Origin of the sequence: Hymenobacter sublimis, from assembly GCF_023101345.1 — a bacterium.
GTDB lineage: Bacteria > Bacteroidota > Bacteroidia > Cytophagales > Hymenobacteraceae > Hymenobacter > Hymenobacter sublimis.
Genome location: NZ_CP095848.1, coordinates 4,030,245 through 4,087,226, shown reverse-complemented (window position 1 = coordinate 4,087,226; position 56,982 = coordinate 4,030,245). Strand labels below are relative to the sequence as shown.

Genomic DNA, 56,982 nt, shown 5'->3' with positions numbered 1-56,982 from the left:
GCGCGTTCCTCCAGCTTTAGGCCGGTAAAAGCTTCCGGGGGCTGGGCCAGGATGGGGTGGTGATACTTGGCGTTGGCTACGTCGGGGGCGGGAATCACGCTTTCGTCACGTTCGTGTTGAGGATCGGGGCGGTAGTGGTCGGGAGCCGGAGCCGCGCCCTGGTCGGGCCGCTCACCGCTTTTGGGTACGTTAGCTTCAGCACCTTGCTGCTGAGTTTTACCAGCTTGGCTGGGGTCTTCGGCGGGGGATTTTTCCATGATAAGCAAAACAAGTAGAGACCGGAAAAGATAGCGAAACCCAACCAAAAAGTGCGGCCGGCTTGGCTATCATTTCTATAAGCGCTGGACTGAACAATAGTTTGAGATTCAGACGCAAAACTGGTCGCTTGGGTTGTCGAGCTAACCCCACGGAACGCAACGGGCCAGGCCTAAAAAAGTCAGCCCAACCGTGGAGACGGTCGGGCTGGCTGGCGTAGGCTGGGGAAGGGTTAAGCGGGTACCGTCACGCGCTGGGAGGTAGGAATCTGGGTGCCAATGGGCAGCTCCACGGGCGCTACCGTCACAATGACGAACTTGGAAGTAGGCGTGTTGCTTTTGTACGCCACCGAACCAATGGGAACCAGCACGTTGCCCTCCGGGAAGTAGGTAGCGCAGTCACCCCGCGGAATGTCGTAGGGAATGGCAATGAACTTCTCGGCGTGGCGCTGCTGGCCCTGGAAGTGGCTGGTAATGTTTACCAAGCCTTTTTCCTTGATGCCGCGCTCGGCCATGTCCTGGGGGTTGAGGAAAATAACCCGCCGCTCGTTGTGCACGCCCCGGTACCGGTCGTTGTAATCATACACGGTAGTATTGAACTGGTCGTGGCTGCGAATGGTCATCATCACCAGCTGGCCCGGCTCGAAGGTGTGCTTTTCCAGGGGCGTACTGGTAAAGTTGGCCTTGGCGTTTTCGGTGGTGAAGTTCCGCTCCCGGGGGCCGTTGGGCAGGTAAAACCCGCCGGGGTGGCGCACTTTCTGGTTGAAGTCCTCGAAGCCCGGAATGGTGCGCGCCACGTACTCCCGGATGAGGTCGTAGTTCTCGGTGCAGCCTACCCAATCCACGGTGCTTCGCTCGCCTAGGGTGGCCAGGGCAATGCCGCAGACAATGGCTACTTCGCTCAGCATGTGGTCGGAAATGGGCTCGAGCACCCCTTTGCTCATGCTCACTACCCCCATGGAGTTCTCGCAGGTCATGAACTGCTGCCCCGATTTCTGCATGTCGATGTCGATGCGGGTTTTGCAGGGTAGCAACAGGGCCATTTCGCCATTCACGAGGTGGCCGCGGTTGAGCTTGGGCGTAACGTGAACGGAGAGGCGCAGCTTGCGCATACCTTCGGCCACAAACTCAGTGTCGGAGCAGGCCGAAAGCAGGTTGCCGCCCATGGCCATGAACACCTTCACGCGGCCATCGTGCAGGGCCTTCACGGCTTCCACGACGTCGAAGCCATACTCGCGCGGGGGCTCAAAGTTGAACTCCTTGGCCAGCGAGTCGAGGAAGGTATCCGTGGGCCGCTCCCAAATGCCCATGGTCCGGTCGCCCTGCACGTTGGAGTGGCCGCGCACCGGGCATAGGCCTGCCCCAGGAATACCCACGGCGCCTTTCATAAAGTGCAGGTTCACAATCTCCTGAATCGTGTACACGCCGTTTTTTTGCTGGGTTAGGCCCATGGCCCAGCAGGTAATAATCTTCTTGTGGCGCGCTACCAAGCTGGCGGCTTCCTGAATTTGGGCTTTGGTCACGCCGCTGGCCTCCTCAATATCGGCCCAACTGGTTTTGTTTAGGGTTTCTACCAGTTCAGGGTAGCCCGTGGTATAGTCCCGGATAAATCCTTGGTCGAGGACCTGGCCGGGGTTCAGGGCTTCGGCTTCCAGCAGGCACTTCATTAGCCCGCGCATCACTAGCTGGTCGCTGTTTATGCGGACTTGCAAGTACACGTCGGTAATGGGCGTCCCGTCGCCGAGTAGCACGCCCAGGGCCTTCAGGGGGTTCATGAAGTCCTGGGGGTTCTTGAAGTGCAGCAAGCCAGCCTCGTGCAAGGGGTTGATGCTGATGATTTTGGCTCCGTTTTTCTTGGCTTTCTGCAGGGCCGTAAGCATGCGCGGGTGGTTGGTGCCCGGGTTCTGGCCAATGATAAGAATCACCTCCGCCTCATAGAAGTCGTTGAGCGTCACGGAGCCTTTGCCCAGGCCGGTGGTGTTACTCAGGGCCGCCCCGCTGCTCTCGTGGCACATGTTGGAGCAGTCAGGCAAGTTGTTGGTGCCGAACTGCCTAACGAACAGCTGGTAGAGGTAAGCCGGCTCGTTGGGCACCTTGCCGGAGGTGTAGAAAATAGCCTCGTCGGGCGACTTCAGCGCGTTCAGCTCCTGGCCCACCAACTCAAATGCCTCGGGCCAGGAAATAGGTGTGTAGTGCGTAGCGCCCGGCCGCAGCACCATGGGGTGCGTGATACGGCCGGCGTTGTTCAGGTCGCGGTCCGTCATGCGGGAAAGCTCGGCCAGGCTGTGCTGGGCAAAAAACTCCGGCCCCACCGGATCCGACTGCGCATCGGAAGCAGTAGCCTTGGCTCCGTTCTCGCAGAACTCGGCCACGGAGCGGTGGTCGTCGGGGTCGGGCCAAGCGCAGGAGGAGCAGTCAAAACCGTCCTTCTGGTTCATCTTCAGCAGGGCGTGGGTACCGCGCACCGGCCCCTCGTAATCAAGGGCAAAAGCTCCCGATTTCAGCACCGCCGTAATGCCGGCCGCTACCGTGGCGGGCTTGGTGAGCTTGAGGCCGGTAAACTCTTCCGGGGGCTGGGCCAGAATGGGGTGTTTGTGCTTAGCACCCAGGGTATCAGGCGCTTCCATGAGCCGGTCATCGAGGGTTTCCCGCTCGGGCGAGGTGCTCCAGTTGTCACTGGTGGGCGCCGTGCCCTGGTCGGGTCGCTCGCCGCTTTTTGGCACGTTGTTGCCAGCCGTCTGCTGCTCGGTTTTGCCAGCTTGGCTAGGGTCGTAGGCGGGAGATTTATCCATGACGCGGAAGGGAAGAAGCGGTAAGGGGAAGGCGGAAGTGGGCGCTAATGGCGGCAGTCCAGGTCCTTTTCAACTAGAATTTTCAGGGGTTGATCCTCGGCTACCATCAGAGTAGCGGAGAAGCCGTTTTGGTCGGTTGTGGTCCAGTGGGCGGCTAGGGCAGCCGGTACTTTCACGGTGAGGGCGCCGGCCCCGTAGCTTACTCGCAGCTCTTCGGATTCGGCACGTTCCAGGGCGTAGGTGAGGCTTTCTTCGGGGGCAGGGCCTAGTGAAACTACCGCCGCTACCCGGCCAGAGCTGGCAAACTGCTGTACTTCTTCCTCGGAAAGGCGCAGGCGGAGCGAGTTATCTTCAATGCGAAGCTTCATGAGAAACGGGGTGTAAGAGTCAGACGCAGCCAGGCAGCAAGATGTTGCGGTGGCGCTTGCGTATTAGGGTAGTAGGTAGTTGAAAGACTGGGTGTTATTCTGAACTGATTGCGCCGCCTTGCTTGGTGAGAGTTATCCGCTGGACAACCCGCCGAACTATTCTGTGTGTTCAAGCAAGTGTAGAGACGCGACCCTTCGCGTCTCTAGGATTCGCGCGACACAAGTACAATTGGCTTACTCCGCTGGCTGTTGCAGGCGCCACTCGTGGCAGTACACGTTGTAGCGGCCCTGGCGCACGAAACCGCAGACGGTCATGCCGAAGTCGCGGGCGGCGGAAACGGCCAGGGAGCTGGGGGCACCCACGGCGGCTAGCACCGGAATGCCCGCCACAGCCGCCTTCTGCACCAACTCAAACGAGGCCCGGCCACTCACCAGCAACACCGCGTTGTGCAGGGGCAACAACTCCTGAAATAGCGCCGCCCCAATTACTTTATCCAGGGCGTTGTGCCGGCCCACATCCTCACGCAGCAGCAGCAGCTCACCCTCCGGCGAAAACAGAGCTGCGGCGTGCAGACCGCCGGTTTGCTCAAACAGGGCCTGGGCCGCCCGCTGCCGCTCCGGCAACTGGTGAATAACGGCGGGGTCAAGGTAGGGGCCGGCCTTGGGCAGCACCGGGCAAGCGGCCGCGTGCACGGCCTCGATGCTGGTTTTGCCGCAAACGCCGCAACTGCTACTAGTGTAAAAGTGACGTTCTAGCCGGGGTAAATCGGGGGTAGCGGTGGGGGCCAACTCGGCGCGCACCACGTTTTCGCGCTCCTCCTCTTTCTCCACATCGGGACAGTAGATGACGCCGTGCAGGTCCTGGCGGCTCCGGATGATGCCCTCCGTCAGCAAAAAACCGGCGGCCAGCTCAAAGTCGTGGCCGGGCGTGCGCATGGTGATGGACAAGGTGCGGTGCTCCCGCTGGCCCGTCGGGCCGTAGCCCACCCGAATTTCCAGGGGTTCTTCGGCCGCCAGCACATCGGAGGCGGTAGTCACGTCGGTGCCCTGCACTTTGTGCACGGTAACGTAGTCGTAGCTGGTAGGCGGCAGAAAAACGGGGGCTAACATAAGGCAAATTGCTGGTAGGTACGCGGGTGGTTAACCTTATGGCCCAGAAGTAAGTTTGAGCTAGACAACGGGTGCGGGTCAGGTGCCGGGTGGGTACGAGGAAAGCCCCTCGCTACGTTGCCGTTTTGTCGCCGTTTGCCCACTCGCCTCTGGTACCCGTTACCCTGCTCCAACTATGCTTACCACCGAAGAACGCCAGATTTACCGCCGCCACCTGCAGCTCCCTGAAATTGGGGAAGCCGGGCAGCTGCGCCTGAAAAATGCCCGGGTGCTGGTAGTGGGCGCCGGCGGCCTGGGCTGCCCCATTCTGCAGTACTTGGCCGCCGCCGGGGTAGGCACCCTGGGCATTGTGGATGCCGACCAGGTAGACCGCAGCAACCTGCAGCGCCAGATTCTGTATGGCCCCGCCGACCTGGGCCAGCCCAAGGCCGAAGCCGCCGCCCGCGCCGTAAAGCGCATCAACCCGCTGGTACACACCGAGGTGCATAGCTGCCGCGCTACCCTGGGCAATGTGCGCGAGCTGGTTAGCCGCTACGATGTGGTGGTAGACGGCTCCGACAACTTCCCAACCCGCTACCTGCTCAACGACGCTTGCGTGAGCTTCAACCGGCCGCTGGTGTCGGGAGCTATTTACAAGTTCGAAGGGCAAGTATCGGTGTTCAACTACCAGGGCGGGCCCACGTACCGCTGCCTGTTTCCGCAGCCGCCTTCCGCCCAGGAAGCGCCCAACTGTGATGCTACCGGGGTGCTGGGCGTACTGCCCGGCCTGGTGGGTACGGCCCAGGCCACGGAGGCCCTAAAGGTGATTTTGGGTATCGGCGAGGTGCTGTCGGGTAGGCTATGGATGTTCGACGCCCTCACCTTCCAGACCCGCACCCTCAAGTTTGCCCGCCGCCCGGAGCAAGCCACCATTAACCTGGACACCGCCAACACCCGCGACTACGCCGACTTGTGCGGGGTAGGGGTGCGCAGCATTTCCGTGGCCGAGCTGCACGAGCAATTGGAGTCGGGGCACCCGCCGTTCCTGCTGGACGTGCGCGAGCCCCACGAGTACGCCGCCGGCCACCTGCCTGGCGCTACCCTGCTTCCCCTGAGCAGCCTGGAGAAAGGCGTGGCAACCCTACCCAAGCAGCACCCGGTAGTGGTATACTGCCGCTCCGGCCGCCGCAGCGCCCAGGCCGTGGAGCGTCTCCAAACCGAGTTCGGCCTAACCAACCTGCTCAACCTCGATGGCGGCATTCTGGCCTGGGAAGACACGATGACGGACGCTGAAAACAACGTGAGCAGGTAACGTCGGCAAAGGGTGTTTATCTTGCTGAGCAAGAAGTGATACGGTATACTTTATTCACCCCGGGATGCTATGATCTGGAAACTCCTACGCATGTTGCTGCTGCTCATATTTCTGGGGGTAGTACCCATGGCCTGTTGCAAAGAAGAGCTGCGCGAATACGCCAACGTGCAGGCCATTCGGCTGTTTTTGTCGGAGTCGGTTAATGGTCCGGCCATTACCAGTGGCACGCGCACTACGGCGGCCCAGCTACGTGCCACCGTGCAGCTGGAGTATCATTACGTGGCGGTAGCGCCCTCAGGAAGCTGGTTTAGCGGCAACGCCATGGCGTTGCAGTGCCCGGAACCGGGAGGAAAGGGACTGAAAGACAAGGTAGAGTCCGTGTCCTTTACCAGCACCGGCTTGTTCAATGGGGTAGCGGCCGGCCAGTCCCTGGAGCAGTTTGTCCGGTGCAGTGCCGGCAACAGCCGTTACCAAGGCGTAACGTTCCCACTTGCCCAGCTAGCCGACTCGCTCAATACCTGGAAATCGGGGAAGTACGGTGAGCTGAATTATCCACTAGAGCTGGTTATAAGCCCCAAGCCCACCGACAACGTCCAACAGCAGTTTCTTTTGCGTATCCGGCTGCAAAGCGGCAAGCAACTAGAGCAAACTACTCCAACCTTTGTCTGGGAATAAACAAGAGCCCCCACCAGCTGCTCTTCTCACTACTTTACCGCATGCCGCTTACCGCTACCCCTCCACCTCGTCCGCGTATTCGTTTCGATAGAAATGAGCTAGCGGGAGCCTTCGGGGATTTGGGCACCGATTTACCTTTGCTGATCGGCATTATTGCCGCCTCGGGCGTGGATAGCGCCGGGGTGCTCATCATGTTCGGGCTGATGCAGGTGTTTTCGGGGCTGTGGTACGGCATGCCCATGCCGGTGCAGCCCCTGAAAGCCTTTGCGGCCCTGGTTATTGCCCAGAAAATTCCCGGCCGGGTCATCTTCGGGGGTGGGCTGGCTATTGGCGTGAGCATGCTGGTGTTGTCGGTGTCGGGGCTGATTGACGGGCTGGCCCGGCTGGTGCCCAAGCCGGTTATTCGGGGCATTCAGTTCGGGCTGGCCCTGCAGCTGGCTACCCTAGCCCTGAAGGAATACGTGCCCGCCGATGGGCTGCCCGGCTACGCCCTGGCGGCAGCGGCTTTTCTGGTAACGGCCGTGCTGCTGGGCAACCGCCGCTGGCCCGCCGCCCTGTTCGTGCTGGCCCTGGGCGTGGCCTACGGGCTCGTGTTCAAGCTGGACCTGGCCACCGCCCACCGGGCCGTGGGCCTGCACCTACCCGGCTGGCAGGTGCCTACCTGGGAGAACATAAAGTACGGCGCCATTCTGCTGGCCCTACCCCAAATTCCGCTGTCGTTGGGCAATTCAGTGCTGGCTACCAAGCAGGTAGTAGAAGATTATTTTCCGGAGCGCCCGCTCACGGTGCGGCAAATCAGCTTTACCTACGGCCTGATGAACCTGGTTAATCCCTTCCTGGGTGGCTTTCCGGTGTGCCACGGCTCGGGCGGCATGGTAGGGCATTATACCTTCGGCGGGCGAACGGGCGGCTCGGTGGTGCTTTACGGGCTGCTGTTCCTGACGCTGGGCCTAGTCTTCAGCCAAGGCTTTCAGCAGGTGGTGCAGATTTTTCCGCTGCCGGTTTTAGGGGTACTGTTGCTGTTTGAGGCCCTGAGTCTGGCTACCTTGCTGCGCGATGTAAGCGGGGCCCGCTCCGAGCTGCTCTTGGCGTTGCTGGTAGGGCTACTCTGCAGCGGCCTACCCTACGGCTACTTGCTGGGGCTGGTCGTGGGCACTAGCTTGTACTACGCCATGCAGCGCGGCTGGGTCGGTTTAGGAAAATAACTGCGTATGGAAGAACCTATACTTTATCAGGTCTGGAAAACGGTGCGGGTCGAGGCCGGGCCGCAGCCATTTCAGGGCTACTACAGCATCGGCGACAGTATGCTGTTCGACTTCCGCTTTCTGGACAACCCGGAGCAAAGCCGGACGGAATACCCCCTGGGCAGCTGGACCCGCCACGCCGAAAAAATCAAGCATCCCGGCAACGAAGCCACGCTGTATCTGCTGGTTCAGGTAGTGACGGAAGACTACCTAGTGCTGGAGCTGCACATGGTGTACGCGGGCCAGCCCCGGCACACGCTTACCCTTTCCCTGGTGCCTAACCGGGCTGAGGTAACGGCGGCTTAATCCGGCTGGGAAGGCACGTACTCCGGAGCCGGGCCCTCCGTGTTGCGGCGACTGATGCGGTAGATAACCGACAAAACCAGGTTGTTCTTGCTGGCCGTGGTTTGGGGCGTGAAAACGTTCTGCTGGTAGCTAGCCGGCGTAAAGTTCGACTGGCGCACGCCGCCTGCCTGCACCGTCCAGTGCGGATCAAACTGGTAGCCCAGCCCGCCGTACACCCGGTTTCGCTCGAAAAATGGGCCTTTGGGGTTGAAAAACACCTCGTCGTAAAGTGAGAGGAAGACCGTTTTGTTGGTAACCGTTTTTTGGTTGAGTGGAATGAAGCCATTGAGGCGGTAGCGGATCCGGTTGCGGTAGCGCACGGCGCCGGCCGGCACTACCCCGTCGCGGAAGGAAAACCAGCGCTGCTCCACCCGGTAGCGGTGCTCCACTTTCAGGCGGGCGTTGTAGTGCGTAAACGTCACCTGCTCCCAGAGGCGCTTTTCCACGTTGAGCGGGCCTTCGCCTAAGTTGCGGTAATCGGCGGTGGCGTAGCGGCCCCCAGCCACCATGAAAGTGAAGTTCTTGGCTACCTCGTGGCTGATGCCGGCCTTGAGCTCATGATAGAAATACTGCCGAAACAAGCCGTTGCTACGCGCCTGCACCTCGGCATAGCCGCCCCAATGCTTGGGTCCCGCCGGCAGCACCACCGTCCCAATCAGCCAGCTGCCCCACCGCGGGTCAGGCACCGAGTTGGTCTGACCGTGAGCAAGGAAGCTGCCAGCACCACACAAGGTGGCCGCGAGCAGCAAGCGAAAGAAACGGGGGGAAGCGGACATAGGGAAGCAGCAAAACAAGGCGCAAAAGTAGGTAAGGCTGGCTAGAACCGGCCTACTGCATCTGGGCCACCCACTCCAACTTACTTTACTTGGTTGTAGCGCAGCAAGGCTTCCAGGTAGTAATAATCGGCGTAAGTGAGCGGGGCGTCCACCTCCGTTTTGGCGGGCTTGTGGGCCACGCAGTGCTTGATGAGGAAGTTATTGTTCTCGCCTACAGCAGCCCGGTACGCGGGGCTGCTCAAACTGACTAACATCTGCTCGGCGGCCTGGCGGTAGCGCCGGGCATCCGGAGCCGGGCAGTACTGCTGCAACTCCAGCAGCGCCGAGGCCACAATGGCCGCGGCAGAAGCGTCGCGTTCCTCCCGCGGAATACTGGGCGCGTTGAAGTCCCAGTACGGAATCTTGTCGGCGGGCAGGTTGGGGTGGTTGAGGAAGAAGTCGGCGGTTCTGCGGGCCTGCTCCCGGTAGCGGGCCAGCTTGGTGTCGCGGTACATGGTAGTATAGCCGTAAATGGCCCAGGCCTGCCCCCGCGCCCACGCCGAGTTGTCGGCCGCGCCCTGGGCGGTTTTCTTGGCCAGGGGCTGCCCTTTTTCATCGTAGCAAACCACGTGGTAGGTGCTACCATCGGAGCGGAAATGGTGGCGTAAGGTGTTGTCGGCGTGGGTGATGCTGAGGCGGCGTAGGGTGGTGTCGCCGGAGGTGCGGGCGGCCCAGTTCAGCAACTCCAGATTCATCATGTTGTCGATGATAACCGGGTACTGGTAGCCCGCAAACTCATTCCACGACTTAATCAGGCCCACCGCCGGGGTAAAGCGCGTAGCCAGGGACTTCGCCCCGGTCAGCAGGACAGGCTGGTAGGCCGGGTTCTGGGTCAGGCGCAAGCCGTTGCCGAAGGGGCAATACAGCATAAAGCCTAAATCGTGGGTGTCGGTGTTGTGCTGCTCCCGGGCCATGGCCATGGTCCACCGCTCGGCGGCCTGCTGCCACTGGGGCTGCTTGGTGTACTCGTACATGTACCAGAGCGTACCGCCGAAAAAGCCGCTGGTCCACCACTCCGAGGGCATGTCCTTGAGCGAGCCATCGGGCCGGCTGGAGTAGGGAAACTTCGTGACGTCGGGGTGGGTCTGGAGCAGGCGCGTGAGCTGCTGCCCAGCGCGGGCAAACTCCTGCTGCACATTGACGTTGCGCTGCTGGGCCTGGCTAGAAAAGCTGGCGGCGAAGGTGAGCAGCAAGGCGGCCAGGAAATGGGGAAGGGAAGTTGGACGGAGCATGAAGGTTAAGCTACAGCAAAAATCGTGGGTTGCGCCGCCTGCTGCCAGCAAAAGTAAGCCGCACCCGCGCCCAGGTTCCCCCGCCGCACTACCCCACCTTGCGCTCCAGCACTTCGTCAATGAGCCCGTACTCTTTAGCTTCATTGGCCCGGAGCCAGTAGTCCCGGTCGGAGTCCTCGTGGATTTGCTGGGCGGTTTTGCCGGTGCGCTCAGCATAGATGCCGTAGAGTTCTTGGCGCAGCTTCACTACCTCACGGGCCGTAATCTCAATATCGGCTGAGGGGCCTTGCACCCCGCCGCTGGGTTGGTGAATCATGACGCGCGCGTGGGGCAGGGCTGAGCGTTTGCCCAGGGCCCCACCGCACAACAAAAAGGCGCCCATGCTCGCGGCTAGTCCGGTGCACATGGTAGCCACATCGGGCCTCACGTACTGCATGGTGTCGTACATGCCCAGCCCCGCGTACACCGAGCCGCCCGGCGAGTTGATGTAGAGCAGGATATCCTTGCGGTTATCCACTGATTCCAGGAAAAGCAGTTGGGCGTTGATGATGTTGGCTATCTGGTCATCGACCGCCTGACCCAGAAAGATGATGCGGTCCATAATCAGCCGCGAAAACACGTCGATTTCGGCAAAACGGGTCGGTCGCTCCTCAATTACGGAGCGGGTCATGGCCGTCACGTTGGGGTAGGCTTGCCCGGCTGCGTGGCGCAGGTAATCATCAACCACGGAGGCGCGGAGGCCCTGGCCCTGCACGGCAAACTTGCGGAATTCTTGAGAGGTAAGCATAAAGGAAACAAGGGTAAAAAATGGACGTAGAAGTTCCGGCTTGCCCTGAACAGGGGCAAGGGAAGAGGTGGAAAAGCCAGATAATCAAGGGAAAAGACTACCGTCGAAGGGTGCGCGGCAACACGCGTCGCAGCCCATGTACAGCAGCTTGGAGCCAGCGGTGGCGCCGGGCGGTGCCAGCAAGTTGGGCATGAATCAGGTTCAGCTCCCGCCGAAGCTGCTGGCGGCCGGCCAGTTGCAGGCCCTGGTAGAGTAGGCGCTGGGCTTCGGTGTCGGTGGCCAGCTCGGGGTCGGTGAGCAGCTGCACTTGCCACTCAGCTGCTTCCGCGGCGCAGTGGTGGCCCAGGAGGTGGCGCTCAATGAGTTGCAGGCGTTTCAGGGCGGGGCGCATGGGTTACCGGTCGAAATCGTGAGCGAATACGGCTCGCACGGAAGCGCGCAGACGCTCCAGGCACTTAAACTTCTGCACCGTTGCTGAGCGCACACTGCGGTAGTCATGGGTGCGGGCAATCTGCTCCAGGGGCTGCTGGAAATAGTAGAACGCCAGCAGCACACTCTTGCACCGCTCGCCCAGCTGCTCCACGTAGTCCAGCACCGAAAGCGCGGCCGGGGTTTCGGCCGTCTCTGGGTCTTCCGGCAACTCGCCGTGTTCCTCCATAAGGCCGGTAAGGGGTTGCTGACTGCGGCGGCTCAGCTCGCGGCGCCAGAGGTTGCGGCACACGCCCACCAGGTAGGTGCTCACCGAGGCCGACAGCACCAAGGTTTCGCCAACGGCTTTTTCATAGAAAATGACCAGCGCATCCTGAAACACATCCTTGGCATCTTGGGCTGAGCCGCCGCGCTGCTGCACGTGCCGCCGCACCATCGGGAACGTGCGCTGGTAGATGCCGGTGAGCGTCTGGTGCCGGTCGGTGAGCAGGGCGTGCCGAAGGGAGGCAATGGTTTCCATAGCAAACAGGGTAGTGGGTGAGGGCCCGCAGGCCGTTCTGCAGGTTAATCTTCTTTTAGGCCAACTATCACCCTTCGAGCCCAGAAAAAAAGTTACCGCCCAGGTCAAAGAGTAGCCAGAATCTGCTGGATGGCCCGCTGGTACTCCGGGTTGTCGGTCATGCCATTGTGCCCGGCGCCAGTCAGGGTAATGAACTGATCCTGAGGTTTGAGCAACGGCTTAAGCTGCAGAGCTTGCTCGTAGCTGATTATCTCGTCGCGGGTGCCGTGGAAGATGACGATGGGCGCTTTCACCTGCGGCAGCACTCGGTCGGTGTGCAGGGGGTAGCGTACCAGTAGGCCCGGCACCCAGGGGTAGTGCTGGTGGGCTACGGCGCGCATACTCCGGTAGGGCGTCTGCAGAATCAGCAGCCGGGGCTGGTGCCGGGCCGCCAGCCACGCCGCTGGACCAGTGCCCAAGGAGTAACCCAGCACACCGATGCGGTTTTCGGGGTACTGAGTAAGTAGCTGTTGATAAGCCGCTTCCACATCGGAAAGCAATTGCTGCTCACTGCTCAGGCGGCCCTGGCTTTTGCCGTAGCCCCGGTAATCGAGCAGGAATACGTCGTAGCCGAGGCGGGTGTAGGTAGGCGCCACATCGCCCCAACTGTCCAGGGCCCCACCGTTGCCGTGCAGATAGAAAATAAAGCCCTTTGGTGAAGCAGAATCGGCCCGGAACAGCAAACCATGCAAACGGGTACCATCTGGGGCCGTAACCCAGCGCTCCTCAAACCGACCGGGAAACCGAAAGCGGTAGTCCGGGGCTAGCCGGATCGGGAAGAACAGTAGCCGCTCCTGCTGAAAATACAGCAGCAAACACACGCCAATGTACAGCGCGGCCCCCAGCCCGAATATCCAGAACACAGCCTTCATAGTAAGCTAGGAGCTAAGTGAAGATTCAACGCCTTTCTTTTTTGCACGTTATCCTGAGCAGCGCGAAGAATCTTCTCACGCTGAAACGACTAGGGCAGAACGACGGCCGCAACCACGACCCGCTCAGCCTTAATAAGGTCCTTCGTAAGCTCAGGATGACGTGGTGAGGTAGAGGAACAGGTTGTAGTTCAGCACAGTGCAGTCCGTCCTGCAGAGGCGCAACCGAAGCATCCCGCGTGCTGACTCAAGACTACTAACTCACTGATGCGAGCCAGATGCTTCCTTCGTCAGCATGAGAATACTATGGCAACATCAGCACGCGAGATGCTTCGGCGGCGCCTCTGCAGGACGTTCTTTTTGCTACCTCTCCACTCACTATCCTAGAGGTAGAGTTACAACCCGACAGAAGAAATTGTGACGTGTTGTAATAACTCACCATTTCACCACTTCACAATTTCACCACTAGCCCCCAATCGTGCTCATGGACTCGAAGCTGAGTTGGTGCAGGGGGCGCTGGCGCTCAGCCTCGAAGCCGTTGGCGGCGCGGTGGCGGAAGGCGGAGGTGAGGGCGGCCACGATGTCGGCGTCGGAGGCGCCGCTGCGCAGTAGGGCCCGGATGTCGAGCACGCCTTGGTCGTAGAGGCAGGTTTTGAGGCCGCCTTCGGCCGTGAGGCGAATCCGGTTGCAGGTGCCGCAGAAGGTGCGCGAGTAGGCCGCAATGATGCCCAGGCGGCCCTGGTGACCAGCCACGGTGTAGTGCGAGGCCGTGTCGCCGGGGCGGGTAGCTACCGGCGTCAGCGTACCCAGATTCAGCTCCAGATGCTCCCGGATGCGGGTGTGATTCCAGGGTAGGGTAGCGGCGTGGCTACCCCCGTTGAAGGGCATTTCTTCAATAAAACGCACATCCACGGGCAACTCGCGGGTTAGCTCGGCCAGGGGGAGCAAGTCCTGGGTGTTTTGCCCGTCCATTACCACGGCGTTGATTTTCACCCGAATACCGGCGGCTAACAGGGCGTAGAACGTATCCAGCACCCGCGGCAGCTCGTCGCGGCGGGTGATACTGGCGAAACGAGCCCGGTCCAGGGTGTCGAGGCTCAGGTTGACGGCCTTTACGCCCATGCGGGCCAGCTCCGGCACGTGGGGGGCCGTGAGCACGCCGTTGGTAGTCAGGGTTAATTCCTCAATACCGGGAATTGCGCTGAGGCGGCTCATAAAGGGCACCAGGTCGCGGCGCACGAAGGGCTCCCCGCCCGTCAGGCGTACTTTGCGCACGCCTAGCCCGGCCATAATGGCGACCAGACGCTCCATTTCTTCGTAGGTCAGCAGCTCTTGCTTGGGCAGGTACTGAATGCCTTCTTCGGGCATGCAGTAGAAGCAGCGCAGATTGCACCGGTCCGTGACGGCCAGTCGCAGGTATTCCAGCGGGCGGCCGTGGTTATCAAACAAAACAGATGGGACAGCAACGGACATACTCAACAGAAAAACACCTCGCCCAGGTAGAGCAGTGAAACAAACAACGTAAATCAGACTTTTCCGTTCGGGGGAGTGACTTTCGTCCTCACGCAAACCGCGCGGCACCGGCAAGGGTTTCCGCTCCGGCCCCAATCAGCTTTACGAACACCTAGATAACCAATGAACTTGAAAATTGCTTTGTTCGGCATTGCCCGCGAAATCGTGGGACAATCGTCGCTGGAGGTTTCGGCGCCGGAAGGCCAGTCGGTGCAGGCGCTGCTGGCCGGGCTACAGCAGCAGTATCCGGGGCTTAGCCGCCTTTCCAGCCTAGCGGTAGCCGTAAATAATGAGTACGCCGAGGACAATGCTACCCTGTCGGAACGCGACGAAATTGCCCTAATTCCACCGGTAAGCGGAGGGTAAAACTGGTAAAACAACGTCATGCTGAGCTGGTCGATGCATCTCTACCGCTTCGTCCTCACAAGAGAAGTTAGCCAGCGGTAGAGATGCTTCGACCAGCTCAGCATGACAACGCTTTTTTCACAGTGCTACCAGGATAACCATTGCCAATAAGAGCAACCTACCTGCCACCATTTACCCCATCACCTCCTCATTCCCTTGATTCACATCGACCTGACCGACCAGCCCATCGACGTAGCCGCCGCCCTGCGCACGGTGGAAGACGATGGGGCCGGGGCCATTAATACGTTTATTGGGGCCGTGCGCAATAAAAGCACCGGCCGCCCCGTGGTGCGCCTCGAATACGAAGCCTACGACAGCATGGCCCTGCACCAGCTCCGCAAAGTAGCCGAACAGGCCGTAGAGCAGTGGCCGATGCTGAAAAAAGTCACCGTCATCCACCGCAAAGGCACCCTCCACATCGGCGACGTGGCCGTGGTCGTGGCCGTGTCCACGCCCCACCGCGCCGAGAGCTTCGCCGCCTGTCAGTACATCATCGATACGCTGAAGCAGGTAGTAACTATCTGGAAAAAGGAATTTTACGAGGACGGCGACGTGTGGGTAGCTGCTCACCCGTAGCACCTGACTATTTCGCCGCGCTGTTCTCCAGCAACGTTACGGCGCGTTCCAGCACTTGGTCCCGACCTTCCCGAATTCCCTGGATGGTAGGTTTTACCTCAATGTCGGGCACAATACCAACGCGCTGGGTTTCGCGGCCGTTGGGGTAGTACACGCCAATGCCCGAAATGTAGGTGTTAATGTTGCCGGGTAGCGTGATGGCCGAAACGTTGCCGTCGGCTCCGGCCGTGGTGCTGCCTAGCACCGTGGCCCCCGGTACCGCCCGCAGGGCCATGGCCGTGTATTCGGAGTTGCTCTGGGAAAGCTCATTTACCAGAATAACCACCTTCCCGGGGTACGCTGGCTTCTTACCTGGCGCTATTTGTAGCGGTGAACTTCGCAGAAACAGCCCCGGATACGTAGTCATGGGTGCACTAAACCGCACAAAGTCAGCTGGTTTAGTTAGTAGGTAGCTGGTGAGCGTAAACACCACAAAGTCAGAGGGGTAGTTGCGGATATCGATAATGAGCCCTTTAGTGCCCTGGGCTTCCTGCATGATGGCGGGCAAGTCCTGGTTTTTGATGGTGCCCAGTGAGAGGTAGCCAATGTTGCCGGGGAGCACGCGCCACGCGGGAGCTTTGGGGTCGGGAGTGCCGCTTTCAAGGCCTAGGTTCAGCTTGCTGAACAGGTAGCGGTTGAGGGTGAAAGGCAGCTCCTGGCCGTTGCGCCGGACGAGCACCGATACCTGCTCGGTGGGGCCGCGCAGCAAGCCGCGGGCGATGTTGCGCAACTGGGTAGGCTCGTTGGACGCCGGCGTGAGGGGCCGCCGCTCGGCTACCAGGTCCGCTACTTTGCGGCCGTCAACCTGCAGCACCACGTCGCCTTTCTGCAGGCCGGTGGCCAAACCCAGTTGCTGATCAAAGAAGTCCGTTACCACGGCCTGGCCCTCCACAAACCGAACTTGCACGGGCGCATGATACTTGCCCTTGTAGGCAGTCAGAATTTTATTTGGCTCATAAATAGTGGCGTGGGTGTCGTGGATGCGGGCAATGAGGGCCAGGGCCGTGAGGTGGTACTGCTCGGGGGTGCGGGCGGCCACAAACTGCGGCAGAAACTCGGGTAGCACCCGCTGCCAATCTTCCCCAATGGCGTAGCGGTAGGGAAAAAAGTAGGCAATCATGTTCCAGTAGCGGTACAAGGCCAGCAGCCGCAAGCCGTCATCGGGCAAGTCGGTTTTTAGCAGGGCGTATTTTTCCTCGTGCTGAAATATGGGGTTGCCCACTCCGGGCACAGTACTCACGTAATAGTGCGGACCCTGGTTGCGGTTGCGACGCAGGTACTCCAACTGCTGGCTCAGGGCCGGGCTCAGCTGGCGATTGTCGGTAAACCAGGCTAGGTCGGGTTGGAGGCGGATGCTTTCCGGGGCTGGCTCCCGGCAGGTAGGGCAAGGAGGCACCAGCCCCAGGCTGGTCACCTAATTGCTCAGTAGTTGGCTGCGGGCCGCGGTGGAAGAGCTAGCTAGCACCTGCGGCAGCACCCGAAACAGCGCGGCATCCAGGTTATGCTCGCCCGCCGCTACGGCCGGGTGGTAGTATTTTACGAAGCCCCACACCCGCCCCAGTACCGCCAGGTTTTCAAGTTGCTGCTTGTTGAGTGAACTGAGCTGGATGCCCGACCCCGAGTAAAACGCCGTGTCCTGCTCGGCCTTGTAATGCTTGATAGGGCGCAGCAACGCCCGCGCCAGCGGCTTGCCGTCGACGGTAAGTTCCAGCTGGTCGAGCCACATAGTGCCGGTTCCCGGCAGCAGGCCCCCCAGCACCACGGACTCCGCGGCTTCAGCGAGGGGTAGCGTGATGGAGTAGGCTCCCCACTCGGTGGTGCCGTGCAGGTTTTGCTTCGACATGTTGTCGAGGTGCAGCACGCCCTGCGGCCCATCGACGCGAAGCCACAGGCCCGCGTAGCCATTCTGCACATTCTCGGTTTTGAGAAAACCGGTCAGCGTCACGGTTTTACCCTGAAAGTTGACGGGCAGCTTAACTGAGGCGACACCAAACCCACCGGCCTTCGCACCAGCGGACTGAATCCGCAGGGCGTAGCGCCCGTGGTGTTTTACCAGCGAGTCGGCAGCTACCGTGTACCCGTTGCCCGCGGGCGCCCACCAGCCGACGGGCAGATGGGTTTTGGGGTTTACCTGTTCAACATCCAGGTTTAGATTGGGCGCTACCCGCTGGGCCTGGGTAGCAACGGTTGCGCTCAGGAGCGCCCATAATAAATAATAGCGTTTCATAGTAGTAGCTAGAGTCAGGAACGTGCTTGAAGGTAGCAGCATATTCCTGACTCTGGCCACAATGCGTTTTTAGAGCAACGCTACCCCAGTTCCTGTCGGGCTTGCTCGGCTTCTGCCGGTGTGTTCACGTTGCGCAGCTCCGCGGGTGCGGGCGGGGGGAGTAGCTCTATGTCGGAGTTGATCAGGGACTTACGGGGGCAGCTGTAGCCCAGGCTCAGGAAGCGCAGGAGCGTGCCGTAGCTGCTGGGCTCCCAGATGGTGATGAGCGGTTCGGGCCACTCATTTTCGGGGCTCTGGTAGGCAGTGGCCATCCGGGCCGGCTGCCGATGCTCTACCAAGTGGCCTAGCGTAGTGTTCGAGAGGAAAGGCAGGTCGCAGGCCACTACCAGCCAAGCAGCATTGGGGTCGAGGCGGAAGGCGGACAGCAAGCCGCTCAGCGGGCCCAGGTCGGCGAAGGTATCGGGGAGGGGGCGCAGGCCGGCATATTCCAGCTCCACTACCTGGTCGGGGCGGCAGGAAACGTGCACGTCTTGGCAGAAGCCGGCCAGCAGCTCGGCGGCGCGGGCGCGCTGCTCCTGGCCTTGGTGGTAACTAAGCTTGCCCTTGTCCTGGCCCATGCGCTGGCTGCGGCCCCCGGCCAGCACCAGGCCCCGCAGCGGCGGCGCGGCGGCGTGCCACTCCTGCAGAATCAGCTCGGCCAGGGTTTCTACGTCGTGAAGGGGAATGATGGGAACATTCGCCTCTCCTAGGTGCGCGCGCAGGTAAGCCGGTACTTCGGTTACGCCTTCGGGTAGGAGTAGGGCCCGCACGTCCGTCAGGCGGTCCAGCTTTTTCTCCACGGGTTTGGCTGGGTCCAGTATTACCAGCTGCTGGCGGGCCCGGAAATGGTTGCCGTTCACTAGCACCAGACTCTGGTGCTGCAGCCACTCCTGCTGGCTAAATTTGTCGAAGCCGCGCTTCGTGTCTAGCCGGGCGAAGGTGATTTTATCAGTTAGCTCGGCGGTGGCGCCGGCTTGCAGAATGGCATCTTGGCCGCCATTGCCACCCTGGGCTGCATCGTCGCCGGCGGCGTGGTCGGCATCCACGTAGGCTACGCGCAGGGTAGGGGCAAGCAGCGGGAGCAAGCGGGCTGTCAGCTCCTTGATCTTGCCGCAGGGCGCGCCCAAAATAGCCAGTTCGTGCCGGCCGAACTCGCCCAGGTCAGGCCGCGTGAGCTGGGCGTGCTTGGCGCGCGGAATAGGGGTAGCGCCCGCAGCGGCAGAAGTCGAGTTATCCGGCATGATGAAAGTTCTGTTTGCCGCCGGTCTTCTCCAGCAGGCGGGTTTCCTGAATAACAATGTTGTGCGACAGAGCCTTACACATATCGTAAATGGTCAGGGCGGCCACCGAAGCGCCGGTCAGGGCTTCCATTTCCACGCCGGTTTTGCCGGTCACGGTGGCGGTGCACTCAATCAGCACGGCATCCTCCCCATCGGGTTCAATGCGTACCTGGCAGTCGTCGAGGCCCAGGGGGTGGCAGAGCGGAATCAGCTCCGAAGTGCGCTTAGCTCCCATAATGCCGGCCAGAATGGCGGTTTGGAACACGGGGCCTTTGCGGGTGGGCAGGTCACCTTCTTTTACCAGGGCCATAATATCGGGGCCGAGCACCACGCGGCTGCGTGCCCGGGCCACGCGGCGAGTAGGCGTCTTCGGGCCGACATCGACCATGGCCGGCTGCCCGGCTGCATTCAGGTGGGTGAGTTTGGGAGAGTCAGGCATAGTAGCAGTAGAGACGCATCTTTGCGCGTAGTCGTTGCGAATGGTAAACAAACCGGCAAGGCCGGTACTTTGCTTTTTCGTTGTGGTAAGGTGTCATTCCAAGCAGCGAGGAATCTGGGTTCCGGCCACGAGGCTAACTCAGATTCCTCGCTGCACTCGGAATGACACTATACCGTAACGCTGCGGCGCAAAGATGCGTCTCTACATCCGTTCTATTTCCTGCCATGCTCTCCGTCGAAGAAGCTACCCGTTTGGTTACCGCCACCGTTCGTTCCCTGTCCGTTGAGTACCTGTCGCTACCCCTGGCGGCGGGCCGCATCCTGCGCGAAGACCTGCGCGCCGACCGGGACTTTCCGCCCTTCAACCGGGTAGCCATGGACGGTATTGCCCTGCGCTTTGCAGCCCTGGAAGCGGGACAAACAGAATTTCGCATCGACAGCACGCAGTTTGCCGGCCAGCCACCCCAGCCCCTGCACGACCCGCAGGCAGCCGTAGAAATTATGACTGGTGCGGCCCTGCCGGTGGGCGTTGATACGGTTATTCGCTACGAAGATCTCACGTTCCGAACCGATGCGGCCGGCCAGCGCTACGCCACCGTGCAGGCCTGCCCCCCGCGCCTAGGTCACAACGTGCACGCCCAAGCCGCCGACCGCCGCCGGGGCGACTTGCTGGTGCCCGCCGGCACCCGCCTGGAGCCGGCCGAAATAGCCGTAGCCGCCACCATTGGGGCCGCTACGGTGGCCGTTACACGCCGGCCACGAGTGGCCGTGGTAAGTACCGGCGACGAGTTAGTACCCATCACGGAGAAACCGGCGGCCCACCAGATTCGGCGCTCCAACGCTCTGATGCTACAAGCCGCCGCCTGGCAAACCGGAGCGGCCGCCGATACCTTTCACATGAACGACGACCCCGAAGCCCTGCGCCAGGAACTACCGGCTTTGCTGCACGACTACGACGCGGTGGTGCTCAGCGGCGGCGTGTCAAAAGGCAAAGCTGATTTTCTGCCCGAAACCTTGCGCGAGCTGGGCGTAGAGCAGATTTTCCACGAGGTGCAGCAGCGGCCCGGCAAGCCGTTCTGGTTTGGGCAGCAGCCCGGCGGCGCGGTGGTGTTTGCCCTACCCGGCAACCCGGTTTCCACCTTCGTGAACTTCTACCGCTACGTCCGGCCCTGGCTGCTCGCCGCCCAGCAACCCGAGGCCGAAGCAACTCCAAGCCCCGCGCAGGCCCCGCCCGGCGGCCCCGTGTCGGCCATCCTGACCGAAGACGTGCAGTTTCGGCCTCGCCTCACGCACTTTCTGCTGGTAAGCCTGGAGCCCGGCCTCGATGGCCGCCTGCTGGCTACCCCCGAGCGGGCCGGTGGCTCCGGCGACATGGCCAGCTTGCTGACTTCGGCGGGTTTCCTGGAGCTGCCGCCGGAGCAGGAGCACTTCCCGGCCGGATCGGTGCTGCCCGCGTGGCGGTTTCGGTAAGCACCTGTTGCAGAGCTTGCGGCAAGGCCGAGGCTAATAACTGCCGCGCCAGGGGAAGGCAGCAGGCAGACCGACTACTTAGCTTACTCCGCCGTGGAACTTGCGGCGGAAGCGGGAGCGGTAGCCAACGACTCCTGAATTTGGGTGATGACCTCCCGCAGCTGCTGGGTAATGCGAGCTACCAGTGTGGTTAAAGGCTCAGGCTGAAACTCGCCTGGCCATTGGTCGAGCTCCGTAACTACTGGCAGCAGGTGTAGCACGTGCAGGTGGGCTAGGCCGGGCTTGAGCGTATGGGCCGCGCTTTTCAGCCGAACTACGTTGCCGTCCTGCAGGGCTTGCGCCATTTCCAGTAGCAGTTCCTCGCTGCTTTCCACGAAGGTTTCTAGCATAAAAGTCACGAAGCTTTGGTCGCCTTGGCCAACTTTCAGCAAGTCGTCAATTTGGTAAAGCGCGGCACTTGCAGGCGTAACCGAAGGGGTAGGCACTGGCGTAACTGATTGCGTCTGTGGCACTACCCACTCGCTTACTACCTGCAGCAACTCGGCTTCTTGGAATGGCTTGGCCAGGTAGGCGTTCATGCCCGCGGCTAGGCACTTCTCCCGCTCACCTTTAATAGCGTTGGCGGTCAGAGCCACAATGGGCGTAGTGAGTTTCAATTGCTGGCGCAACGCGGCAGTAGCGCCGTAGCCATCGAGAATGGGCATCTGAATGTCCATCAAGATCAGGTCGAACACTTGCTCTTGGGCCAGGGCTACGGCTTGCTCGCCGTGCTCGGCTTCGGTCACCTGTACTTGGGCCTGCTGCAGGAACGTCTTGGCAATCTGGCGGTTGAAACGGTTGTCTTCCACCAGCAGTACGTGCTTATGGCGTAGGTGCTGGCGTAGCGGGCTGTCCTCAGTCAGCAGCACTTGGGGCAGCAGGTCCTGGGCTGTGCCCACGGGTAGGCGCAGAATAAACCGCGTAATCGTGCCCCGGTGCTTCTCGCTTTCCAGCTGCACGTCGCCGCCCATGAGTTTGACTAGGTTGCGGCAAATGGGCAGGCCCAGCCCAGTGCCGCCAAACTTGCGCGTGACGGAGGCATCTTCCTGGCTGAATTCCTGGAAGATGTGGGCCAGAAACTCCGGCTCAATGCCTACGCCCGTATCGGCTACCTGAAACAGAACATCCACGGCTCCGATGGGGGCATTTGCCGCCTCCACCGCTTCGCAGGAAATGACTACTTGTCCTTTCTCCGTGAACTTGATGGCATTGCCGGCCAAATTCAGCAGCACTTGCGTGATGCGGTACGGGTCGCCGAGCAGGACGGCCGGAATGCCCGCCCCAATTCGGGTGCTCAGGCAGAGGCCTTTTTCGGCGGCTTTGTAGTGCAGGGTTTGCTCTACCTGAGCTAGTAACTGGGTAGGGCCGAAGCCCACCTGCTCCAGCACCATCTTGCCCGCTTCTAGCTTCGAAAGGTCCAGAATGTCATTGATGATGACCAGCAGGTTATCGGCGGAGGTGGTAATGGCTTGCTGGTAACTGCTTTGAGTTGGTGTGAGCGGGGTTTTGGCCAGCAGCTGGCTCATGCCCAGAATGGCGTTCATGGGCGTGCGAATTTCGTGGCTCATGTTGGCCAGGAAAATTTCTCGGGCCCGCACCGCCGACTCCGCCGCCAGCTTGGCGTGGCGCAGAGCCTGCTCCGTCACTACCCGCTCCGTCACGTCGAGGCCGTAGCCCAGAATCATGTGGAGGGAGCCATCAGGGTGAAATACGGGCTGCAGGCAGCGGTACTGGTGGCGGCTGCCCTCGGGCCGCAGAAAGGTTTCTTCGTAGGTCACGAGGCTGCGCTGCTGCACCACTTGCTCCAGCTGGGCGTGCCGCTCGTGGGCCATGGAAGCCGGGTAATTGGTCCGGGAAAAGTAGTCGAAGTTGTTTTTGCCGATAATCCACTTCCGCGTTTCTGGGTCCTTGATGCCGCTGGCATTCACGAACAGGTAGCGGAACTGGTCGTCGAAAACGCCCACGTCGCAGGGCAACTGATCCAGCACAAACTCATAAAAGGCCCGCTGCTCGGCCAGTTGTTTTTCTACTTGGCGGCGCTCGGTAATATCTACGCCCATGCCCACCATCATGCGCAGGGAGCCATCGGTTGCAAACACGGGTAGGAAATGTCGCCGGATGTGCTGGGGGCCAGCCGCCGTTTCCTGCACTTCCTCCCACGAAACGACGGTGCGGCCTTGCACGGCCTGCTCAAAGCACTGGCGGCGCTGCTCGGCAAGCTTCCGGGGGCGCTGGAAGTGGGCGCAATAGGCAAAATCGTCCTGTCCAATAACCCAGCTCCGGGTAGCCGCGTCCAGAATACCGTTGGCATTAACAAAGCGGTAGCGGTGCTCGGCGTCGAAAACGGCAACCTCCACGGGTAGCTGTTGCAGAATGGCTTCGTAGAAATTCTGTGGGGCGTCGGGGCCTGCTTCGGCGGCGGGCTCGGAGGCAGTGTCGCTGCCGGGAATGGGCCCGCAGTTATTGGCTGGCGCTTTCGGCTGGCTCGGTCGCTGGGCCGCGGCCAGTTGGGCCTGCGTAGCGGCCAGCGCCTGCTGCAAAGTTGCAATGCGGTCCTCGGCCCAGGTGCGCCACGCTGTTTCGTCAGTAGGTGGAGCGGCTACATGATCAGAAAAGCCAAGAGACGAAACAGCAGACATCTACGACAGATAGGAAAAGTGATAAAGTAGCAAATATAGTCAATACATGTAGTGTAATATACTTATTAGTAGATGACTAGTTAAGGAATAAGTAGGATGATTTTGATAAATACTCATGTTCAGCGGTCAAGTATCATTTGTGCTGCCTTGCGTGCTGAGCTGAATCCAAGCAAACAACTTATACCAGCCTGACTCGGCGCAGATTTCCCGATTACCTGCTTTATAGGTGCCGGCCGAGTCGTTCTGCTGCGGGCCTTGGCTTCCTCTACTACCAGAGCAGTAGGCCACATCAGCAGCTACCCGTTCGGCGCACCTCAGTACTACTTGGATGGCACTTTTGGGCTGGGGCGGGGTGCGGCCGGCTGGGTACCCCTTGCGCGGGTAGGGGCCGCGCCTCCGTGTTTCGGTGGCACTTTTGTTGTACTCTTGTGGTTGCCTATACTTACAACAACATTTCTGGCCGAAGCGGTGTGGACTGCTCTTGCGCAGTTTTCCCTTTGTCTATGAGTGCTTCGCTTAAATTCACGAACGCCAACCGTTCACTTTTCTTTGCCACAGTTCGCCAGCGGGTGGATGCTTACTTTCAGCTTCACCAGCTTTCCCGGCATGCCAACCGGGCCATGTGGGGAAAAACCATTCTGTTTCTGGTCAGCTTTGTGGGGCTGTACGCACTCATTCTATCCGGCTTGCTAGGCCCCTGGGGCATGCTGGTTGCGGCCGGACTGTTGGGAGCCACCAATGCCTTCATCGGCTTCAATATCTGCCACGATGCCCTGCACGGAGCTTTTTCAGCTAACAAGCGCGTAAACAAGGGCTTGGGCCTGCTCTTCAATTTGCTGGGGGCCAGCCCCTACGTGTGGGGCATTACCCACAACCTGGTGCACCATACCTACACCAACATTCCCGGCCACGACGAAGATATTGAGGTAGCGCCCGGTCTGGTGCGTTTGTCGGAGGACGAGCCCGTACGCCCTTGGCAACGGTTTCAGCACTTCTACGCCTTTGCCCTGTACGGGCTGGCGTCGTTGTCGTGGGTGCTGCGCAAGGACTACGTTAAGTTTTTTCAGGCAAAGATTGGGGAGCATGTCGCCAATCATCCCCGCAAGGAATACGTGAACCTATTCCTGTATAAGGCCCTGTACTACGTCTTATTCATTGTTTTGCCGCTGGTGTTCCTCCCTATTACCTGGTGGCAGTTTCTGCTGGGCTTTCTAACCATGCACTTCGTGGAAGGGCTGGTGCTGGGCTTGGTTTTTCAGCTGGCGCACGTGGTAGAAGGTACCGCTTTCCCGCTGCCCGACGCGCAAGGCGAAATGCAGGAAGCGTGGGCCGTGCACCAGCTCCAAACCACGGCCAACTTTTCGCCTACCAGCAAGCTGGCCAGTTTTTTCTGCGGGGGTCTGAACCGGCAAATTGAGCATCACCTATTTCCGCGCATTTGTCACATTCACTACCCTGCCCTGTCGGTGATTGTCCGCAACACGGCCCAGGAGTTCGGCTTGCCCTACCTGGAAAACGCTTCGTTCTGGGGCGCGCTTCAGTCCCACTACCGCATCCTGTACAAGTTGGGCCGGGCCAGTGCCTAGCCGCTACCTTCTCGGCAAGCAGAAGGGGTAGCACGTTTTCTGAATATAACGACTAAACGAAAGAAAGCCCGCGGGAAGCTATTTCCCGCGGGCTCTCGTGTTATTCTGCCTCGAACTCCAGCCCGCAGGTAAAGCAATGACACTGGGGCTTTTCGGGGGCCTGAAGCCAGAGGCGCAGCTTCACGAAAAGGTTGTCGGTGGGCTGGGGCTGGTGGCGGCAGACTACGTCGGCATGGTGGCAGCGGGGGCAGCGCCGGGTGCCGGCGGCTGGCTCTTCTGCCGGCTCGGGGGGCATGGCATGCATGGGGGCCCGTTGGGCGTGCAGTACTTCGTGGGCAGCCGCTACGTCCGGGGCCCGCACGAATAGGCGCACCGCTCCCAGCACGGGCCCATAAGGCCGGTTTTCGTTGCCCAGAAAGCAAGGAATGCCAGCGGCATCAAGCTGATTTTTAGCTAAATGCGCGGTAATAACATCCCGAAACGATTCGAGCAGGACAATGTTGGCAGGAGCGGAAGAATCCGGGGGCATACAGAAAAGGCGGGGCTGAGGGGCCGTACAAGCCAAAAACAACAGAAGCACCCCATTGGGTGCTTCTGAAGAGGAAAAAATGCGGGCAGGTCTGCTACTTGAACAGCGCCAGGGCTTTGATAAAGGTTTGGGCAACGCCCCAGGCCAGCGGGATGCCCACAAATAGCCAGGCAATGCCCAGGGCTGCTCCCGAAGAAGGCTCGGGGGTAGCGGTACGATTTACGGTAGGTTCCATGGGAAAAATGAAGAAGATGAGAGCTGAGCCGTAGCCAACTAAACGAACAAACTGCTAGGCCACAGCCTTTTGCGGGGCTGCTTCCTTTTCGAAATACTTCTCCGCAACGGGCCGCACCAGGAAGTTGGCAATCAGACCGATAACCAGCACGCCGGCCATGGTATAGAACACCGACTGATAGGCGGCGGCGCCTTCCAAATTCTGCTCTTTGGCGCTGCTATGCAGGTAGTTAACAATCAGAGGGCCCAGCACGCCGGCGGTGCTCCAGGCGGTAAGCAACCGGCCATGAATAGCGCCTACCTGCATTTTACCGAACAAGTCGGATAAGTAAGCCGGGATGGTAGCAAACCCGCCGCCATACATGCTCAGAATAACGCAGCACACAACCACAAACAGCGCCAGTGAGGCGCTGGCGCCCAACGTGGGCACCAGGGCATACAGTAAAATCCCCAGCCCAAAATAAATGGCGTACGTGGTTTTGCGGCCTAGCTTATCAGAAGCCGACGACCAGAAAAAGCGGCCCAGCAGGTTGAACAAGCTCAGCAGGCCCACAAAGCCGGCCGCCGCCGCCGCTGTTACGCCCCGACCAGCGCCCAGGTTTTTATCGGAAAAGGCTTCCTGAATAAGAGGAGACGCCGATTCCAGCACGCCAATGCCGGCGGTTACGTTCATGCACAGCACCACCCACAGCAGCCAGAACTGCGGTGTTTTAATGGCGTTGTCGGCCGTGACGTTGCCGCTGGTAATGAGGGCGTTGTGTTCCGTAGACGGCGTGTAGCCGGCCGGCTTCCAGTCGTCGGCGGGCACCCGAATGGTCCAGACGCCAAACTGCATGAACAGCAGGTAGATAAGGCCCATAACGATGAAAGTGGGAGCTACGCCCTGGGGTGCCGAGTCCTTGAAACGGTCCATCAAGGCCACGGCCAGAGGAGAGCCAATCATAGCTCCGCCGCCAAAGCCCATAATGGCCATGCCGGTAGCTACCCCCCGCCGGTCGGGAAACCATTTGATAAGCGTGCTCACCGGCGAAATGTAGCCGATGCCAAGGCCAATACCGCCCACGAATCCATACCCGAAATACACCAGCCAGAGGCTGTGCAGATGCACACCCAGCGCCGCAATGAAAAAGCCGCCGCCAAAGCACAAGGCCGACGCCAGCATGGCTTTGCGAGGACCAACCCGCTCCAGCCATTTCCCAAATACAGCTGCCGATAAGCCCAGCAGCACGATGGCAATGGAGAAGATGATGCCAAGCTGCGCCGGGGTCCAGTCGGTCGGGGCTGGGGCATCCGGATTGCCGCTGATGAGGGAGCCCAGCGGCTTTTTAAACACGCTGAACGCATACGCCTGCCCAATAGCAAGGTGAATGGCCAGGGCTGCCGGCGGCACTAGCCACCGATTGTAGCCAGGGCCAGCAACAGTGCGGCTGCGGTCAAGTAAAGAATTGTTTGCCATGCGGGAACGGGTGTTTTTTAGGTAGGTGAAAGAGCGGATTTGCCAACTGGCATCCCGAATAATGCTCGGCTGTACGCGTTGGGTGCCAATAAGGTAGGAGGCTTTAGGAGGCTTTTTTAGTGATTAACTCAACTATTTTTTGCTAAACAGCTATAGCTAAGCTTGTCTGCTCGCGCGGCATTTCCGGGGCTATACGGCAGGCACGCGTGTAGGTACATACCAGCAAGCCAGCTTCCGGCACGAATGGCGCCTACCAGTCGGCCGCCTATTTACTCCGTAGCCGATTGGCCCAGCAGCCACCCCCGCGGCCCCCGCGCTCGGCAGCGCCGTAGAAACTCCGTTAGCCCCTGCTTCATGGCCTGAGCCATGCGCTGCTGAAACTGCGGGTCCGTCAGGCGCTTCTCATCCTCGGGGTTAGACACAAAGGCTGTTTCGACGAGGGCGTTCGGGTATTCAGTAGGGCCGTTCAGCCCGAAGTTGAAGCCGCCTACGTTGCCGAAGCCCGCCAGCCCCGTGGCCCGCATCTGCTCGTACAGCGCCACCGATAGGGGCCGAAACGCCACGTAGCGGTAGTAAGTGCTGGTGCCCTGTGCCGCGGCGCTACCCGAAGAGTTGACGTGGATACTGACCAGCACATCGGGGTTGAGGCGACGCAGGAGTAGCACCCGGTCGCCGTTGTCCACGGTAGCATCGGTTTTGCGGGTCATGAGCACGCGGGCCCCGGCTTGCTCCAGCTCCCGGCGCAGCTTCAGGGCAATAGCCAGGGTCAGGTCTTTCTCGCGGACGCCGCTGGCGCCGGTGGCCCCCACGTTGGTACCGCCGTGGCCCGGGTCTAGGGCCACCGTCAGGCCGCGCAGGCGTAGCTTCTGGGGCGGACGCTTCACCTTAATTTCCAGGGTGTTACCTCGGTAGCCGATGTGGTAGCCCCAGCTCTGGCGGTGGCGCAGGGGTAGCACCAGCCGGAACACATCGGGCTGTACTTGCTCGTAGCTCACGTCGCCCAGCTCTCGTAGGCCGTCGCGCTGGGTTATCCAGTTAGTGTTAGAGGTAGCCCCAAACACATCCACCACCAGCCGACTGGGTTCAGTGAGCAGCTGGGAGCGGTAGGGCAGGCGCTGACCAAGCGACATACGCACATAGTCATAGACCGAGTCGCCCTGCACGCTCCAGGAACCCGTTAGGGCGGCGGGCACGAAGCCACCCGGCGGCAGCAGGCGCACTACCTCCTGGGGCACCCAGGCTAGTTGGGTAGCACTCAGCTGCACCCGGTACTGGCTGCCTACCCGCCCCGTCAGGTGCAATACCACCGCCGAATCGAGGTAGCCGAGTTTGGCCCCACCCAGCCGGTCTTCGCCCAGGCCGTAGTTGAGGTAGGCCAGCTCGCCCTTGGTGAGAGCTAGTTGGGGCTCATTCGGGTTCAGAAACCGGACGGTATGCCGGCTGAAAGCCGTGGCCACTAGGCTGTCCGGAGTGAGCAGTTGAAAGCTGATGCGTCGATTGAGAAGGGTGTCGCCGGGCTGTACTACGTAGGTGCCTTGGTACACCCCGCGCTTGCCCTGGGCCTGCGCGGGCGGCATTTCCGTGAGCGGTAGCCCCCGCAGAAAGGTGGCCCGCAAGCCCGCAGTGCCGATCAGGCGCACGTGCAGCCGGTCGCCGGGGCTAAGCCACTGGTCGGCGGCGGGTATGATTTCGGCGGTAGAAATTACTGGCAGGCGGGTGGCTGAGGCAGGTTGCTGGGCCTGCGCCGTAAGGCTACCCAGCACCGTTAGCAGCAGGCTGGCCCAGAGCAGGCGGAAAAGAAGAAAGGAGGACATAGGTGAAACATACAGACGAGGAAGCTGCCCGGCTCGTTGCGGTAGCGCTGGTTGGCACATGTTTACTGCTACCCCCAAACGCCAGCTAAAAAGCCCCGCCGGGAGGGCGAGGCTCAGAAGCAGAACGTGCGCGGGGTTAGGGCTGCTTTACGGCTTGGCCTAAATCCTTCACGTCGCGGCCGGTTTCCAGGGCCGTGAATTCGGTTTGCAGGGCCCGGATGTGCAGCTCGTCGCGGCCCTTGATGTCGAGGCGAATAGCCCGGAACCGCTCATTGAGGCGCCGGCTGATGGCGGTAGCATAGTCCCAGTCGCGCTGGGTCCACTCCCGGCGGTTGGCCCGCACCTGCTGCATGAATTGCACGAAAGCCGGCTCAATGGTTTGGGGCGTAAGCTGTTCAACTTCCGTGTACGTGCCCAGCAACTGGCTGGCAAAGGTGGCTTCCGCCGCTCTGTCTAGGGGCTGGCGGCTACGGGCGCGGGAGGCAGAATCGAAGCGGGCCGCCCGGCGGCCGGCCACGCGCAGTTTGGCCGCGGCCCGGTCGGCGACGGTATCCAGCTTGCGGGCTTCTTGTTTTACCATTTCCTGTCGCTCACGCGGGGTAGTGTCGCAGGCGGCCAGCAGCAATCCGACGGCGGGCAGCAAAAACAAACGGAGAGATTTCATATCGGCAAGGTATTGATTGTTGAGGTGGGAGAGTAAACGCAAGTAGGCACTATACGCAACACAGCCCACTTCTTTACGAAGCGGGCTGTGTTTGTGGGGTAGTACCGTAGTTGAAAGCGGTGCGCAAGCCCTATTGAGGCCGCAGCCGAAACGTGAAAGGCATTTCATATTTGGAAACCACGGCATGGCTGCCAATGCGAGCCGGAATCCACTGGGCCGGAATGCTGCGAGCCACCCGCAGGGCCTCTTCGTCGCAGCCGGAGCCTATGCCCAGCAGCACCTGGTGGTTGGAAGCCTGACCCAGGGTGTCCACCACGAATGAGACCAGCACCCGGCCCTGCACGTTCTTGGTTTGGGCCGCCACCGGGTAATTAAGCTTGGTCATATAAGTAGCCAGCGCCGCATCGCCCCCGATGAAAAAGACGGGATGGGTTACGCGCTGGCGGGTCCATTCGCCGGCGGCGTTCTGCACAGAGTAGGGCACATCATCGAAGGGACGGTTGAATACCAGCTTCTTAGCGGTGTGGTCGTACTTTTGGGTTACTACCTGACTCCCGTCGCGGGTGTAGGCGTAGTACTCCCAAACCCCAACTTTTTGACCTTTCTCCAGCAGTCCGCTTTCTAGTTCAGACTTGCGCATTTTTTGGGCCGATGCCGCCACGGAGGAGAATACTAGAAGAGGGAGTATGAGTTGTTTCATAGAAGAGAAATGGGGGTGGGAAAAGGGGAATGTGCGCGCAGAAATGCCCCGGCAGCCCCTGGCAATACCAGCGGGCTACGGGCAAAAGGGTAAGAAATAAATCTTGGTTAAGTTCTATAAGGCTCCCAGTAGCCGCGGGGCTGGGGTAGAAGGGTGGGACCATGAACGCTGGGCCAACACGGCGCAGCGCGGCTATACACGGCTGGGGGGAGTAACCGTAGGTAGAGCCTGGTCCGGGAAATCTACAAATTTCCTCCTAGTTCAGCAACTCAAGAATAGGGAAGCACTGTCAGGCTCAGCTGCTTAGCAGATTTACTCTTCCAGCCGGTCGCGCAGGTCGCGCAGCTGGCTCTGCAGGCCCGGCCAGGCCGGACAAATTTTCTCTAGCCGGCCGAGTACGCGCAGGGCGCCCCGGTCGTCGCCGAGCATCCGGAGCATGGTGGCCCACCCCGACAGCGCCCCGAAGTGGCGGGGTTCCCGGCGTAGGGTTTCGCGCACGTCGCGCAGAGAAGCGTTATACTCGCCCCGCATGTAGTAGGCCGTGGCCCGCTTGTTCCAGCCCTCGGCGTAGTCGGGGCTAGCTTCCGTAAGGGAAGTAAACTCCTGAATGGCAAGGGTATAGTCGCCGGCTGAGAGGGCGCGCATTCCCGCTTCCAGGTGCTTGTCGAGCACGGGGTGGCCGGCCGTCAGCCAGATGTGCCAGATGCCATCCTGCAAGGCCTCAATTTCGGCCGGGGCCGTGGCCTCCCGCAGGCGAGCAAACAGGTCGTTGAGGGTATCCAAGCGGTGAGGTAGTGAAATGGTGAGATGGTGAGTTCTACGTTCCATGGGCGCAAGTGGCGCAGTTAAAACGAAAAACTCACCATCTCACCATTTCACTATCTCACCGCTTAAAACAGAGCTGCTGCTACCCGCCGGATGCTCTCCGACTTGCCCATGCTGTAATAGTGCAGGCAGGGCACGCCGTGGGCCATCAGCTCCTTGCTTTGGTTGATGCACCACTCAATGCCGATTTCCCGGGCCGCGGCGTTGTCGGCGGAGTGGTGCACGGCATCGGCCAACTCTTCCGGGATGTTGAGGTAGAAGGCCCGGGGTAGCATGGTGAGCTGGCTCTTGGTGGTCAGGGGCTTCAGGCCGGGAATGATGGGCACTGTGATGCCCGCCTCCCGGCAGCGCTTCTCGAAGTTGAAGAACTGCTCGTTGTCGAAAAACATCTGGGTCACGATGTACTCGGCGCCGCGGTCCACCTTGTGCTTGAGGTAGCGCAAATCAGCCCCGTAGTTCGGCGACTCAAAGTGCTTCTCGGGGTAGCCGGCCGTGCCGATACAGAAGTTCGTAGCCCACGTATCATCCTGTTCCTCATCCAGATACTCGCCCTTGTTCAGGTTGGCTACCTGCCCAATCAGGTCGGCGGCGTAGGCGTGCCCATCCGGGTCGGGCTTGAAATGGCCTTCCGATTTGATGGGGTCGCCGCGCAACGCCAGCACGTTATCAATGCCGAGGAAGTGCAGGTCGATGAGGGCGTTTTCCGTTTCCTCCTTCGAGAAGCCCCCACAGATCAGGTGGGGCACGGTATCCACGTCGAAGCGGTTTTTGATGGCCGCGCAAATGCCCACCGTGCCGGGCCGTTTGCGCACGGTTTTCTTCTCCAGAAACCCGTTGGGGTGCTGGCGGTACACGTACTCCTCGCGGTGGTAGGTTACGTCAATAAACGGCGGCTTGAACTCCATCAGGGGCTCAATATTCGAGAACAGGTTCTGGATGTTCTCGCCCTTTTTGGGGGGTAGCACCTCGAAGGAAAACAGCGTCTTGCCGTCGGCGCGGGTTAGGTGTTCGGTTACTTTCATATGGGTTGGTGGTCCCGGCTCGTTCTGGTGGGTGCCTCACCCCCCGGCCCCCTCTCCCGTGGAGAGAGGGAGCCTGGCGACTTTTGGGGGGGCTGTGGTTTGGTTACAGGGCAGATTTGATAGTTGCTAGCACCTGATCTGGTTCGTGCAGCACTTGGTTATTAGAGAAGCGTAAGATTCGGTAGCCGAGTTCCTGCAGTGGTGTAGAGCGGCCCGCATCATAGTCCTGCTGGTCAGGCTGGTTGTGGATTTCTCCGTCTACCTCTACAATTAATTTGCGCGCAAGACTCACAAAATCAACAATGTAGAGGTCAATACTGTGCTGGCGCCGGAACTTGACGTTAGCAAGTTGTCGGTTACGCAGAGCTTGCCAAAGCTTGTTTTCAGCCTCGGTTGGGTTCCGTCGCATTTCGGCGCTGAAGCCTTTTAGGTGTTGGTGCCATTTTGATCTGTCAGCGGTTAGGCGGGCGTCGATTGCCTCAAGGGTTGCCTCACCCCCTCTCCGGGGGAGAGGGGGTGAGGCCACTACAGCGCCGTTACGGGCACGCTGGCCGGGTCGTAGTTCAGGTTGGGGGCCAGCCAGCGCTCCAACTCGGCAAGTGGCATGTTCTTGCGCTCGGCAATGTCCGCTACCTGGTCCTTGCCAATGCGGCCGAGGCCGAAGTAGCGGCTTTCCGGGTGGGCGTAGTAGAGGCCGCTCACGGAGGAGGCGGGGTACATGGCCAGGTTCTCGGTGAGGCGGATGCCGGTTTTGTTCTCGGCGTCGAGCAGCTCGAATAGGGTAATTTTCTCGGTGTGGTCGGGGCAACCGGGGTAGCCGGGGGCAGGGCGCACACCTTTGTATTTCTCCTGAATGAGGTCCTCGTTCGTGAGATTTTCGGCCGGGTCGTAGCCCCAGAATTCCTCGCGTACGCGCTGGTGCAGGCGCTCGGCAAAGGCCTCGGCGAGGCGGTCGGCTAGGGCTTTTACCATGATGCTGGAGTAGTCGTCGTGCTCCTGCTCGTACTTCTCCAGCAGTTTCTCAATGCCCAGGCCTGCCGTCACGGCAAAGCCCCCGATGTAATCCGCGCGGCCAGTTTCACGGGGAGCTACGAAGTCGGAAAAGGCGAGGTTGGGCACGCCGGGGGCCTTCTCGCTCTGCTGGCGCAGGGTGAAGAACTCCGTCTGGATTTCCTCACGGCTGTCATCCTTGAACACCTGAATAGTATCGTGGCCGACGGTGTTGGCGGGCCAGAAACCCACTACGGCGCGGGCCGTGAGCAGCTTCTCGTCAATGATTTGCTTGAGCAGCTTCTGGGCGTCATGGAAGAGCTGGGTGGCGGCTTCGCCCACGTTCTCATCGGTGAGGATGCGGGGGTAGCGGCCCTTCAGCTCCCAGGTCTGGAAGAAGGGCGTCCAGTCGATGTACTCCGCTAGCTCAGCTAGGGGGTAGTCTTCCAGTGTTTTGGTGCCCAGGAAACTCGGCTTCACAATACGGGTGGCTTCCCAGTCAGCCTGGAAGCCGTTTTCGCGGGCGGCTTCAATGGGCAGGTAGCTCTTCTCGCGCTGACGGCCGGCGTAGTCTTCGCGGAGCTGGCGGTACTCCTCGCGCACGGTGCGGGCGTATTCCACATCGGCGGAGCCCAGCAAAGCCGCCGCCACGCCTACCGAGCGGGAAGCGTCATTCACGTGTACCACCGGGCCGGAGTAGTTGGGCGCAATTTTCACGGCCGCGTGCAGGCGGGAGGTGGTGGCGCCCCCGATGAGGAGCGGAGTCTGGAGGCCGCGCTTTTCCATTTCCTGGGCCACGTACACCATTTCATCTAGGCTTGGGGTGATGAGGCCGCTCAGGCCGATGACGTCCACCTGTTGCTTCTGGGCTTCGTCCAGAATCTTTTCCAGGGGCACCATTACGCCCAGGTCCACAATGTCGAAGTTGTTGCAGGCCAGCACTACGCCCACGATGTTCTTGCCGATGTCGTGCACGTCGCCTTTTACCGTGGCCAGCAGGATTTTACCGGCCGTTTGCCGGTCGCCGCTTTGCTTGTCGGCCAGCAGGTAAGGCTCCAGGTAGGCCACGGCTTTCTTCATCACGCGGGCCGATTTCACGACCTGGGGCAGGAACATTTTGCCCGCGCCAAACAAGTCACCCACTACGTTCATACCCGCCATCAGGGGGCCTTCAATTACTTCGAGCGGCCTGGCTACTTGCTGGCGCACCTGCTCGGTGTCCTCGTCGATAAATTCCGTAATACCTTTTACTAGGGCGTGCTGCAGGCGCTCGGCTACGGGCAGGCTACGCCAGGCGTCGGCTACTACCTCCGTTTTGTCTTTCTGCTTTACGGTGTCGGCGAAGTCTACGAGACGCTCGGTGGCGTCGGGGCGACGGTTCAGGAGCACGTCTTCCACCAGTTCCAGCAGGTCTTTGGGCACTTCATCGTACACGGCCAGCTGACTGGGGTTCACAATGCCCATATCCAGGCCGGCCCGGATGGCGTGGTAGAGGAAGGCCGAATGCATGGCCTCGCGCACCACATCGTTGCCGCGGAAAGAGAAGCTGATGTTGCTGACGCCGCCGCTGGTGAGGGCGCCGGGCAGGTTCTGCTTGATCCAGCGGACGGCCTCAATGAAGTCCAGCGCATAATTGCGGTGCTCCTCCATGCCGGTGCCCACCGTCAGGATGTTGGGGTCGAAGATGATGTCCTCGGCCGGGAAGCCGACTTCGTTTACCAGGATATCGTAGCTGCGCCGGCAGATGTCGATGCGCTTTTCCAGGGTATCGGCCTGGCCGTTCTCATCGAAGGCCATGACTACCATGGCGGCGCCGTAAGCTCGCACGGTGCGGGCCCGCTCCTTGAAGGTTTCCTCGCCTTCCTTCAAGGAAATGGAGTTGACAATGCTCTTGCCTTGTACGCACTTAAGGCCGGCTTCCAGCACGCTCCACTTCGAAGAGTCCAGCATAATCGGCACCCGCGAAATATCGGGCTCCGAGGCAATCAGGTGCAGGAAGGTGGTCATGGCCTGCTCCGAGTCGAGCATGCCCTCATCCATGTTCACGTCGATGACCTGGGCACCGCCTTCCACCTGGTCGCGGGCTACTTGCAGGGCGGCCTCGTAGTTTCCGGTCCGGATAAGGCGGGCGAAAGCGCGGGAGCCCGTCACGTTGCACCGCTCGCCCACGTTGACGAATAGGCTGTTGGGGGTGATGTTGAACGGTTCGAGGCCGGCGAGGCGGGTTACCCCACCCCCGGCCCCTCCCCGGTGGGGAGGGGTGCCAGACATGTTGGTTATCCTATCAGCAGAAGCTGATCTAAGCTCCTCCCCACCGGGGAGGGGTTGGGGTAGGGTCACCCGCCGCGGTTCGTACCGCTCCGCCAGGCGAGCCAGCTCGCCGATGTGCTGGGGCGTGGTGCCGCAACAACCGCCTACTACCGTCACGAGACCTTCTTTGAGGTAATTTTCCACCACGCCCGCAAACTCCTCAGCCGACTCGTCGTAGCCCCCGAAGGCATTCGGGAGGCCGGCGTTGGGGTAGGCGGAAATGTGCACGTCGGCAATGCGGCTCAGCTCTTTGATATACACTTGCAGCTGATCGGCGCCGAGGGCGCAGTTCAAACCCACGCTCAGTAGGGGCAAGTGCCGGATCGAGTTCCAGAAAGCCTCCACCGTCTGGCCCGAAAGGGTGCGGCCAGAGGCGTCGGTGATGGTACCGGAAATCATAACGGGCACCGGGCGGCCACCTTCGTCGAAGAACTTCTGCACCGCGTACAGCGCCGCCTTGGCGTTCAGGGTGTCGAAGATGGTTTCAATGAGCAGGGCGTCGGAGCCACCCTCCACGAGGCCGCGCACTTGCTCATGGTAGGCGGTGGCCAGCTCATCGAAGGTCACGGCCCGGAAGCCGGGACGGTTTACGTCGGGTGACAGGGAGGCAGTGCGGTTGGTGGGCCCGATGGCGCCGGCCACGAAGCGAGGCTTGGCGGGGTTCTGGGCCGTAAACTCGTCGGCTACCTCCCGGGCTATGCGCGCCGACTCATAGTTCAACTCATACACAATGTCCTCCAGGCCGTAATCGGCCTGGGCGATGGTGGTGCCGCTGAACGTGTTGGTTTCCACCATGTCGGCCCCGGCCGCGAAGTAATCGGCGTGGATGCCCTTGATGATGTCGGGCCGCGTGAGGCTGAGCAGGTCGTTGTTGCCGCGCAGAGGGTTGGGATGATTCGCGAAGCGGGTGCCCCGGAAATCAGCCTCTTCCAGCTTGTGACGCTGAATCATGGTGCCCATGGCGCCGTCCAGAATCAGGACGCGCTGGGCCAGGATGTCGTGCAGCGGGGAGTGGGGGCGGTGGAGGGTCGTCGGCATATCGGCTCTTCTAAGAAAATCGGCAGCAAAAAAGTGCCTATCCAGAAAGAGCCGCGTGGGGGCGCGAGTCCTGTTCTTATCTTCTTCCAAACCGCCCAAGCCGCCCGGAAAGGGAATTAGCACCTTGTTTTATTCAGGTTGCTAAGACGTCATCGGGCCCAATCCCTCGGTCTTTCTGGATAAGTAACAGGGCGAAGATACAACCGGAATCTTCAACTTTCAATCCGGGAAGTTTTGGGAGGGAGGTAGAGTCATTCGCTTTCAGGCTGCACGCCTGCAGAAGACGCGACGCTTCGCGTCTCAGTCGTTGCTGAAGTTGTTTAACTCACATCGTCCAATGCTTACTGCTCACCGACACGACGTGGAATGTCGCGTTTTACAGGCGGGTAGCAACAGCAAGTTGGTGGCTTGCTGCACGGTTTGCTTAGCAGAAGTATATAGGCTTAGCTGAATGGTTCGTTGTACGGAATGGCCTGCTCATTGAATAAAGTTCGTGCGGTTTGGCATTTTGTTCATCTTGTGGTCAATACGTTAGATGTCTGCGACTATGATGCTATCCTCTCTGTGTCAGAAACTGTTAACGGGCTGCTTATGCCTGCTGAGCAGCTGGACGCTGGCTCAACACCAGGCCGGCTCGGGCTTGCGTGGACAGTACTACGAGGGTAAAAAGTTTGAGAAGCTAGTGCTGACTCGCACCGATGCAGCAATCGACTTCAACTGGACCGTTGGGCCCAGCGGCAACCACTTTGTGTCGCCGGGACCAGGCGTGCCGGGCGAGTACTTCTCGGTGCGTTGGGCAGGCCACGTATATGCCCCGGTAACGGGGGTGTACACCTTCCAGATTGCTACCGACGACGGGATGCGCGTCTGGATCGGCGGGAAGAAAGTGCTGGATTCCTGGCACGATCAGCTCGTAACGGTTTCCACAACCCACCTGAAAATGAAAGCTGGGAGCTACTACGCCTTGCGGGTGGAATACTACCAGAGCGACCGGGACTCGCGGGCACTACTAGCCTGGCAGCTACCCGATTTCAACACGTTCAACGAACCGCAGCCCATTCCAGCGGCTAATCTGTACTCCACTCTGCCCACCAATATTTTACTTCTCGTGGAGGCTACGCCGCCCCAGCCCAAGGCCGCGGCCTCCGTTCCGGCAGCGGCACCGGCGGCTGCTTCCGGCGGCAAGCCAAAGCCAAATGCAAAGCCGGCCCGCGCAGCTAGCAGCCCAGCGCCCGTAGCTGCGGCCAAACCTAAGTCAGCCGTGGTGCCGGTAGTGACCAGAGCAGCGCCCGCAAAAGCCGACACCGCCACCGCCCATCTACCCGACCTAACGGCGCTGAGCAAAGGCGCGGCCGTAACGCTGCCCAACCTCTACTTTACCCAGAGCACGGCGGCTTTGCTGCCCAGCTCGCGTCCTACCCTGAATGCCCTGGCTCGTACACTGCGCGCCCAGCCCACTATGCAGCTGGAAATAGCTGGCCACACCGATAATGTAGGCGAAGCCGCCCTAAACCTACGCCTCTCTGAGCAGCGGGCCCGGGTGGTGCGGCAGTATCTCGTGCAGCAAGGTGTTGACTCGGTGCGGCTTACGGCCCGGGGCTACGGCGGGGCCCGGCCAGTAGCCGACAACCGCGACCCGCAGCAGCGCCCCCGCAACCGGCGCGTGGAGGTAGTGGTGCAATAGGTTGAGCAGTAACGTCCTACAGAACTGTCCCTGCAAGTGGAACGAGGGGCCAGGGAATTCAGGGGCGAATCTCAGATTCCTCGGTCTACAGTGGAAGAACAGTTTTTGCTTTTTGTTAGGACGATGAAAACATTGGTGTATAGACATTAGTTGATGGGTGCTGAAACGGTACGTCATTGTTTCTCAACCATCGACTTCATCATGAGCCAAACCACCAATCTTTTCACGCCCGTGCAAGTGGGCGCGCTTTCCCTGCCCAACCGCTTTGCCATGGCGCCCATGACGCGCAGCCGGGCCACCAACCCCGCCAACGTACCCACCGACTCCGTTGTGACCTATTACGTGCAGCGGGCTACGGCTGGCCTCATCATTTCGGAAGGCTCGCAGGTGTCGCCCCAGGGCGTGGGCTACATCAACACGCCGGGTATTTACTCCGAGGAGCAGGTAGCCGGCTGGAAGAGAGTAACCGACGCCGTGCACGCCGCCGGGGGCCGCATATACATCCAGCTCTGGCACGTAGGCCGGGTGTCGCACCCTTTCTTCCATAAGGGTGAGCTGCCGGTTGCTCCCTCGGCCATCAAGCCGGAAGGCGCCAAAGCCTTTACCGGCCAGGGTTTCGAGGATGTGCCCACGCCGCGCGCCCTAGAGCTCAGCGAAATTCCGGGGGTAATCGACCAGTTCCGCCAGGCGGCTCGCAACGCCAAGCTGGCCGGCTTCGACGGGGCCGAAATCCACGGGGCCAACGGCTACCTGCTCGACCAGTTCATCCAGGACGGCTCCAACCAGCGCACCGACGAGTACGGCGGCAGCTTGGAAAACCGCACCCGTTTCGTGCTGGAAGTAGTGCAAGCGGTAGTCGATGAGCTGGGCGCCGACCGGGTGGGCATCCGCCTCTCGCCCCAGGGCAGCGCCAGCATCCACGATTCGAACCCAGTACGCACTTTTAGCTACGTTACCGAGCAGCTCAACCAGTTCAACCTGGCCTACCTGCACGTCATTGAGGCCCTGCCTGGTCACCCGATGGCGGCCAAGCCCGGCACTCCGGCCGTAGCCGCGCACCTACGCCAGATTTTCAACGGCACCTTCATCCTCAACGGTGGCTACACCCACGACACCGCCGACAAGGCCCTGGCTAACAACGAGGCCGACCTGATTGCCTTCGGAGTACCCTTCATTGCTAACCCCGACCTGGTGGAGCGCTTCCGCGTTGGGGCGGCTCTCAACACCCCTGACCCCAGCACCTTCTACGTGCCCGGTGACAAGGGCTACATCGACTACCCCGCCCTCCAAGACCAGGGCGCGGACGTGAAAGAGCCCGTTGATTACCAGAATAACTAAGCACTAACCTGCTCGTAATCTGCTATATAAAACCCGTCTCGGCGCAAGCAGGGGCGGGTTTTTATTTGAGCAATTAACCTCATTCCATTCCCGTTTGCCTCCCAGTGTCATCCTAAGCAGCGCGTAAACGATTGACGTAACAACGTCCTGTTCCTACGTGGTAAGGTCCTTGGCAAGCGCAGGATGACACTGGAGGCGAAGCGGGTTTTCGGTTTTGGGCTCAACGCACTGTAGGCCCGGCGGTCTGAAACTGCTTAACCTGGTTTTCCAGCCGCTACTGCCCCGACTTCTTGCTAACGTGTCACTTATTACCGCTTACCGCCGTGGCTTCCCTTCTCCTGAGGAGAGGGGGCTGGGGGTGAGGCCCCGCCAGAACGGCTGTTCCAACCAAGGGCATACCGGTTAGCTGTTGAGGTCGGAATCTGCGTAAGCAGAAACCTCAACTATACTTTGCTACCCAAATGGCTGCCAAGAAACCTTCTGCCTCATCTACTCCCGCTCCGTCGGCTGCTAAGGCCGCGCCGGGTAAAAAGTCGGCTGCCACGCCCGCCGCCACAAAAGCGGCCGCCGCTACCGAGGCACCCCAACCCGTGAAGCGGCCGACGGCCAAGGAAATGAAGGCGCACGCGCAGAAGCTGCCCTACCCCGCCCGGCAAGCCGATATGAAGCTGCAGCCGGCCATGGATTTCTCTACTTACCGAGCCGCGGGCAAGCTTCAAGACAAGATTGCGCTGGTGACCGGCGCTGATTCCGGCATCGGGCGGGCCGTGGCCGTGGCCTTTGCCATGGAAGGCGCCCACGTAGCGGTGCTCTACAACGAAAACACCCTGGACGCCGAAGAAACCAAGCGCCTTGTGGAAGCACAACACCGCCAGTGCCTGCTGCTACAGCTAGATGTGCGCGACCCAGAGCAGTGCAAGCAGGCCGTGCGCCTGACCCGCAAAGAGCTGGGCGGCCTGAACATTCTAGTCAACAATGCGGCCTTTCAGATGAGCGCCGAGAAGTTCGAGGATATATCCGAAGAGCAAATCCGGCGCACCTTCGATACCAACATTCTGGGCTACATCTGGATGGCGCAGGCCGCTATACCCCACCTTAAGCAGCATGACTGCATCATCAACACCGGCAGCATTGTGGGGCTTACCGGCATCCCGATTCTGGTGGATTACGCCTGTACCAAATCGGCCATTCATGCCCTCACCAAAAGCCTGGCAACCTACCTCGGCGAGAAAGGCATTCGGGTAAACTGCGTGGTGCCCGGCCCGGTCTGGACGCCCAACATCCCCGGCACCATGCCGCAGGAAGAAATTGAAAAGTTCGGCTACGAGGTAGCCCTAGCCCGCCCCGGCCAGCCCGAAGAGCTGGCCCCCGCCTACGTGCTGCTGGCCTCCCAGGACGGCTCGTTCATGACTGGCTCCTTGGTGCACGTTACGGGTGGTAAAATGAGCAGCGACCAGTAACGCCAGTCAACAGCCGCATGGTAGCCTTGCTGGCTTGTTGGGCGAGGCTTGGTGGGCCTAACGGGTTGGCGGCAAACGGGCCTTACGCGCAAAAGCATCTCATTTTTAAGTCAAAGAGGAGCTTTTATTGTTGAGTAGAAACCTTGCGTCAACCTAGCTCGTCAGGTAGGGCTACGTTCTTCTTGCTCACCGGCTGATTTCCGACCCGAATGGCTTCCCCTCACTACCCCGATGGCACCGTGCGCGCCCTGCTCCAAACCGACCTCGTGACGGAAGCTACCCGCGCCGCCCTGCTGCCCCGTCTGGATACCTCCGAGTACACGCCCCAGTTTTTTGATGAGGCTACGTACGAGCTCCTGCGGGCGGTAGCGGCGCGCATTTACCCTCAGCCGGAGCGCCCCGAGCCTATTGAACTAGCCCCGGTGGTAGATAAACGCCTGGCCCAGGGCGACTCCGATGGCTGGCGCTACGATGCCATGCCGCCCGACCGGGAAGCCTACCGTCTGGGCCTGGGGGGCATCAATCAGGCGGCTCAGGTTCTGTTTCAACGGCCTTTCGGGCACCTGTCTGAACCTCAGCAAGATCAGGTTGTGGCGGCCGTGGCTAACGGCACTGCTCCCGGCGAAAATTGGCAGCACCTGCCCATCGACCGGTTCTTTGAGGAGCTACTGGCCGAGCTGGCCGAGGCCTACTATTCCCATCCGCTGGCCCAGGAGGAAATTGGGTACGTGGGCATGGCCGACGTGCCCGGCTGGCACCGCATCGAACCTAACCAGCTGGAGGCCCGCGAGCCGGAGGAGGTGAAACCGTAAGCGGTTGAACAGTTGAGTTTTCCGTGCCACGAACCTAGGCAGTGTCAGTGGCGCAGCACACGCCGCTAGTCCAGAAAAGCCACTAGCTCACCAGCTTACCATTCCACCGTTTCATCATCTTACCTCTCCCTTATGCCCGACGAAGAAGTTCTGGAGGAAGGCGTTCTGAACCCCGCGAAGCCAGAAATACAGGATCCGTTGCTGAAAAGCATCTTGGCGGAAAACGGTGGTTTGCTCGCCCAGGCACCCGTTGAGCAGGAGCAGCCGGCCCCGCTGCCCGACCCCGTGGACGAAGTGGACTGCGTGGTGATTGGTACCGGAGCCGGCGGTGCGCCGCTGCTGGCCCGCCTGGCCATGGCCGGCCTGAAGGTAGTAGCCCTGGAAGCCGGCCCCCGCCGCGACCCTACCCGCGACTACGCCACCGACGAAAAAGCCCAGCACTTCCTGTTCTGGAACGATGAACGCCTGTCGGCGGGCCAGAACCCGGTAGCCTTTGGCAACAACAACTCCGGCACCGGCGTGGGCGGCTCCACCCTGCACTACACTGCCTACACGCCCCGCGCCCACCGCGACGACCTGCGCCTGTTCACCGACTTCGGCAAGGGGGTTGATTGGCCTTTTGGTGTGGAGGAGCTGGAGCCGTATTACGAGGAGCTGGAGCACTTTCTAGGCGTTAGTGGGCCCACGCCCTACCCCTGGGACCCGCCGCGTCGCACGGGCTACCCACTGGCGCCGCTTCCTCTGAACGGGGCCGCCTTACTCATGCAGAAAGCCTGCGCAGGCCTAGGCATTCAAACGTCGCCGGCTGCTAATGCGGCGCTGTCAGCGCGCTACTACCAGGAGGGGGTGGGCTGGCGCGAGGCTTGCACCAACCGGGGCTTCTGCCAGGCTGGCTGCAACCGCGGGGCCAAGGCCAGCATGGACGTCACCTTCCTACCCTTGGCCGAAGCCCACGGCGCCGAAATCAGGGCGGACGCTTTTGTAACCGAAATTGAGCGCGACGCCAAGGGCCGCGTGACGGCGGTAGTCTACACCCAATATGGGGAGCAAAAACGCCAGCGCTGCCGCCACTTGTTTCTGTGCGCCGGGGCCGTAGAAACGCCCCGCTTGCTGCTGCTCAACGAGCTGGCCCTGACTAGCGGGCAGGTCGGCAAAAACTTTATGGCCCACCCTGGTATGCAAGTCTGGGGCACGTTCGAGGAGGACATCCGGCCCTACAAGGGTATTCCGGGCGGGCTGATTTCAGAGGATACTCACCGGCCAACAGATGCCGATTTTGTGGGCGGCTACCTGCTCCAAAGCATTGGCGTGATGCCCGTTACGTTTGCCTCTCAAATGGCCCGCAAGCGCAAGCTCTGGGGCCAGCCCCTGCGCGACTACATGCGCAGCTATAACCATACCGCCGGCATCAACATTCTCGGCGACTGTCTGCCCCACGAGAACAACTTTCTGGAACTGGCCGACGAAAAAGACGTGCGTGGCTTGCCCAAGCCGCGCGTGCATTTCACGGCCCAGGAAAACGAGCAGCGCATGAACGCCCACGCCGAAAAGCTCATGCGCCAGATTTGGGAGGCCGCCGGCGCCCGCGACATCTGGGCCTATGAGCGGTACGCCCACACCATTGGCACGGCCCGCATGGGCCTCTCCGGCGATGACGCGGTAGTTAACCCCGAAGGCCGTGCCTTCGATGTGCCCAACCTCTACATCTGCGACAACTCCGTGTTTCCCAGCGCCCTCAGCGTTAATCCGGCCCTTACCATCATGGCCCTGAGCCTGCGCACCGCCGACAAATTCCTGGCCGCCCAGCAGCGGCTGGATAGGTGATTTCTGTTGTCGGGTGCCAGCTGTCAGTTGTCAGCATATGCCCATTTTCAACGCACTCTGTACCAACAACTGCCACCTGACCCCTATTGCCCAATGGCTAAAAGCTTCTTAACCCACATCAAAGACAACTTCGGCGACGGCCTGTACGAGGGCGACGAGCATGGCGGCGCGGCGGGGCATGATGGCAGCGGCCTACCTACTGGCAACGCGGGTAACTTCATGTTTGCCACCGGCATTGAGTGCTCGTACCCCACCATTGCCAACGGCACCATTCGGCGCGATTTGCTGGCCGAAACTGACCATTACACTCGGTATAAGGAAGATCTGGCCTTGGTTAAGGAATTGGGGCTCAAAGTGCTGCGCTACAACCTGCCCTATTACCTGATTCATAAGGCGCCGGGCCGGTTCGACTGGGACTTTGCCGACAAGGCCATGGCCGAAATCAAGCGCCTGGGCATCACGCCCATTCTGGACCTGATGCACTTCGGCGTGCCCGACTGGATTGGTAACTTTCAGAACCCGGAGTTGCCGGTACACTTCGCGGAGTACTGCGGAGCCGTGGCCCGCCGCTACCCCTGGGTGCGCTTTTATACTCCCGTCAACGAGATTTACGTCACGGCCCGGGCCTCCGCCAAGGATGGTATCTGGAACGAGCAACTCCGCGACGACCGAGCCTTTATTACGGCCATGAAGCACATTGCGGCGGCCAGCATCATGGGCAACCAGCAGATTGCCAAGTACCGCCCCGACTGTATTATTGTGCAAAGTGAATCGGCGGAGTATGTGCACGAGATGCGCGCCGTGCCGACCCCGGAAATCTGCCTGCTTAATAAGCTGCGGTTCCTGTCCTTGGACTTGCTTTACGCCCACCCCATCGACTCGGAAGTGCTGATATACTGCCTTGATAATGGCCTGACCCGCCAGGAGCTGGACTGGTTTATGGCCGGGGAGCCGCCTGGCTACCAAATCATGGGCAACGACTACTACGGGCGTAACGAGCGGATTATCAAGCCCAACGGCGACTGGTGCGCGGCCGAAGACGTGCTGGGTTGGTACACCATGACGCGCCAATACTACGAGCGGTACCGCAAGCCCGTGATGCACACCGAAACCAACACCTTCAACGCCAAAGACGCCGAATGCTGGCTCTGGAAGCAATGGGTGAACGTGCAGCGCATCCGTCAAGATGGCGTGCCCGTGGTTGGTTTCACCTGGTACAGCCTCCTCGACCAACTCGATTGGGACATCAGTCTGGCCGAGAAGCGCCTGAGCGTCAATGCCTGCGGCCTTTATGACCTCGACCGGAAGATCAGGCCCGTGGGGGAGAGCTACAAAATGATGATCCGCGAATTCGGCCAAATCACCATCATGCCCCACGGCGAAATGTTTGAATTCACCACTCGCCCCGCCACGCTGAAAGTGGAGAAATAAGGTTGGCTGCTAGAAGGGTAGCTAGGCGTTCGTTTCCGGAGGCAACGAGCCAGGCCCTTCTTGCTGGAATACAGGCAAGCCACCGATAGGAAGTTATCGGGCTTACCCTGGCTGGGTATTCATTGACGAAAACCGGCCGCCAATACCCGGCTGTGCCCGGTTTGTTGATTATTTGTTTTCCTTATATAGAGTAGGATTAATTCTTTGCGGCAGATTGTGTAGGTTGTGGCCAATCCCGGATACTTCACCACTCCTACCTGTTGATTATGAAACCACTACCCCCGATAGGTTATGCCCTGAGTTGGGGCACGGCCTTCCTGCTGACCCTTGGTGCCTGCAGCCCCAAGGCTACCTCCGTGGCTACGACCAGCACTACCCCGTCGCCTACCGCTGAGGCCGCCCCCACCCAGGCAGTAACGTCGTCTTTTCAGATTCCGGTGGAGTACTACACCCTGCCGAACGGGCTGAAAGTCGTTCTTTCTCCTGACCACACCGCCCCAACGGCCACGGTAGCGGCGTACTATAACATTGGGTTTCGCAACGAGCCCCGTAACCGTACCGGCTTTGCGCATTTGTTTGAGCACCTGATGTTTCAGGGCTCCCAGAACCTGGGCAAGATGGAATTTATTCAGCTGATTCAGAAAAACGGCGGCATTCTGAACGGCTCTACCCGCTTCGACTTTACCAACTATTTTGAGGTAGTGCCCGCCCACAAGCTGGAAACCATGCTGTGGGCCGAGGCCGACCGCATGCGCGGGCTGGCCATCACGCAAGCCAACCTGACCAACCAGCAGGGGGTAGTGAAAAACGAGGTGCGCGTGAACGTGCTCAACCAGCCCTACGGCGGCTTTCCGTGGCTGGACATGCCCCAGTACGCCAACAAAAATTGGAACAACGCCCACAACTTCTACGGCGACCTGAAAGACCTCGACGCCGCTACCCTCGAGGACGCCCAGCAGTTCTTTAAAACCTATTACGCCCCCAACAACGCCGCCCTGGCCGTCGTCGGCGACTTTGAACCGACCGAAGCCAAAGCCTGGGTGCAGAAGTACTTCGGGGGGATTCCGGCCGTGGCCCAGCCGCCCAAGCCCGACCTCACGGAGCCCCGCCAGGAAAAGGAACAGCGCTTCACCAAGGACGATAAGCTGGCCACCAAGCCTGCCCTGGCCTTTGCCTACCACATGCCCGAGCGCAACACCCCCGAGTATTACGCCCTCATCCTGCTCGACCAGATTCTGCTGCAGGGCAAAGACTCCCGCCTCTACCAGGCTATGGTGCAGAAGCGCGGCCTCACCGACGACGTGAGCGGAGGCATCAACTACCTCGGCAATGCCTTCAACTATGCCGGCCCCATGCTCTGGATGGGCAACCTGACCTACGACCAGACCGTGAAGTCGGACTCCGTAGTGAGTGTGCTGGACCAGGAAATCAACCGCTTGGCCAAAGGCGGCATCGACCAATCGACCCTGGATTTGGCGGTAGTCAAGCTCCGCTCTACCCTCTACGACCAGCTTTCCGGCTCCGACAACTTCGGGCGGGCCGACATGCTAGCGGCCTTTGCCTTGTTTGATAACAATCCGGCCCGCATCAATACGCTCGAAGGCGAGTTCCGCAAAATCACGCCCGAGGTCATGCAGCGCACCATTCAGGAGTACCTGCGGCCCACCAACCGGACCATTGTTGTTGTAAACCCACTGGCTAAAAGTTAACCCGACTTATGAAAACGCTCTATTTCGGGTTGCTCAGCGCCGCCCTCCTAACGAGTACCGCACCTGCAGTTCTCGCCCAAACTAAACCCGCCAGCAAACCAGCCGCCAAAGCCACGACGGCAGCCAAGCCAGTTGCCGCCCCAGTCCCGGCAACGCCCAAGGAAACCCCGCCGCCCGGTGGCACGCCCCGTGATTTTGCCCTGCCAGCCAAGGAAGAGTTTGAGCTACCCAATGGGCTTTCGGCCAAGCTAGTACCCTACGGCCAGGTGCCCAAAGTGACGATGATGGTAGCCATTCAGGCCGGTAACGTGCACGAAGCCCCTGACCAAGTAGGCATTGCCGACGTGCTGGGCAAGCTCCTGAACGAAGGCACCAACACGCTCAACGCCACCCAGCTAGCCGATAAGGTAGCGCGCATGGGCGGCTCCCTCAACGTTTCAGTGGGCCAAGACCAAACCATGCTGTGGGCTTCCTGCCTCTCGGAGTACGCGCCTGAGCTGGCTACGCTGCTAGCCGATGTGGTGCAGCACCCCGCCCTGCCGGCCAGTGAGTTGCCCCGCATCAAGGCGGACTTTAAGCGCCAGATGAATCTGGCCCGCGCTCAGCCCGGCACTCAGGCCCGCCAAAAGTTCACCGCCTCCCTCTACGGTAGCCACCCCTACGGCCGCCCCCTGCCCACGGATGCCGCCATTGATGCCCTGACCCTGGAGCAGGTAAAAGCCTTCTACCAGAACCAGTACGGGGCCCAGCGCACCAGCGTGTACGTGGCCGGTAAGTTCGACCAGGGTGCTCTGCGCCAGGCCATTACCAAAAGCTGGAGCGAGTGGGCAAAAGGCCCGGTGCCCCACATTGAAATTGCCAAAGCCCAAATCCGGCCCGATGTGCTGACCCTGGACCGGCCCAGCGCGCCCCAGTCTACCATCGTCATTGGGATGCCCGTCGTGGACCCCTCGCACCCCGACTACATGAAGGTGCGGGTAATGAATTCCTTGCTTGGCGGCTCGTTCGGCTCGCGCATTACGCGCAATATCCGTGAGGACAAGGGCTATACTTACTCGCCCTACAGCTTCGTAGAAACCCATTACCGTGCCGGCAACTGGAGCCAAAACGCCGACGTGACCACCCAGGAAACCGGCAACTCGCTCAAGGAAATCGTGTACGAGATTGAGCGCCTGCAGAAAACCCCGCCCACTACTGAGGAGCTGAAAGGCATCCAGAACTACGAGTCGGGTTTGTTTGTACTGCGCAACTCCACGCCGGGCGGCATCATCGGCCAGCTTAACACCCTGGACCTGCACGGCCTCCCCGATTCTTACCTCACGGAGCAGGTCAAGAACATCAACGCCGTGACGCCCCAGCAAGTCAGCGAAACCGCCCGCAAATACGTGCGCCCCGAAGCCATGACCATCGTGGTAGTCGGCGACAAGAAAATCATCGACCCTCAAATCAAAAAATTCCAGGCCACGCGGAAGAAAGCCATGTAAAGCCCTCTAGGCGCAGGCCTGCGGGCAGCTAGGAGCATCCCAGGCGGCAGTGCCCAGCCGCCACCGCTCTTCGCCAAACTACCTACTACACACGGCCGCCCCGGGCATCGGGAGCGGCCGTGTGTAGTTTTACGCGCCAAACTTTCTTCTCCGGTCACGCTTTACCCGAACCGGTAGCGCCGGTCGGTGGCGGGGTAGGCGGCAGTGGCGCTATCTTGCTGCACTCAGCACCCGACAACCCATCCTATGCAATTTTCAAAGCCGACAGCAAGTACGCTAATCCAGTGGATGGGGCTCATTGCCTTGCTGGTGGTTCTCTTTACTGATTTGCGCACGCCAGTACTCGGTGGGGTGCAGCGGGGGCTACTGGCTACCGGCTTGTGGCGGCCAACCCTGCCTGCGCCCGCGCCTATGCCCCGCGCCCAACCCACGGCCGGCACCTACCCGCACAACGTGCCCCTGCTGACCTTGGATGGCAAGCCGGCCAACCTGCGCGACTTGCAGGGCAAGGTACTTCTGGTGAACCTGTGGGCTAGCTGGTGCCCGCCTTGCGTGGCCGAAATGCCTAGTTTGCAGAAGCTTTATAACCAAGTAGATAAGCGAAAAGTGGCGTTCGTGATGATTTCGTTTGACCAGAATCCGGAGAAGGCGCGCCGTCTGATGGCTCGCAAGGGCTACACCTTTCCTGCCTATTTTCCCGCCGCCCCGCTACCCCCGGCCTTCGAGTCTGAGTCAATTCCGACCACCATTATCGTGGGGCCTGATGGGCAGATTGCGGCCCGTCACGAGGGCATGGCCGACTATGACACATCCGAGTTCCGGGCGGCCCTGGAGAAACTTGCGGGTTCCGCCCGGCTGTAACCCAGTACGCCTACGTACAGCAGCTACCCCGTTTGCGGCCCGCAAGCTCAGCCGTGCGGGCCACCTACCTTGCTACATCAACTATGCCTGCTGTTCTTCCCGCGCTTACTTTTATTGGCCTGCACTACTGGGCCGGCTCCGGCCGCGCCTTTCAACCAGTGGCCGATTTGCTAGCCCCCGACTACCCCTTGTTAGCGCCTGATCTGCTGGGCTTTGGTGCGGCGCCGGAGCCTATCGTCAGTAGCTATTCGGTGGGGGCGTATGCCCGGCAGGTGGAAAGCTTCATTGCCGAGAATGAGGTAGGGCGCTACGTGCTGGTGGGCCACAGCATGGGTGGCAAAATTGCCCTGGCCCTAGCCGCCCACCAACCCGCCGGCCTAGTTGGGGTGGCCCTGCTGAGCCCCTCGCCGCCCAGCCCGGAGCCCATGACCGATGCCGACCGAATGGCCAGCCTGCGGGCCTATGGCAAGCGCCCGGAAGCCGAAAAAACCTTCCAGAAAATAACCGTCCGCACCCTGCCCGAGCCTCTGCACCAGCAAATTCTGGACGATAATCTGCGCAGCACCCGCCTGGCCTGGGATGCCTGGCTACTACACGGCAGCCGCGAGGACCTCAGCGCCCAGATGGGCAACGTGCGCGTGCCCTGCACCATCATCGTCGGCGACCAGGATGATGTGATGTCACCGTCGGTGCACGGGCTGGAAACACTACCCCTGCTGCCCGTGGGCACGCCCCTGGAAATTATTGGCGGTGCCGGCCATCTGCTACCCTACGAAGCACCCGAGGAAGTTGCCGAGCTGCTGCGGGCCTTTGCCCACCGGTTGTAGCCCCGCACCGGCGCTTCGCGCTCCACGCCAAAATGCCGAACTTGGGGCCTATGAAGTTTCGGTCTGTCCTTACCCTAGTGCTTGCCGTGAGCACCCTCACCACCTGCCGCACCGCCCGCGTCGCGGATACTTACGCCTTGCTGCCTACCTACGAAGGGCCCGACCTCGGCCTGACCTTTACCCGGGGCCAGGCCCGCCTGCGGGTGTGGGCGCCCACGGCCGAAAAGCTCCAATTGAAGCTGTATGCCGAGGGCACTGGCGGCGCGCCCGTGGCCGAGTACGCCATGCAAAAATCGACGGGCGGCACCTGGCTGTACACCTTGCCGGCCCAGCCGGCGGGGCAATTTTACGTGGTGCAAGCCACCATCAAGGGCCGGCAAATGGCGGAGGTGCCCGACCCCTACGTGCACGCCGTGGGCCTGAACGGGCAACGCGGCGCCCTGCTCGACCCCGCTACCGTGAGTCCGGCCCGGTGGGAAGAGGACCTGCGCCCCCAGCTGAAACAAGCCACCGACATCGTCATCGGAGAAGCCCACGTGCGCGACCTGTCCATGCACCCCCAATCCGGCATTCAGCACAAGGGCAAGTACCTGGGCGTAGCGGAGGCCGGTACCCGCGGCCCCGCCGGCGTGAAGACGGGCCTCGACCACCTCACGGAGCTGGGCATCACCCACCTGCACCTACTGCCCGTTAATGATTTTGCTTCCATTGATGAAAGCAAGCTGAGCGAAAACCGCTACAACTGGGGCTACGAGCCGCTGCACTACTCCGTGCCGGAAGGCTCCTACGCCACCAACCCTGCCGACCCCGCCGCCCGCATCCGGGAGTTAAAGCAAGTAACCCAAGCCCTGCACGGGCGGGGCCTGCGGCTGATTCTGGATGTAGTGTACAACCACACCACCGACGTTGCCCGCACCTCCTTTGAGCAGCTCGTGCCCGGCTACTACTACCGCCATAACCCCGACGGCTCCTTATCTGATGCGGCGGCCTGCGGCAACGAAATTGCCTCCGAGCGGCCCATGGTGCGCAAGCTCATTGTGGAATCGGTGGTGTACTGGGCCCGCGAGTACCACGTCGATGGGTTTCGGTTTGACTTGATGGGCATCCTGGATTTGCGCACCATGCGGGCCCTGCGCGTGGCCCTCGACCAGATTGACCACAGCATCTTCCTATACGGGGAGGGCTGGACGGCCCGCCCGAGCCCATTGCCCGAAGCCGAGCGGGCCGTGAAAGCCAACGTAGGCAAGCTGGACCGCATTGCCGCTTTCGGCGACGAGCTGCGCGACGGGGTGAAAGGCGGCGTGTCGCGCCCCGCCGACCCGGGCTTTGTGGGCGGACAGCCAGGGCAGGAGGAAAGCGTGAAGTTTGGCATTGTGGGCGCTACCCAACACCCGCAGCTCGACTACAACAAGGTAAATTACGCCAAAGCGCCCTGGGCCACTACCCCCGCCCAAGCCATCAACTACGTGGCCTGCCACGATGACCGCCTACTCTGGGACGAGCTGACCGTGGGTAACCCCGGCGCTTCGGAAGCCGAGCTCATCAAGCTGGATTTGCTTAGCAACACCATTGTATTCACCTCCCAAGGCGTGCCCTTCCTGCCCATCGGCGACGAGTTTCTGCGTACCAAAGGCGGCTCCCATAACTCCTACAACCAGCCCGACAGCGTCAACCAACTCGACTGGGCCCGCAAGGCGCAGTACTCGCGCGTCTATGAATTTTACCGCCAGCTACTTGCCCTGCGCCGCGCTCATCCGGCCTTCCGGCTACCTACCCAGGCCCTGGTTCAGCAACATCTGGAGTTCCTGCCCAACTTGCCGGCCACTACCATCGGCTACCAACTGAAAGATCATGCCGGCGGCGACGCGTGGCGTACCATTGTGGTGCTGTTCAACGGCAACCGCCAGGCCGCCCGCCTACCCATTCCGGGTGGCCGCTACTCCGTGGTAGTGGCTGAGGACCAAATCAATCCCCAGGGAATAAGGACGGTAGAGGGCGCCGGCGAAACCATGACGGTAGAAGTGTCTGCCTCCTCGGCCCTGATTCTGGTGCAACCCTAGGCCCTGACTGCCCCGCTAGCTCAGCTCGACGGTAGTAACCGCGCGGGGCTGGCGGCGTTTCACTAGGCTAGTCCCACTTCCCACTGCATGTCCGTATCGTTCGCTGCCCGCCTGCTTGCCGCCCTGCGCCGTCATTGGGCGCATTACCTGGCGGAAGCGGCGGGCATTGCTTTTTTCATGACCTGCGCCGCCCTGCTGACAACTGGGCTGGAGCACCCGGCCTCCCCGTTGCACCAAGCATTGCGCAGCCAGGAGCAGGTGCGGCACTGGTTGCTAGGTCTGAGCATGGGCCTAGTGGTGGTACTGATTGTCTACAGCCCCTGGGGCAAGCGTTCCGGAGCCCACATCAACCCCGCCGTTACGCTGGGTTTCTGGCAGTTAGGCAAGCTGCGCACCCCCGATGCCATCTGGTACGTGCTATTTCAGGTGGCCGGCGCGCTAGGAGCGGGGCAACTCCTGAAGGGGGCGTTGGGCTCCCTCTACGCCCACCCAAGCGTCAACTTCACCGTAACCCAGCCCGGACCGCAGGGGGAGTTTCTGGCCTTTGCCGCCGAGTTCATCATCTCCTTTATTTTGATGGTTGTGCTGCTGGCCGCCTTGCACTCGGCCACCTGGAAAAAGCGGGCCGGCTGGCTGATCGGCGCTCTACTGGCGCTTTACATTGTTTTTGAAACGCCCTACTCCGGAATGAGCCTGAACCCCGCGCGCACCCTGGGCTCGGCGGTAGCCGCCGGAAGTTACCGGGGCCTGTGGCTGTACTGGGTAGCGCCGCCCCTGGCCATGTGGCTGGCCACGGTGCTGTTCCGCCGCTTGTACCACGGTGAAGACCTCGACTGCGCCATCCTGGCCGGCTGCACGCCCGGCCCCTCCTCGCCCCACACCCCCGGCGAGGAGCCGCCAGTTTATCCGGAAGAGAAGTGAAAGGGTGAGATGGTGAGATGGTGAGGTGGTGAGTTCGTGCATGAGTGATTGAAGCACTGTGTCATGGCGAGGAGGCACGACGACGCCATCCTTTCTCTCCTTGTGACAAGCCTGATAATGCAACAAGCCCTCACTTCCAGCACGGAGGTAAGGGCTTGTCACTTCTTAAGGGTAACCCATTGGCCAGGACAGATGGCCTCGTCGTGCCTCCTCGCCATGACAACTCACCATTTCACCATTTACTCCAATGACCGGTCGCGGAAGAGGACGTAGCCGATGTGGGCGAAGACACCGAAACGGTGGTTTGGGTCGTCGTAGTGGATGGCTTGTACGGAGAGCGGGCCGACGGGCGTCTGGTAGACGAGGCCGGTCATGAAGGTGAGGTAGGGGCGGCTTACGCTGTTGGAACGGCGTACCAGCACGGGATTGTCGTAGGCTTGTTTCCAGGGGCGCACTAGCACGTGTGCAAACGCCTCCGAGCGCCATTCTACGCCCCGGAAAACGCCTTTCACATAGCGCAGGCCGGCACCAGCATAAGCTGTGCCCCGGTAATTGTCCAGGAACAAGGTGCGGGAGTCGGGCAGGGGGAGAAAAGCGGCGGAGGTCGTCAGGGAAGAGCGGTAGGTAGCAAACGCGCCCTGGGTGCTGGCCACGGCATCGAGCAGGTAGCCCCAGGCGTTGGTTTTGGCCCCCACGGAATCCGTTTTACTTAGCGAGAAATACTGCTCCACAAACAAGGAGCCCTTCACCCAGCGCTGGTTTTTGGTCCGGCCCTCTACCTCGTTGGCGGTAGTGCCGGGGTCGTATTTTTCCTGGCCCGTGATGCCACGCAGCGCAAACTCAGCCCGGCGGCCTTTGGTAGCGTACTGGCGAGCATTCAAGGAGTTGCGCTCGAAGCGGAGGCCGGCCGTAATGCCCTGAAACCGGTTCAGGTCCAGCTCATCGGTGCTGCTTACCTCGCTGGTATTGGCAAACCGGTCGCGGTTGGTAAAGGCGCCGATGTCGAGCACGTAGCGGCTGCGGTAGTTGGGGCTGATGCCAATGTTAAGGGCCGTTTTCAGGTCGCGCTGCACCAGCTGGCTGGTTTCGGCATTCTGCCCAAGCAGGCCGCCGGTATCCTGGTAGTTCAGGTTGTTGAAGGTGACAATGGGCTCAAAGTACAGCGGAACCTGGCCGGGCACGCTTACCCGGAATGAGCCCTGCACGGCGTTGTAAAAGCGGCCCACCGTGGCATTGGCCCGCACCGTATAGAGGTAGCGGCTCAGGTAGCGGTAGGCGCCGCCCAGGTAAAAGTTGCTCATGGAGCGTGAGGAAAGCAGCACGCCTAAGTCGGCGGTAAGGTTGTTGGCCTGGCGCGCGTCAATGCTCAGTCCGTAGCCTTTCTGCTCCTCTGAGTACCGGATGCGCGGGTACACGTTGGTAAAGAAGTCGTTGCTGACAAGGCGGAAGTAGCCTTCTTCCACGTCGCTGGGGGTGTAGGTAGAGCCGCTACGCTGGAAAAAACGGCGCACAAACTCCTGCTGCTGCCGGGGCAGGCCCTGCACGGTAATGCGGGTGAAATCGGGTTTGGGGGCGCGCTGCTGGAACGCAAGGCGGCGCTGCTGCAAGGCTACGGTGTCTTCGCGGCGCTGAATACGCTGCAGGGTAAGGGCCAGCTTTTCTTCAGTGGCTTGCTCGCCCAAGGCAATCAGGCGCTTCACCCGCCCAAAGTCGGCGGCGGTGTAATCTGTTATATCCGGCTGAATAAAAATGCCGTTCGGGCCCACCGAAAGGGTGTCAGCGGCATTAGAACCCAAAAAGACGAGAGTACTGGTTAACAACTGGTCGTCCTTTTCCTTGGGGTATTTGCGGTAGGCTACGTCGCCCACGTTCACCCCAATGATGATGTCAGGCTTGAATTCCTGCCGAATAACGCCGGTCGGGAAGTTGTCGACCACGGCCCCGTCGAAGAGGTAGCGCCCGTCTTCCTGGCGAATGGGGCGGAAAGCCAGCGGAAACGCCATGGAGTTACGCACGGCATCGGAGAGGGAGCCACTGCGCTGCACTACCTTTTGACGGGTAAATACCTCGGAGGCCACGGCCCGGTAGGGCACGAATAAGTTATCGAAGTTGTAATTGGATATGGCGCCGGCCGGGGCCAGCATGGTTGCCAGCACGTAGTTCAGGGTAGCGTCGTTGATAATGCGCGGCGTAACGCGGGTGCGAAACGCCGTATCGATGGACAAGCCCAGATGCAGAGCCGCCGGCGAGGGGTCAGCATCGTAGAAGTTGAACACTTTGCCTTCGAGGGGGCGGTTGGCCACCCAGTCCTGAAACTCGGGCTTAAGCACAATTTCCTCGATTTCGCGGGGCGAATAACCGGCCGCGTACATGCCGCCCACAATGGCGCCCATGCTGGTGCCCACAATGTAGTCAATAGGGATTCGGTTCTTCTCCAGCACCTTCAGCACGCCCACGTGGGCCAGGCCCTTAGCCCCGCCTCCGCTGAGCACGAGGCCCACCTTCTGGGCCTGAACGGCGTGTATGCTCAGCAACCACAGGAAAAGCAACGCTACAGCATTGTATTTTTTCGACATAAAGTCAGGGGAATAAAACGTGAAAGGCCCCAGCTATGGGGCGCGTTTCCTACGCATACGCAGAAGCGGAGTTGCCGACAGCCCGGCGAAAAGCAGCGGCTGCCCGCTCAACCGTGCCTGGGGCTGGCTAGCGTGGCAAGCTCCGCCTTACAGTGGTGGCTTCGGCTCCTACTTAGCTGCTTGGTGCTACCCCCGCCTCCGGCTTACCACTTTTTGAAAATGACGTACACGGCTGCCACTAGTAAGGCAAAGCCAACTAGGTGGTTCCAGGCGAGTTTGTCGGTTTTGAAGATGAAAACGGCGCAGAGCGTAAACACCGTCAGGGAAACTACCTCCTGAATGACTTTGAGCTGAAATAGGCTGAAGGGCCCTCCGTTTTCCTCGAATCCGATGCGGTTGGCCGGCACCTGAAACACATACTCAAAGAAAGCTAGTCCCCAGCTAATCAGGATAACGCCCACTAGCCCCAGCCCATGCAACCAGCTGATTTTCTTGAACTGCAGGTGGCCGTACCAAGCAAACGTCATGAACAAGTTGGAAATCAGCAGCAGGGCAATGGTGGTAAAGCTTTTCATGAGGCGCGGCAGAAGCAGTTGGTCAGGCAAAGGAAACAGCTACGCAAACATCTACTCCTTTGCACCAAGAATCGTTTTTGAGCATGTCAAGCCCTGTGAGCCGTCAGCCCAAAGCACGCGTCCTGCTGAGGCGCAGCCGAAGCATCTCGCACGAACTGTTGAGCTACTGCTACCACATCAGCACGCAAGACGCTTCGGCTGCGCCCCGGCAGGACGCGTGATTTTTGCATTTAAACGTTCTTACCGGTCACATGCCCTAGTCCTCGTGGCCTGCTATGGCAGTTTTAGGTAGCTGCTCAGCCTGCTTTGCTTCCAAGGCTAGGCGCTGCTGCTCTTTCTCGGAGGGCGTACGGGGTAGCGCGTTAAGGTTCGGCTGACCGGCATCTACCCAGGCCGTGTACCAGAAAGCACCCACCAGGCGCAGGGCTAGGCGCATCTGCCGCTCCACTTGCCCGTTCAGGCGCTGGTGGTAGACCCGGGCAAAGTCGCGGGAATAGGTGCGCACGGTTAGGTTGCCACGCTGCTCAAAGCCGTACTTTCGGTCGTCGGGCAGCTTTTGGCTTAACTCCCGCTCCAGGCGCAGCACTGAGTCGACGGCGGCGTGGAAGCGGCCCACAGCGCCCCAGATAGTTTCCGTGGGTCGGTCGAGGTAGGGAGCGGGGCCGGTAAAGAAGTCGTAGCCGCTGCTGAGCAGCTCCGGCAGCCGGCTTTCCCAAAGGGCATGAATGCCGCGCTGCCCAGTTAGTTGTCCGTTGTAGTTGTGGGTAGTATGCAGGGGCACGCAGGCATCGGCAATGTAGTGGCCCATATCGGCCGAG

General features: G+C 60.7%; 49 protein-coding genes and 1 riboswitch (2 of these 50 running past the window's edge). Of the genes, 20 read left to right on the top strand and 29 right to left on the bottom strand.

The genetic code is table 11. The annotated features are described in order from the left end of the window. The 4 genes from MWH26_RS17180 to fdhD all read right to left on the bottom strand — a co-directional run. On the bottom strand, positions 1–257 hold the 5' portion of the coding sequence (locus MWH26_RS17180) for an FdhF/YdeP family oxidoreductase (RefSeq protein WP_247975241.1). The gene continues 2,302 nt to the left of window position 1, outside the view; 257 of the gene's 2,559 nt are visible here — the first part of the coding sequence; its start codon is at positions 255–257; its stop codon lies off the left edge, out of view. A 230-nt stretch (positions 258–487) separates the two neighbouring features. Next, positions 488–3,046 carry an FdhF/YdeP family oxidoreductase gene (locus MWH26_RS17175; protein ID WP_247975240.1) on the bottom strand — a complete coding sequence of 853 codons (2,559 nt, stop codon included), beginning with the start codon at positions 3,044–3,046 and terminating at the stop codon, positions 488–490. 44 nt (positions 3,047–3,090) lie between these two features. Further along, on the bottom strand, positions 3,091–3,414 hold the full coding sequence (locus MWH26_RS17170; RefSeq protein ID WP_247975239.1) for a DUF7009 family protein: 324 nt from the start codon (positions 3,412–3,414) through the stop codon (positions 3,091–3,093). A 234-nt stretch (positions 3,415–3,648) separates the two neighbouring features. Next, positions 3,649–4,524: a formate dehydrogenase accessory sulfurtransferase FdhD gene (gene fdhD, locus MWH26_RS17165; RefSeq protein ID WP_247975238.1), complete on the bottom strand. Its 876-nt coding sequence runs from the start codon at positions 4,522–4,524 to the stop codon at positions 3,649–3,651. Between the two features lie 175 nt (positions 4,525–4,699). Between fdhD and moeB the strand changes: the two genes are divergently transcribed. The 4 genes from moeB to MWH26_RS17145 all read left to right on the top strand — a co-directional run bounded on the left by moeB (position 4,700) and on the right by MWH26_RS17145 (position 8,040). Then, entirely contained in the window at positions 4,700–5,815 is a 1,116-nt protein-coding gene (moeB, locus tag MWH26_RS17160; protein ID WP_247975237.1) for a molybdopterin-synthase adenylyltransferase MoeB, read from the top strand. A gap of 69 nt (positions 5,816–5,884) precedes the next feature. Next, positions 5,885–6,490, top strand: a complete 606-nt coding sequence (locus tag MWH26_RS17155; RefSeq protein ID WP_247975236.1) for a hypothetical protein — start codon at positions 5,885–5,887, stop codon at positions 6,488–6,490. Positions 6,491–6,531: 41 nt separating this feature from the next. Then, a complete protein-coding gene (locus MWH26_RS17150; RefSeq protein ID WP_247975235.1) occupies positions 6,532–7,695 on the top strand; it encodes a putative sulfate/molybdate transporter in 1,164 nt (387 codons plus the stop codon). A gap of 6 nt (positions 7,696–7,701) precedes the next feature. After that, complete coding sequence (locus tag MWH26_RS17145) at positions 7,702–8,040, top strand: hypothetical protein (protein ID WP_247975234.1); 339 nt, start codon at positions 7,702–7,704, stop codon at positions 8,038–8,040. Here the strand turns inward: MWH26_RS17145 and MWH26_RS17140 are convergent. The 7 genes from MWH26_RS17140 to moaA form a co-directional block, all read right to left on the bottom strand. Then, positions 8,037–8,855 carry a DUF2490 domain-containing protein gene (locus tag MWH26_RS17140; RefSeq protein ID WP_247975233.1) on the bottom strand — a complete coding sequence of 273 codons (819 nt, stop codon included), beginning with the start codon at positions 8,853–8,855 and terminating at the stop codon, positions 8,037–8,039. The two genes, MWH26_RS17145 and MWH26_RS17140, sit on opposite strands and share 4 nt — an antisense overlap. 80 nt (positions 8,856–8,935) lie before the next feature. Then, positions 8,936–10,126: a glycoside hydrolase family 88 protein gene (locus tag MWH26_RS17135; protein WP_247975232.1), complete on the bottom strand. Its 1,191-nt coding sequence runs from the start codon at positions 10,124–10,126 to the stop codon at positions 8,936–8,938. 88 nt (positions 10,127–10,214) lie between these two features. Continuing rightward, positions 10,215–10,913, bottom strand: a complete 699-nt coding sequence (locus tag MWH26_RS17130) for a ClpP family protease (RefSeq protein ID WP_247975231.1) — start codon at positions 10,911–10,913, stop codon at positions 10,215–10,217. 97 nt (positions 10,914–11,010) lie between these two features. Next, the gene (locus MWH26_RS17125; RefSeq protein WP_244698258.1) at positions 11,011–11,304 is read right to left on the bottom strand and encodes a hypothetical protein; all 294 of its coding nucleotides are present in this window, start codon (positions 11,302–11,304) and stop codon (positions 11,011–11,013) included. A 3-nt stretch (positions 11,305–11,307) separates the two neighbouring features. Further along, the gene (locus tag MWH26_RS17120) at positions 11,308–11,862 is read right to left on the bottom strand and encodes an RNA polymerase sigma factor (protein ID WP_244698256.1); all 555 of its coding nucleotides are present in this window, start codon (positions 11,860–11,862) and stop codon (positions 11,308–11,310) included. 104 nt (positions 11,863–11,966) lie between these two features. Further along, a complete protein-coding gene (locus MWH26_RS17115; protein ID WP_247975230.1) occupies positions 11,967–12,773 on the bottom strand; it encodes an alpha/beta hydrolase in 807 nt (268 codons plus the stop codon). Positions 12,774–13,235: 462 nt separating this feature from the next. Then, the gene (moaA, locus tag MWH26_RS17110) at positions 13,236–14,243 is read right to left on the bottom strand and encodes a GTP 3',8-cyclase MoaA (protein ID WP_247975229.1); all 1,008 of its coding nucleotides are present in this window, start codon (positions 14,241–14,243) and stop codon (positions 13,236–13,238) included. 162 nt (positions 14,244–14,405) lie between these two features. Here moaA and moaD point away from each other — a divergent pair, with 162 nt between their 5' ends. Then, the gene (gene moaD, locus MWH26_RS17105) at positions 14,406–14,648 is read left to right on the top strand and encodes a molybdopterin converting factor subunit 1 (RefSeq protein WP_244698247.1); all 243 of its coding nucleotides are present in this window, start codon (positions 14,406–14,408) and stop codon (positions 14,646–14,648) included. Between the two features lie 195 nt (positions 14,649–14,843). Then, on the top strand, positions 14,844–15,263 hold the full coding sequence (locus MWH26_RS17100; protein ID WP_247975228.1) for a molybdenum cofactor biosynthesis protein MoaE: 420 nt from the start codon (positions 14,844–14,846) through the stop codon (positions 15,261–15,263). A 7-nt stretch (positions 15,264–15,270) separates the two neighbouring features. Here the strand turns inward: MWH26_RS17100 and MWH26_RS17095 are convergent, their stop codons facing one another. The 4 genes from MWH26_RS17095 to moaC all read right to left on the bottom strand — a co-directional run bounded on the left by MWH26_RS17095 (position 15,271) and on the right by moaC (position 19,287). Then, complete coding sequence (locus MWH26_RS17095; protein WP_247975227.1) at positions 15,271–16,698, bottom strand: S41 family peptidase; 1,428 nt, start codon at positions 16,696–16,698, stop codon at positions 15,271–15,273. 18 nt (positions 16,699–16,716) lie between these two features. Further along, positions 16,717–17,529 carry a hypothetical protein gene (locus tag MWH26_RS17090; protein WP_247975226.1) on the bottom strand — a complete coding sequence of 271 codons (813 nt, stop codon included), beginning with the start codon at positions 17,527–17,529 and terminating at the stop codon, positions 16,717–16,719. Positions 17,530–17,609: 80 nt separating this feature from the next. Then, on the bottom strand, positions 17,610–18,809 hold the full coding sequence (locus MWH26_RS17085) for an NTP transferase domain-containing protein (protein ID WP_247975225.1): 1,200 nt from the start codon (positions 18,807–18,809) through the stop codon (positions 17,610–17,612). After that, on the bottom strand, positions 18,799–19,287 hold the full coding sequence (moaC, locus tag MWH26_RS17080; RefSeq protein ID WP_247975224.1) for a cyclic pyranopterin monophosphate synthase MoaC: 489 nt from the start codon (positions 19,285–19,287) through the stop codon (positions 18,799–18,801). The genes MWH26_RS17085 and moaC overlap by 11 nt, the downstream gene beginning before the upstream one ends. A gap of 224 nt (positions 19,288–19,511) precedes the next feature. Between moaC and MWH26_RS17075 the strand changes: the two genes are divergently transcribed. Then, a complete protein-coding gene (locus MWH26_RS17075; protein WP_247975223.1) occupies positions 19,512–20,756 on the top strand; it encodes a molybdopterin molybdotransferase MoeA in 1,245 nt (414 codons plus the stop codon). An 83-nt stretch (positions 20,757–20,839) separates the two neighbouring features. Here the strand turns inward: MWH26_RS17075 and MWH26_RS17070 are convergent, their stop codons facing one another. After that, positions 20,840–23,434 (bottom strand): response regulator, encoded by a 2,595-nt coding sequence (locus MWH26_RS17070; RefSeq protein WP_247975222.1) that lies wholly within the window; start codon positions 23,432–23,434, stop codon positions 20,840–20,842. A 503-nt stretch (positions 23,435–23,937) separates the two neighbouring features. Here MWH26_RS17070 and MWH26_RS17065 point away from each other — a divergent pair. Continuing rightward, complete coding sequence (locus MWH26_RS17065) at positions 23,938–25,020, top strand: fatty acid desaturase family protein (RefSeq protein ID WP_247975221.1); 1,083 nt, start codon at positions 23,938–23,940, stop codon at positions 25,018–25,020. A 100-nt stretch (positions 25,021–25,120) separates the two neighbouring features. On the opposite strand, the gene MWH26_RS17060 is transcribed toward MWH26_RS17065, so the two are convergent. The 10 genes from MWH26_RS17060 to metH form a co-directional block, all read right to left on the bottom strand. Further along, positions 25,121–25,549 carry a putative signal transducing protein gene (locus MWH26_RS17060; RefSeq protein WP_247975220.1) on the bottom strand — a complete coding sequence of 143 codons (429 nt, stop codon included), beginning with the start codon at positions 25,547–25,549 and terminating at the stop codon, positions 25,121–25,123. 94 nt (positions 25,550–25,643) lie between these two features. Then, positions 25,644–25,784, bottom strand: a complete 141-nt coding sequence (locus MWH26_RS17055) for an MFS transporter small subunit (RefSeq protein WP_247975219.1) — start codon at positions 25,782–25,784, stop codon at positions 25,644–25,646. Positions 25,785–25,838: 54 nt separating this feature from the next. Beyond that, a complete protein-coding gene (locus MWH26_RS17050; protein ID WP_247975218.1) occupies positions 25,839–27,239 on the bottom strand; it encodes an L-lactate MFS transporter in 1,401 nt (466 codons plus the stop codon). Positions 27,240–27,508: 269 nt separating this feature from the next. Beyond that, positions 27,509–29,053 carry an N-acetylmuramoyl-L-alanine amidase gene (locus MWH26_RS17045; RefSeq protein ID WP_247975217.1) on the bottom strand — a complete coding sequence of 515 codons (1,545 nt, stop codon included), beginning with the start codon at positions 29,051–29,053 and terminating at the stop codon, positions 27,509–27,511. A 136-nt stretch (positions 29,054–29,189) separates the two neighbouring features. Continuing rightward, positions 29,190–29,717: a hypothetical protein gene (locus tag MWH26_RS17040; protein ID WP_244698194.1), complete on the bottom strand. Its 528-nt coding sequence runs from the start codon at positions 29,715–29,717 to the stop codon at positions 29,190–29,192. 130 nt (positions 29,718–29,847) lie between these two features. After that, positions 29,848–30,417, bottom strand: a complete 570-nt coding sequence (locus MWH26_RS17035) for an energy transducer TonB (protein ID WP_244698192.1) — start codon at positions 30,415–30,417, stop codon at positions 29,848–29,850. 312 nt (positions 30,418–30,729) lie between these two features. Beyond that, positions 30,730–31,245, bottom strand: a complete 516-nt coding sequence (locus tag MWH26_RS17030; protein WP_247975216.1) for a tetratricopeptide repeat protein — start codon at positions 31,243–31,245, stop codon at positions 30,730–30,732. Positions 31,246–31,307: 62 nt separating this feature from the next. Continuing rightward, positions 31,308–32,264, bottom strand: a complete 957-nt coding sequence (metF, locus tag MWH26_RS17025) for a methylenetetrahydrofolate reductase [NAD(P)H] (RefSeq protein WP_247975215.1) — start codon at positions 32,262–32,264, stop codon at positions 31,308–31,310. A gap of 103 nt (positions 32,265–32,367) precedes the next feature. After that, complete coding sequence (locus MWH26_RS17020) at positions 32,368–32,673, bottom strand: endonuclease domain-containing protein (protein WP_247975214.1); 306 nt, start codon at positions 32,671–32,673, stop codon at positions 32,368–32,370. Positions 32,674–32,789: 116 nt separating this feature from the next. Beyond that, on the bottom strand, positions 32,790–36,602 hold the full coding sequence (gene metH, locus MWH26_RS17015; protein WP_247975213.1) for a methionine synthase: 3,813 nt from the start codon (positions 36,600–36,602) through the stop codon (positions 32,790–32,792). 73 nt (positions 36,603–36,675) lie between these two features. Next, positions 36,676–36,788: riboswitch (SAM riboswitch) on the bottom strand. Positions 36,789–37,149: 361 nt separating this feature from the next. Here metH and MWH26_RS17010 point away from each other — a divergent pair. The 12 genes from MWH26_RS17010 (at position 37,150) to MWH26_RS16955 (ending at position 53,013) form a co-directional block, all read left to right on the top strand. Beyond that, positions 37,150–38,286 (top strand): PA14 domain-containing protein, encoded by a 1,137-nt coding sequence (locus MWH26_RS17010; protein WP_247975212.1) that lies wholly within the window; start codon positions 37,150–37,152, stop codon positions 38,284–38,286. A gap of 201 nt (positions 38,287–38,487) precedes the next feature. Then, positions 38,488–39,624, top strand: coding sequence for an alkene reductase (locus MWH26_RS17005; protein WP_247975211.1), 1,137 nt, complete (start codon positions 38,488–38,490; stop codon positions 39,622–39,624). Positions 39,625–40,085: 461 nt separating this feature from the next. Further along, the gene (locus tag MWH26_RS17000) at positions 40,086–41,084 is read left to right on the top strand and encodes an SDR family oxidoreductase (protein ID WP_247975210.1); all 999 of its coding nucleotides are present in this window, start codon (positions 40,086–40,088) and stop codon (positions 41,082–41,084) included. A 209-nt stretch (positions 41,085–41,293) separates the two neighbouring features. Then, positions 41,294–41,896: a gluconate 2-dehydrogenase subunit 3 family protein gene (locus MWH26_RS16995; RefSeq protein ID WP_247975209.1), complete on the top strand. Its 603-nt coding sequence runs from the start codon at positions 41,294–41,296 to the stop codon at positions 41,894–41,896. 132 nt (positions 41,897–42,028) lie between these two features. Then, entirely contained in the window at positions 42,029–43,720 is a 1,692-nt protein-coding gene (locus MWH26_RS16990; protein ID WP_247975208.1) for a GMC family oxidoreductase, read from the top strand. A 93-nt stretch (positions 43,721–43,813) separates the two neighbouring features. After that, on the top strand, positions 43,814–45,151 hold the full coding sequence (locus MWH26_RS16985) for a family 1 glycosylhydrolase (RefSeq protein WP_247975207.1): 1,338 nt from the start codon (positions 43,814–43,816) through the stop codon (positions 45,149–45,151). A 266-nt stretch (positions 45,152–45,417) separates the two neighbouring features. Further along, positions 45,418–46,860 carry a M16 family metallopeptidase gene (locus MWH26_RS16980; RefSeq protein ID WP_247975206.1) on the top strand — a complete coding sequence of 481 codons (1,443 nt, stop codon included), beginning with the start codon at positions 45,418–45,420 and terminating at the stop codon, positions 46,858–46,860. Between the two features lie 8 nt (positions 46,861–46,868). Continuing rightward, positions 46,869–48,344, top strand: coding sequence for a M16 family metallopeptidase (locus MWH26_RS16975; protein WP_247975205.1), 1,476 nt, complete (start codon positions 46,869–46,871; stop codon positions 48,342–48,344). Positions 48,345–48,590: 246 nt separating this feature from the next. After that, positions 48,591–49,205, top strand: coding sequence for a TlpA family protein disulfide reductase (locus MWH26_RS16970; protein ID WP_247975204.1), 615 nt, complete (start codon positions 48,591–48,593; stop codon positions 49,203–49,205). A gap of 83 nt (positions 49,206–49,288) precedes the next feature. Further along, positions 49,289–50,032 carry an alpha/beta fold hydrolase gene (locus MWH26_RS16965; protein WP_247975203.1) on the top strand — a complete coding sequence of 248 codons (744 nt, stop codon included), beginning with the start codon at positions 49,289–49,291 and terminating at the stop codon, positions 50,030–50,032. Positions 50,033–50,082: 50 nt separating this feature from the next. Beyond that, on the top strand, positions 50,083–52,092 hold the full coding sequence (gene pulA / locus MWH26_RS16960; protein WP_247975202.1) for a type I pullulanase: 2,010 nt from the start codon (positions 50,083–50,085) through the stop codon (positions 52,090–52,092). Positions 52,093–52,179: 87 nt separating this feature from the next. Then, positions 52,180–53,013, top strand: a complete 834-nt coding sequence (locus tag MWH26_RS16955) for an MIP/aquaporin family protein (protein ID WP_247975201.1) — start codon at positions 52,180–52,182, stop codon at positions 53,011–53,013. Positions 53,014–53,252: 239 nt separating this feature from the next. Here the strand turns inward: MWH26_RS16955 and MWH26_RS16950 are convergent, their stop codons facing one another. The 3 genes from MWH26_RS16950 to MWH26_RS16940 all read right to left on the bottom strand — a co-directional run. Further along, a complete protein-coding gene (locus MWH26_RS16950) occupies positions 53,253–55,589 on the bottom strand; it encodes a patatin-like phospholipase family protein (RefSeq protein WP_247975200.1) in 2,337 nt (778 codons plus the stop codon). A gap of 203 nt (positions 55,590–55,792) precedes the next feature. Further along, entirely contained in the window at positions 55,793–56,164 is a 372-nt protein-coding gene (locus tag MWH26_RS16945) for a DMT family protein (protein ID WP_247975199.1), read from the bottom strand. 256 nt (positions 56,165–56,420) lie between these two features. Continuing rightward, a protein-coding gene (locus MWH26_RS16940; protein ID WP_247975198.1) for a zinc dependent phospholipase C family protein crosses the window boundary here: on the bottom strand, positions 56,421–56,982 show its 3' portion. 431 nt of this gene lie beyond the right edge of the window; 562 of the gene's 993 nt are visible here — the last part of the coding sequence; the start codon falls outside the window, past its right edge; its stop codon occupies positions 56,421–56,423.

Bases quoted from the DNA above. Each gene is read 5' to 3' on its own strand.
- MWH26_RS17125 (WP_244698258.1), bottom strand. From the start codon at position 11,304: ATGCGCCCCGCCCTGAAACGCCTGCAACTCATTGAGCGCCACCTCCTG.
- MWH26_RS16975 (WP_247975205.1), top strand. From the start codon at position 46,869: ATGAAAACGCTCTATTTCGGGTTGCTCAGCGCCGCCCTCCTAACGAGT.
- moaD (WP_244698247.1), top strand. From the start codon at position 14,406: ATGAACTTGAAAATTGCTTTGTTCGGCATTGCCCGCGAAATCGTGGGA.
- MWH26_RS17145 (WP_247975234.1), top strand. From the start codon at position 7,702: ATGGAAGAACCTATACTTTATCAGGTCTGGAAAACGGTGCGGGTCGAG.
- MWH26_RS16995 (WP_247975209.1), top strand. From the start codon at position 41,294: ATGGCTTCCCCTCACTACCCCGATGGCACCGTGCGCGCCCTGCTCCAA.
- fdhD (WP_247975238.1), bottom strand. From the start codon at position 4,524: ATGTTAGCCCCCGTTTTTCTGCCGCCTACCAGCTACGACTACGTTACC.
- MWH26_RS17040 (WP_244698194.1), bottom strand. From the start codon at position 29,717: ATGAAATCTCTCCGTTTGTTTTTGCTGCCCGCCGTCGGATTGCTGCTG.
- MWH26_RS17060 (WP_247975220.1), bottom strand. From the start codon at position 25,549: ATGCCCCCGGATTCTTCCGCTCCTGCCAACATTGTCCTGCTCGAATCG.
- metF (WP_247975215.1), bottom strand. From the start codon at position 32,264: ATGAAAGTAACCGAACACCTAACCCGCGCCGACGGCAAGACGCTGTTT.
- MWH26_RS17035 (WP_244698192.1), bottom strand. From the start codon at position 30,417: ATGAAACAACTCATACTCCCTCTTCTAGTATTCTCCTCCGTGGCGGCA.
- MWH26_RS17115 (WP_247975230.1), bottom strand. From the start codon at position 12,773: ATGAAGGCTGTGTTCTGGATATTCGGGCTGGGGGCCGCGCTGTACATT.
- MWH26_RS17005 (WP_247975211.1), top strand. From the start codon at position 38,488: ATGAGCCAAACCACCAATCTTTTCACGCCCGTGCAAGTGGGCGCGCTT.
- MWH26_RS17150 (WP_247975235.1), top strand. From the start codon at position 6,532: ATGCCGCTTACCGCTACCCCTCCACCTCGTCCGCGTATTCGTTTCGAT.
- MWH26_RS16980 (WP_247975206.1), top strand. From the start codon at position 45,418: ATGAAACCACTACCCCCGATAGGTTATGCCCTGAGTTGGGGCACGGCC.
- moaA (WP_247975229.1), bottom strand. From the start codon at position 14,243: ATGTCCGTTGCTGTCCCATCTGTTTTGTTTGATAACCACGGCCGCCCG.
- MWH26_RS17140 (WP_247975233.1), bottom strand. From the start codon at position 8,855: ATGTCCGCTTCCCCCCGTTTCTTTCGCTTGCTGCTCGCGGCCACCTTG.
- MWH26_RS16965 (WP_247975203.1), top strand. From the start codon at position 49,289: ATGCCTGCTGTTCTTCCCGCGCTTACTTTTATTGGCCTGCACTACTGG.
- MWH26_RS16985 (WP_247975207.1), top strand. From the start codon at position 43,814: ATGGCTAAAAGCTTCTTAACCCACATCAAAGACAACTTCGGCGACGGC.
- MWH26_RS17130 (WP_247975231.1), bottom strand. From the start codon at position 10,913: ATGCTTACCTCTCAAGAATTCCGCAAGTTTGCCGTGCAGGGCCAGGGC.
- MWH26_RS17030 (WP_247975216.1), bottom strand. From the start codon at position 31,245: ATGGAACGTAGAACTCACCATCTCACCATTTCACTACCTCACCGCTTG.
- MWH26_RS16945 (WP_247975199.1), bottom strand. From the start codon at position 56,164: ATGAAAAGCTTTACCACCATTGCCCTGCTGCTGATTTCCAACTTGTTC.
- MWH26_RS17120 (WP_244698256.1), bottom strand. From the start codon at position 11,862: ATGGAAACCATTGCCTCCCTTCGGCACGCCCTGCTCACCGACCGGCAC.
- moeB (WP_247975237.1), top strand. From the start codon at position 4,700: ATGCTTACCACCGAAGAACGCCAGATTTACCGCCGCCACCTGCAGCTC.
- MWH26_RS16950 (WP_247975200.1), bottom strand. From the start codon at position 55,589: ATGTCGAAAAAATACAATGCTGTAGCGTTGCTTTTCCTGTGGTTGCTG.
- MWH26_RS16990 (WP_247975208.1), top strand. From the start codon at position 42,029: ATGCCCGACGAAGAAGTTCTGGAGGAAGGCGTTCTGAACCCCGCGAAG.
- MWH26_RS17050 (WP_247975218.1), bottom strand. From the start codon at position 27,239: ATGGCAAACAATTCTTTACTTGACCGCAGCCGCACTGTTGCTGGCCCT.
- MWH26_RS17010 (WP_247975212.1), top strand. From the start codon at position 37,150: ATGATGCTATCCTCTCTGTGTCAGAAACTGTTAACGGGCTGCTTATGC.
- MWH26_RS17135 (WP_247975232.1), bottom strand. From the start codon at position 10,126: ATGCTCCGTCCAACTTCCCTTCCCCATTTCCTGGCCGCCTTGCTGCTC.
- MWH26_RS17045 (WP_247975217.1), bottom strand. From the start codon at position 29,053: ATGTCCTCCTTTCTTCTTTTCCGCCTGCTCTGGGCCAGCCTGCTGCTA.
- metH (WP_247975213.1), bottom strand. From the start codon at position 36,602: ATGCCGACGACCCTCCACCGCCCCCACTCCCCGCTGCACGACATCCTG.
- MWH26_RS17020 (WP_247975214.1), bottom strand. From the start codon at position 32,673: ATGCGACGGAACCCAACCGAGGCTGAAAACAAGCTTTGGCAAGCTCTG.
- MWH26_RS17085 (WP_247975225.1), bottom strand. From the start codon at position 18,809: ATGCCGGATAACTCGACTTCTGCCGCTGCGGGCGCTACCCCTATTCCG.
- MWH26_RS17175 (WP_247975240.1), bottom strand. From the start codon at position 3,046: ATGGATAAATCTCCCGCCTACGACCCTAGCCAAGCTGGCAAAACCGAG.
- MWH26_RS17170 (WP_247975239.1), bottom strand. From the start codon at position 3,414: ATGAAGCTTCGCATTGAAGATAACTCGCTCCGCCTGCGCCTTTCCGAG.
- MWH26_RS17075 (WP_247975223.1), top strand. From the start codon at position 19,512: ATGCTCTCCGTCGAAGAAGCTACCCGTTTGGTTACCGCCACCGTTCGT.
- MWH26_RS17070 (WP_247975222.1), bottom strand. From the start codon at position 23,434: ATGTCTGCTGTTTCGTCTCTTGGCTTTTCTGATCATGTAGCCGCTCCA.
- MWH26_RS16970 (WP_247975204.1), top strand. From the start codon at position 48,591: ATGCAATTTTCAAAGCCGACAGCAAGTACGCTAATCCAGTGGATGGGG.
- MWH26_RS16955 (WP_247975201.1), top strand. From the start codon at position 52,180: ATGTCCGTATCGTTCGCTGCCCGCCTGCTTGCCGCCCTGCGCCGTCAT.
- MWH26_RS17000 (WP_247975210.1), top strand. From the start codon at position 40,086: ATGGCTGCCAAGAAACCTTCTGCCTCATCTACTCCCGCTCCGTCGGCT.
- MWH26_RS17065 (WP_247975221.1), top strand. From the start codon at position 23,938: ATGAGTGCTTCGCTTAAATTCACGAACGCCAACCGTTCACTTTTCTTT.
- MWH26_RS17090 (WP_247975226.1), bottom strand. From the start codon at position 17,529: ATGAAACGCTATTATTTATTATGGGCGCTCCTGAGCGCAACCGTTGCT.
- pulA (WP_247975202.1), top strand. From the start codon at position 50,083: ATGAAGTTTCGGTCTGTCCTTACCCTAGTGCTTGCCGTGAGCACCCTC.
- MWH26_RS17155 (WP_247975236.1), top strand. From the start codon at position 5,885: ATGATCTGGAAACTCCTACGCATGTTGCTGCTGCTCATATTTCTGGGG.
- moaC (WP_247975224.1), bottom strand. From the start codon at position 19,287: ATGCCTGACTCTCCCAAACTCACCCACCTGAATGCAGCCGGGCAGCCG.
- MWH26_RS17055 (WP_247975219.1), bottom strand. From the start codon at position 25,784: ATGGAACCTACCGTAAATCGTACCGCTACCCCCGAGCCTTCTTCGGGA.